This window comes from Bradyrhizobium sp. CCBAU 65884 (genome assembly GCF_028128835.1).
Lineage (GTDB): Bacteria > Pseudomonadota > Alphaproteobacteria > Rhizobiales > Xanthobacteraceae > Bradyrhizobium > Bradyrhizobium ottawaense.
On the sequence record NZ_LBJU01000133.1, the window covers coordinates 115,344 to 171,931 of the forward strand.

Below are 56,588 nucleotides of genomic sequence, written 5' to 3' on the forward strand. Positions count from 1 at the left end.
TCCGGCGGCATCGCCCACGACTTCAACAACCTGCTCACCGTCATCATCGGCAACGCCGAGCACCTGAGCGAGCAGCTCAAGGCGAGGCCCGACCTGCGCCGCTTTTCCGAGGACATCTGCCAGTCGGGCGAACGGGGTGCCGAGCTGACGCAGCGCCTGCTCGCATTCAGTCGCCGCCAGTTGCTGCAGCCCCAGACGATCGATTGCCGCGGCCTGCTCGAGTCCATGTTCAAGCTGCTCAAGCGCACCTTGCGCGAGGACATCGAGATCAGGACGGCCTCCAGGCCCGGCACGATCGTGGCCTTCGCGGATCGGGCCCAGCTCGAATCCGCCGTGCTCAACCTTGCGCTCAATGCGCAGGATGCCATGCCGGCCGGTGGCCACCTGACCCTGAGCACGGAGTTGACGACACTCGACGACGACTATCGCACCCTTCACCCCGAAGTCGCATCCGGCAGCTACGTGTTGATCTCGATCACCGACGACGGCGAAGGCATGATGCCCGAGGTCACCCGGCGCGCCTTCGAGCCGTTCTTCACCACCAAGGAGGTGGGCAAGGGCTCGGGCCTCGGCCTCAGCATGGTCTATGGCTTCGCCAAGCAATCCAATGGCCATGTCTCGATCTACAGCGAGCCGGGCCTTGGGACGACGGTCCGGATCTATTTGCCGCGCGCGGACATCGGATCATCGCACGCCGAGCTTTCCGATGGCGAGGACGCGGCGCCCCGAGGATACGAGACGATCCTGATCGCCGAGGACGATCCGTTCGTTCGCTCCTCCGCCATTCGCAGGGTGGAAGCTCTCGGATATCGCGTCGTTGCCGCGGTCAACGGCAAGGAGGCCTTGCAGCAGCTGCGCACCGAGCCCGGTATCGACATGCTGTTCACCGACATCGTGATGCCCGGCGGCATGAGCGGCTGGGAGCTCGCCGACCAGGCGCGGCGGATTCGCCCCGGTCTGCCGGTCCTGTTCACCTCGGGCTACGCGCTGGAGACCCTGGTCGAGCAGGGCCACGCGCATGCGCAGGCGATCGTGCTGACCAAGCCCTATCGCAAGGTCGAGCTTGCCCAGCGGCTCAGAGACGCATTCGCCGCGGCCGTGGTGACCTCCTAGGCGCCGGACCGACATCTGGTGGCCGGCAAGTCCGCTTGCTAAATGGTGCCGGGTTTGGCCTATTAGCCGCCAGATACGCTTTCGGAGTGCCCGCGATGGTTCCTTTTTTCGTCCAGATCAAATGCAAGCTCGGCCAGTCCTATACGGTCGCCAATGCGCTTGCCGAAGCCGAGATCGCTTCCGAGATCTACTCCACGGCCGGCCAATACGACCTCCTGGTGAAGTTCTACGTCGACAAGGACACCGACATCGGCCATTTCGTCAACGAGAAGGTGCAGGTGCTGCCGGGCATCCAGGACACCCTCACCATCATCACCTTCAAGGCGTTCGGCGCCAGCTGAGCTAACCAGCTTCCTTGCGCTTGGGCCGCGGCGGACCGTCGACCGGCGGCAGCGATTTGAGATAGTCCGCCATCGCCGCAATATCCGCCTCGGACAATTGCGAGGTGTTCTTGATCACACGCTTCATCGCGCCGCCGGCGCTGTCGCCGTCGGGCAATTCCCCGGTCTTGAGGAAGTAGGCAAGATCCTTCGCGCTCCACTCGCCGAGGCGCTTCTGCGTGATATTCGGCACCCAGCCCTCGCCTTCCGGATTGGGCCCGCCGGCAAAGCGCTGGCCCTGGATGATGCCGCCAAGCGCGTTGCGCGGGCTGTGGCATTCGGCGCAATGGCCAAAACTATTGACGAGATAGGCGCCGCGATTGAATTGCGGCGACTTGGTGCCGTCGGCAACGAGCGGTTTGTCGTGCAGAAACAGGAATTTCCAGACGCCGATGTTGCGGCGGATGTTGAACGGAAAGCCGACGTCGTGGTCGCGCACCTTGCCGGCAACAGGCGGCAGCGTCTTCAGATAGGCAAAGAGATCGAGCACGTCCTCGCGCCTTGCGTGCTGATAGGACGTATAGGGGAAGGCGGGAAAATAATGCTGCCCGCCTGGCGAAACCCCGTGCATCACCGCGTTGACGAAGTCGGCGTCGGTCCATTTGCCGATGCCGTCGTTCGGATCGGGGGAGATGTTCGGCGCGTAGAACGTTCCGAACGGCGACTTGATCGCGACGCCGCCACCGAGCTTGACACGGTCGGGCTGGTCCGGAGTGGCGTGGCAAGACGCGCAGCCTCCCGCGTTGAACATCGCCTCGCCATTGGCAAGGTTTGCCACATGCGCCGGCGCGTTGCCCACAGCCGCCACCACCGGCGCGCTGAGCCACCAATAGGCGACGCCGGCGGCGACCGCGGCGAGCAGCCCCCCGAGAATTGTTCGTTGCAACATGGGTATCCATTCACTCGACACGGCGAACCTAAGACCAATGTCGCCGCGGCTCCAGCCACGAAGAATTTAGCCCGCCTTGGCCGGAAACGGGAATAAACTGAAATGCCGGCTGTTGAAAGTTTGGCAGCCCGAACGGGTTCAGCAGGGAGAATGTCATGAACAAGACCGTCATTGCCGCCTTAGCACTCGGTGCCGTTGCTTTTGCAGCTCCGGCCAGCGCCGAAAAGCTGAAAGCAACGCTCGACGGCAAGTCCGAGGTGCCGGCAACGACCAGCAGCGCCACCGGAACCGCCGATCTGGACTATGATGCCGCCAGCAAGAAGCTTTCGTGGACGGTCACCTATTCCGGGCTGTCCGGCCCTGCTACCGCCGCCCATTTCCACGGCCCCGCGGAGGCCGGCAAGAACGCCGGCGTCGCGCTCGCGATCCCGAATGCGACCGCCAGCCCCGTAAAGGGCGAGGCGACGCTGACCGACGCGCAGGCTGCCGATCTGCTCGGCGGCAAGCTCTACGTCAACATCCACACCGCGGCCAACCCGGGCGGCGAGATCCGCGGTCAGGTGACGAAGTAAGCCGCGACGCTGCTTCGTTGCGTGAAGGCCGGGCGCAGGAGGGGCGTCCGGCCTTTTCGATTCCGGCCGCGCTTAAAGCGCGATGCGATCAGGATGAATCGTCATCGCGCTTTAGGTTGTTGTTTAAGCATGATCTTTTCGGAAAACCGCTGCGCACTTTTCCGGATCATGCTTTAAGCCGCGTTCAGCGCCTGCGTGAGGTCGGCAATCAGGTCGGAGGGATTCTCGATGCCGATGGACAGCCGGATCGTGGAATCGAGCACCCCGATTTTCCGGCGGATGTCGGCGGGAACGCCGGAATGGGTCATGGTCGCGGGCAGGCTCGCGAGCGACTCCGTGCCGCCGAGACTCACCGCCAGCTTGAGGATCTGCAGCGCGTTGAGGAATTTGACGGCAGCATCCTTGCCGCCGACGATGTCGAACGAGAAGGTGGATCCCGCCCCCAGGCATTGCCGCGCGAACACACGCCCGGCCGGCGAGGCCTCCTCGTGATGACCGAGGTAGTGGACCTTGGCCACCTTGGGGTGGTCGCGCAAATAATCCGCCACGAGGCGCGCATTGGCATCGGCTTTTTCCATGCGCAGGCTCAGCGTCTCGAGCGAGCGATTGATCATCCAGCAGGAATGCGGATCGAGCTGGGTCCCGATGGCGCCCCGGAGCGCCTTGATGCCTTTCATCAGCGCCTTCGAGCCGAGCGCGGCGCCCGCGATCAGGTCCGAATGACCGCCGACATATTTCGTGAGCGAGTATAGGGAAATGTCGGCGCCGTGCTCGATCGGCCGCTGAAACACCGGGCCGAGCAGCGTGTTGTCGCAGGCGATGATCGGCGTGTGTCCCTGGGCCTTTCCGATGGAATCGGCAATGCGGCGGATCATGGCGACATCGACCAGGCCGTTGGTCGGATTGGCCGGGGTTTCGATCAGGATCATCGAAACGCGACCCTTGCCCATGGCCTCCTCCGAGGCCTGCTTGACCGCGGCTTCGTCGATCCCATCGGCGAAGCCGACGGCGCCGATCGACAGGCGGGCCAGCGTGTTCGTCAGCAGCGTTTCCGTCCCGCCATAGAGCGGCTGGGAATGCAGGATGACGTCGCCCGGGCGAACGAAAGCCAGGATCGTGGTGGCGATCGCCGCCATGCCGGACGAGAACAGCGCGCAGCTCTCGGTGCGCTCGTAGATCGAGAGCCTGTCCTCGACGATCTCGCTGTTGGGATGATTGAAGCGCGAATAGACCAGGCCCGCGCCCATGCCTTCCGGCGGCTCGCGCCGGCCGGCGACGAAATCGAAAAAGTCCTGCCCGTCATCGGCGGTCCTGAACACGAAGGTGGAGGTCAGGAAGACCGGCGGCTTGATGGCGCCTTCCGACAATTGCGGATCATAGCCATAGGTCAGCATCAAGGTTTCGGGATGCAGCATATGGTTGCCGATGTGGGTCTTCGACGGAAACGGTTTTGCCATGGCCTGTCTCGCTGTTCTGCTTGAAGCCGCGCCATGGAACTCCTGATGAGGCCGTCGGGAGCGAGATGCGCCAATTCCAACAGCTCACGTCAATTCCGCGGCGACTGCAGCCAAGATAGCTGCTCTCACAGCGATCCGTCAGGCCTTGCGGACATAAATTCCTGCCGCGCTTCGCGCCGGCGCAAAAAAGCGGCTGCTTTCGCAACCGCCTTTTCGATTCCTTATCGGCGCCGTAGCCCGGATGGAGCGAGAATTGCGCCTCGCTATTTCAGCTTGACCCGATACGTCTCGTGGCAATCGCTGCAGCGGTCATTGATTGCGGTATAGGCCGCCTTCAGGCTGGCGACATCCTTGATCTTGCCCTTGACATCGGCGATCGCCTTCTGCACAGGCGGGATCTTGGAGTCGAAATCGGCCTTGTTCTGCCAGACCTTTTGCGAGGCGCCATAGGTCGCGTCGACGACATCCTGCTTGGGATTGACCTCGAAGGTCTTGGCGATCTTGGCAACATCGGCCTCGATGCTGGCGATGGCCTGATCGGCAGCTTTCTTGTCGAAGGGGATGTCGCCCTTGGTCATCTTCTGGATCACGCCATACTGGTTCTTGGCGATCGCGCGCATCAGATTGTCCTGCTGAACGGCGATCTCCTGCTGCGCCATCACGGCGCCCGCACCCAGCAGGATGGTCCCCGCGACAATCATCGTTCGTTTCATTGCAAATGTCTCCGGCTCGCAGAGGTGAGGATGGGCCCATTCAAGGATAGAAACCCCGCAGCGAGCGTTTATTCCCGCCGCGGAAGAATCGCCGCCTAGAGGCTGTGACGGCGATGGTGCTCGTTGATGGCGATCCAGACCCGCTCAGGCGTTGCCGGCATGTCGATGTGGTCGATCTTGTATTCGCGCCAGAGCGCATCGACGATGGCATTGACGACGGCCGGACAGGAGCCGATCGCGCCGGCCTCGCCCGCGCCCTTCACCCCCAGCGGATTGGTCTTGCAGGGAACGTTGGCAGTCTCGAACACGAAGGCTGGCCCATCCGCTGCGCGCGGCAGCGCGTAGTCCATGAAGGTCGCGGTAATGAGCTGGCCGTCGCCCGCGCCATAGACCACCTGCTCCATCAGCGCCTGGCCGATGCCCTGCATGGCGCCGCCATGCACCTGGCCGGCCAAAAGCAGCGGATTGAGCGTCTTGCCGAAATCATCGACGATCACGTAGTTGACGATCTTGATGATGCCGGTGGCCGGATCGATCTCGACCTCCGCCAGATGCGTGCCGTTGGGATAGGTGCCGTCGGCACTGGCGAAGGTCGCGCTGCCGTTCAGCTTCGATGGATCGGCGCCGGGTCGCTTTGCGAGGTCGGCAAAGGAGATCGAGCGGTCGGTGCCGGCGATTCGGATCATGCCGTCGGTGATCTCGAGGTCGCCCGCGCTCGCTTCCAGCGCTTGCGCGGCGAACTCCTTCAGCTTCTTGCCGAGATCGCCCGCAGCACGCTGCACGCAGACGCCGCCGGTGGGAATCGAGGCCGAGCCGCCGGTGCCGAGGCCGGTCGCGATCTCCTCGGTGTCGCCCTGGCGGATATGCACGCGCTCCGGTGGCAGGCCGAATTGCTCGGCGACGATCTGCGCATAGGCGGTCTGATGGCCCTGCCCGCTCGATTGCGTGCCGATCAGCACGGTGACGTCGCCACTCGGATCGAGGCGGACATTGGCCGTCTCCTCACCCATCACGCCGCAGATCTCGACATAGCTCGCAAGGCCGATGCCGCGGATCAGGCCCTCCTTCTTGGCCGCCTTGGCGCGCTTTGCAAACTCCTTCCATTCCCCGATCTCCATCGCGCGCTTGAGATGCGCGGCGAAATCGCCGGAATCATAGACCTTGCCCGTGGCCGTCTTGTACGGCAGCGCCTTCGGCGGGATGAAGTTCTTGCGGCGGATGGCGTCCGGCGTCGTGTCGAGTTTTCGTGCGCAGGCGTCCACGAGGCGCTCGATGACATAGGCAGCTTCAGGCCGCCCGGCGCCGCGATAGGCATCGACCGGCACGCTGTGCGTGAAGATGGTGCGCACCCGGCAGTGGAAGGCCTGGATGTCGTAGAGACCCGGCAGCATGCCGGCGCCGCCATGGGGAATGTAGGGGCCGAAGGTCGACAGATAGGCGCCCATGTCGCCCATCAGGTCGCAATCCATCGCGAGGAATTTGCCGTCCTCGGCCAGCGCCATCTTCGCGGTGGTGACGTTGTCGCGGCCCTGCGCATCGCCCAGGAAATGCTCGGAGCGGTCGGCCGCCCACTTCACCGCCTTCTTCAGCTTGCGCGCGGCAACCGCCATCAGGGCGTATTCCCGGTACGGAAACAGCTTCGTGCCGAAGCCGCCGCCGACGTCGGGGCAGATCACCCGCATCTTGTCAGTCGGGATGTTGAGCACGTTCTGGCACAGGATGTCGCGCAGGCGGTGGCTGCCCTGGCTGCCGACCGTCAACGTCAGATGGTCGCGCTTGGAATCGTACTCGCAAACGGCCGCACGCGTCTCCAGGAAGCTCGCGACCACACGCGGGTTGACGATCGAGATTTCCGCGACTGCATGCGCCTTGGCAAAGGCAGCTTCCGTCGCGGCCTTGTCGCCGATCGAGACGTCGAACAGCACGTTGCCGGCCTTGTCGGGCCAGACCTGCGGCGCGCCCTTCTTCACGGCATTGACGACGCCGGTCACCGCCGGCAGGGGCGACCATTTGACGTCGATCGCCTCGATCGCGTCGCGGGCCTGGTCGATGGTCTCGGCGACGACGAAGGCGACGGCATCGCCGACATGGCGCACCTCGTCCTTGGCCAGGATCGGGTATGGCGGGCCGGTGAACGGATCGGTCTCGAGGTTGAACAGGCAGGGCAGATTGCCGAGATCCTTGACGTCGTCGGCCGTCAGGATCAGCGCGACGCCGGGCAGGTCGCGGGCGCGGCTCACATCGATGGTGTATTTGGCATGCGCGTGCGGCGAGCGCAGCATCAGGCAGCGCAGCGCAGCCTGCGGCGCGTAATCGTCGGTATAGCGGCCCTTGCCGCGGATGAGCGCGTCATCCTCCTTGCGCAGCACGCTTTGGCCAACGCCGAACTTGATGGGAGCCGCCATTTTATCTTCCCGTTCTCATGGTTGTTTTGCCGGCATATTGCCGTGGAAAAACTGGCAAGGCAAATGGGTTTGGGCAGGCACATGGTCCGCGGGCCGTGAAAGCGCCGCGCACCGTCACCATGGCGTCTAGATTGCGCTGCGAAACAGGACCTCATCCTGAGGAGCCCGCCAAAAGCGGGCGTCTCGAAGGATCGGCCGCGAAGACGCAGCCCATCAAGCCTCTTGACAAGTTACATCCCACCGCGCCCCCACGGATCGATCGCGCGATCTCTCAGCCTGTCGAGAGCCCTTGCAGACGTGAAGTAGTCGATCTCGCCACGCGTCAAGCCGATATCCATCAGCTCCCTGTCGCTCAGGTCGTGCAAGGTGACTCGCTGGCCCTGGCGCTGCTGCAGAAGCACACGCCAGTATCGCTTGAGCAGACTCAAGACGATGGAGAGGTCGAGGCCGCGCCTTGCGGCATCGTCCTCAATTTCGGGTGAGATGTTCGTCAGTTGTGGTGGCATCGCACGCTCCTGCTGTTGTGCCGGCAGGGAGCGTGGCCAATGAAAAGGCCCCGTCCGATGCCGGCGGGGCCTGGTGGAAAAGATGTCGTCGTCGAATTCCTAGCGCGCGACTCCTCCCACGGCCCAGCCGAAGCGGGTCATGTGGTTGAAGGTGACTTTGCGCACTGACTTAATCATGAGGTGCCAATACCACGGCAATCGTGCAAAATCAAGGGATGTGCGGATGTTGGTTGCACCCTGGAGGCGAGCCCATTGCGAGCGATACACGAGCCAATTGCCTCGGGCAAATTTGTGCTGGTAACCTTCCAAGTGCCCGCTCGGCTACGAGCCTATCTCCCAAGTCCTGATGTCGATCCGAAAGATCATTTTGTTGAACGCCATGCTCGTTTCGAGCGTTGGCGTATTTGGCGTGCTGATAGATGAGCCGTACTGGCGAGCCGTAGGACACGCCCCATGGCTCTATGATTATTTTTTCTGGTTGGCGCTGGCGCTGAACGGGCCGTCCGGATTCGTCGCTGACTACGCCGCCTGGCTCGCCATCGATAGCTTCCATCTCCATCGGCAAGTGCGGGTGCTGGCAGAGCACGAATGGCAGTTTGCTATTCAGTATGCGCTTTGGCTTTTGTTCCTTTGGCCCCAGTGGAAGGCTTACGACACCCTCGTCCGCTGGTGCAGAGGTCATCCCGATCGCGAGACCGCACTCCGCCTGACGGCGTTGGGCATCGCCTTGGTTGGCTGCGTCTGGGCTTACCAATCCTGGGAACCGAGCCACCGAGTCGGGCTCTTCTTCATCGACCGCTTTTTTTGGGTTGTGCGACCAATCGGGCTCGGACTCTCAGGTATCGTCGTCCTTCTCTATGATCACCTGGCGCAGGTCCGCTTTTCGCAGGTCAAGCAGACATGACGAACTCTTTGAAGCGCAGCTAGCCGCGCACCAGCGAGACCAGCCACTTGCGGCCGAACAGCACGAGGATCGCGAGCGCGTAGACGATCGTGTCTCCGACGGCGAGCAGGACCAGCAGCAATTCATCCCGGAAGTGCATCGCCCCGAGCGCAGAGCCCCCAAAGCGCGCAATCAGCCAGAAGGCGGCGGCGAGGATGATGCCGGTCAGCAGGAATTTGGCGAGCGACATCAGCCGGGCGCGGTCAAGCACGAGAAAGCCGCGCCGCGCGGCAAAGAAGAGCACCAGCAGCAGAATGGTCCGGCTTCCCGGCGTACACTCCGACGCCGTGCTTAGGCGATTGTCATGGCGAGCCAACGGTTCTTCCGAGTGTTTCAGCATGTTGCCACTTTTAGGAGGACTTGTCGGGTGGGTTCAGATCGGCAACACTGCTCGGATTTCAAGTAATGCTTTAATGGGTGTCCTCATGCCCGAAACATTGGAAATCCTGTTGTGGTGTGCCGCGCTCGCGACGTGGCTGATGCTTTCCTTCAGGATAATAAGCGAGCGCCTGAAGCCGCTTTCGAATCTCGTCAGCCATCTGCTCGAGGTTGCTTTCAGGCACAAGGCGAAGTGACGCAGTAACGGCGCAAGCCACGGCTTGGCAGCTGCCGAGTTGGCAGAGCTGCGCGTCGCGTTGATGGCGTCAGACGAACAGACCAAACGGCACATCGTGCGGCTGCAACCTGTCGCAACTCTGCCGGGCCGACGATGCTCACTCGAATCAAGTTATCGGCTATCAGGCCGAAGAAGCGGCTGAAACGAACAACGCTGCTAGCCTGCCAGCCTCCGATCGAGGGAGAACCGGCCCCCTCCGGTGACCAGGATCAACAGAGCGCCTCCTGATATCGAGATGTTCTTCAGGAAATTGTTGTACTGCCCGATCTGTTGCGGACCGACGGGATATTCCCAGTAACGATGAGCGATTGCAGTAGCCGACAATACAAATAGAAAAATCAAAATTGCGCAGTAGCGCGTACCAACGCCGAGTATCAAACCAACCGATATCAGTATTTCCAGGATGACGGTGGTCGTCGTGAACAGCTGCGGCACTGGAAGGTTGAGCGAGCGAAAATAGCCCACTGAGCCACTGAAGTTGCCAAGTGCTCCATACGCGCTTCCAACAAACACCCATGCAAGCAGGATGCGGCCGATCAGGATCAGCAGGTCGGCATTGCCGGTGGCGAACTGGTCGATCCGAGATGTGGACCAGGAAGAGCGAAATGACATGGTCACTGCCTCATCGCGTTGCTGCCTGAGGACGGCACCTGAATGTCGAGATCGTATCACGATTGGCGAACCGCATGAAGGCCGCCCGGCGGGCATGACGCGCTGTAGACCCCTGGTGCCTCCGAGGCCCAACAAACGGTCCATCCGCTCACGGCGTTGTCCGCGTTCAAAGCGATTCTTCGGCGCGGTGACGGCGGGCTAGGAGTGCTGGCTTTCGGCACACGCCTAGCCGCGCACCAGCGAAACCAGCCAGCTGCGGCCGAACAGGATGAGGATCGCAAGCGCGTAGACGATTGTACCCCCGATCGCGAGCAGAACCAGCGTCAACTCGTCGTGGAAGCGCATCGAGGCGAGAGCTGAAGCGCTGAAGTGCGCGATCAGCCAGAACGCTGCGGCGAGGATCAAGCCGGTCAGCAGGAATTTGGCCAGCGACATCAGCCAGGCGCGGTCCAGCACGAGAAAGCCGCGCCGCACGGCGAAGAACAGCACCAGCAACAGATTGGTCCAGACACCGACGGCGGTTGCGAGCGCAAGGCCGACCTGGGCCAGCGATCCCATCAAGGCGACCTTCAGCGCGACATTGACCGCAATGCCGGTCAGCGACGCGCGAACCGGCGTTGCGGTGTCCTTGCGCGCATAGAAGGTCGCAACCGCGCTGCGGATCAGCACGAAGGGGATCAGGCCGATGGCGTAGGCCGCGAGCGTGCCGCCCGCGGCGACAGCGTCGGCCTTGGAGAACGCGCCGCGCGCGAACAGCGCGCGCATGATCTCGTCCGGCACGGTGAGGAAGGCCGCGACGAACGGGATTGAGAACAGCAGCGTGAAGTCGAAGGCGCGGCGCTGCGCCTTCATCGCGCCGTCATGGTCGTTGGCCGTGATCCGGCGCGACATCTCCGGCAGCAGCACGGTGCCGATGGCGATGCCGATCACGCCGATCGGGAGCTGGTTGAGCCGGTCGGCATAATAAAGCGCCGACAGCGCGCCGGCAGGCAGGAAGGTCGCGATGATGGTATCGGCGAACAGCGCCACCTGCGTGCCCATCGAGCCCAGCGTCGCGGGGCCGAGTGCCTTGAAGAAGCCGCGGACGTCTTCGTCGAGCTTGAGCGGCGCAAACCGCGGCAGGCCGCCATGGCGGGCGAGATCGCCGGCGAGCAGGAAATATTGCAGGAAACCGGAGATCAGGACGCCCCAGGCTGCGGCGTGGCCCGCGCTCGGAAACCAGACGGCGACCGCCAGCGTCATCATCATCGAGACGTTCAGGAAGATCGAGGCGGCCGCGGCGCTGGCAAAGCGCTGCATCACGTTGAGCATGCCGCCATAGAGCGTCACCAGTGTGATCAGCAGCAGATAGGGAAAGGTGATCCGGGTCAGCTCGATCGCGAGCTTGCGCTGCTCGGCGTCGTCACTGAAGCCCGGCGCCAAAATGCTCATGGCCTGCGGCATGAACAGCCAGGCGACGATCAGCAGCACCACCTGCGAGGCCAACAGCAGCGTGAAAATGCGGTCGGCGAACAGGCGCGCCGCCGCCGCGCCCTTCTCGCCATGGACATGCGCATAGGCCGGCACCCAGGCGGCGTTGAAGGCGCCCTCGGCGAAGATCGCGCGAAAATGATTGGGCAGCCGCAGCGCGACGAAAAAGGCATCGGCCACGGGGCCGGCGCCGAGGATCGCCGCGAGCATGATGTCGCGGGCAAACCCCGTCAGCCGCGAGAGCAGCGTGTAACCACCGACCGTGAAGATGCGTCCGAGCATGTGTCTGTTTTAGAGACTAATCAGTCTAACGATAAGGCTTTGAAGTTTGACGTGATGAAAAAAGACGGCCGCTCGGCCTGCGATGCGCATTGCTGTGCCCTCTCCCCTTGTGGGAGAGGGCAGCGCCGCAAGTAGATATAAACTCAATCGGGTGAGGGGTTTCTCTCCTTGCATTCAGTGCGGAGAGAGACCCCTCACCCGTCTCGCCGCTTCGCGACGAGCCACCCTCTCCCACAAGGGGAGAGGGAAGAAAAGCGCAAGATCACCCCCCCAGCGCGCCGCGGACGGCGGCGATGATCCGCTCCTGGTCGGCTTCGGTCAAATAGGCGTGCATGGGCAGGCTGATGACATCCTGCGACAGGCTTTCGCAACCGGGCAGGCCGCCCCCGGCCACCGGATATTGCTTGTAGGCGGTCTGCTGATGCATCGACTTGCCGTAATAGATCGCGGTCGGCACGCCCTGGGCTTTTAGCGCGGCAGCGAAGCCGTCGCGGTCGGTGCCCTCAGGCAGGCGGATGGTGTATTGCGCCCAGACCGAGGTATTGCCCGGGCTGAGACGCGGCACGGTGACCACGTTGGACAGCCCACGCGCGTAGCGCTCCGCGACCTTGTTGCGGGCTGCGATCTCGTCGTCGAAAATCTTCAGCTTCTCGATCAGAATCGCGGCCTGCATGGTGTCGAGCCGGCCGGTCAGGCCGAGGCGGACGTTGTCGTATTTGTCGACGCCCTGCCCGTGCACGCGGATGCTGCGCAAGGTGGCCGCGAGTTCGTCGTCATCGGTGAAGATCGCGCCGCCGTCGCCGAAGCAGCCGAGCGGCTTTGCCGGGAAGAAGCTGGTCGTGGTGGCGAGCCCGAAGGTGCCGAGCTTGCGGCCCTTGTAGCTTGCACCGAACCCTTGCGCGGCGTCGTCGATCACGAACAGGCCTTCTGCCCTGGCGATCTCGGCGATCGCATCGTGATCGGCGGGCTGACCGAACAGATCGACCGGAATGACCGCAACCGGCCTCAGGCCCGCCTTGCGAGCGGTCGCGATGCCGCGCTTCAGGGACTCAGGGCTCATGTTGAAGGTCGTCTCGTCGACATCGACGTAGACAGGGGTCGCGCCCATCCGTGCGGCCGGCGACGCGGTCGCGATGAAGGTGAAGGACGGACACAGCACGGCATCGCCGGGCCCGACGTTCTTTGCCATCAGCACCATCAGAAGCGCGTCGGTGCCGCTGGCGCAGCCGATGACATGCTTGGCACCACTGTAGGCCGCGAGCTGCTTCTCGAGCTCGGCGACTTCAGGGCCATTGACGAACTGGCAATGGTCGAGAACGCGCTTGACCGCGGCATCCAGCGAAGCGCCGAGCCGGCGGCGCTGCGAGCCGACGTCGATGAAGGGAATGGGTTCGGAACGCAGATGCTGGTTCATGACCTGGCTCTTGGCGCCTTCTTGAATGGTCGACATGGATGACGGGTTTAGCCGGCGACGCGGCGCGGGCCCTTGAGGGCGGGCGATTTGGCCGCGGGCCGCGACGGCGTCTCCAGGCACTGCGTCGCGATCTCGAGGCTGGCGACACCTTCGTCGCCGGTGACCGCCGGCGTCTCGCCGTTGCGCACCGCCTTGAGGAACGCGATCAGCTCGGCGCGGAGCGGCTCGTCATGTCCGACCGGCAGATGCCGCATCGAATAGCTGCCGTCGGGCTTGAAGCCGAAGCACTCGGTGACCTGGCGCGTGAGCAGATCGCCCATCACGTATTTGCCGCGGGTCGCGACCGTGACGCTGCGCGCCTTGAACGGCGTCAGCCAGTTGGTGTTGATGTGCGCGAGCACGCCGCTCTCGGTGCGGAACTGCAGCAGCGCGATGTCCTCGCGCTCGGCGACGGCGCTCGACAATTGCGGCTGCACCTCGACGATGTCGGATTCGGTAAACCAGCGGATCAGGTCAATGTCGTGCACGGCGAGGTCGATGACGACGCCGACATTGGACATGCGCGGCGGGAACGGGCCGACGCGCGTGATCGCGATGGAAAGAATGTCTTCGCCAGCGATCGCCTGCTTGACGGCGGCAACCGCCGGATTGAAGCGCTCGACATGGCCGACCATCAGCGTGACGCCGGCCTTTTGCGCGGCAGCGACGATCTCGCGGCCCTCCTCCACCGTGGATGCGATCGGCTTCTCGACCAGAACATGAATGTTCCTGGCGATGCAGGCGAGCGCGACCTCGTGATGCAGGTGGGTGGGAGCTGCGATGGTGACGGCGTCGATGCCTTCGGCGAAGAGCTGGTCGAGCGTCTCGAAACTCGCGCAATTGGCAAGTTCCGTCGCGCGTGTGCGATGTGCCGGCGAAGGATCGACGACACCGACGAGGCTGACGCCGGGAAGACCCGCAAGCACGCGCGCATGGTTGCTGCCCATCACGCCGGCGCCAATGACGCCAACGCGCAAGCCGGCCTTTGCCGGTGCAGATCCTTTGGAACTCATTTGAGCAAACCCCGATTCAACGCAAATCCCCGGCGCGCTTCTAGCACGGACGCCACATTTGTGGCGAATGCCGCCTTGGCGGCCCGGACACGATTTGATTCAAAAAGTTACACGTTCCCCGGGCCTTAAGCCGAAAAATATCGCCTCTTTGGCCCGGGTCCCGTGATTCGGAGTTTGCTGGTTACGACCTTTGATAGTCGTCTTCAATCCGGATGATGTCGTCTTCCCCGAGATAGCTTCCAGTCTGGACCTCGATCAGTTCCAGCATGATTTTACCGGGGTTCTCCATCCGGTGCACGGCGCCCATCGGGATGTAGATCGACTCGTTCTCGTGCACCGTCTTCACGGCCTCGTTGACGGTGACGCGGGCGGCGCCGCGGACCACGATCCAGTGCTCGGCGCGATGATGGTGCTTCTGCAGCGACAGCCGCCCGCCCGGCTTCACCACGATGCGCTTGACCTGGTGGCGCTCGCCATTGTCGACCGACTGATAGCTGCCCCAGGGCCGGTGCACCTTGAGATGCTCCTCGGTGACCTTCGGCGCGACCGCCTTCAGCTTCGTGACGAGACGTTTCAGGCCGTTGGCATCCTGCTGGCGCGAGACCAGAACCGCATCAGCGGTCGCGACCACGACGAGATCGTCGACGCCTTCGAGCGCGACCAGCGCGGAATCGGTGGTGACGTTGCAGTTGCGGGAATCCTCGAACACCGCAGCGCCGTGCGACGCATTGCCTTGTGCGTCCTTGTCGGAGAGCTCCCACACCGCGTGCCAGGAGCCGACGTCGGACCAGCCGCAGGACACCGGCACCACCGCTGCGCGCGAGGTCTTCTCCATCACGGCATAGTCGATCGAGATCGCCTTGGCCGCGCCGAACGCCTCGGGCTCCAGCGTGACGAAGCCGAGATCGCGGCCGGCATTGTTGACCGCGTTGGTGACGGCCTCGACGCTTCCTGCATCGACCCTGCGATATTCGTCGAGCAGCACGCTCGCCGGGAACATGAAATTGCCGCTGTTCCAGAGATAGCCCGAATTGACGTAGTCGGATGCCTTCACCGCGTCCGGCTTCTCGACGAAGCGCGCGACCGCATGCACCTCACCGGAGATCACCTCGCCCGGGTTGATGTAGCCGTATTCGGTCGCCGGCCGCTCCGGCTTGACGCCGAAGGTGACGATGCGCCCGGTGCTCGCGGCGTTACGGCCCTCGCGGCAGGCGGCAACGAAAGCGGAATTGTCCTGCACGACGTGGTCGGCGGCGAGCGCAAGCACGATGGCTTCACTGGCGCGGTTCTGCGCGAACACCGCGCCGGCCGCGATCGCAGGTCCGGAATCGCGACGCATCGGCTCGAGGATCACGTCGGCCTCGATACCGATCTCGGCGAGCTGCTCCAGCACCATGAAGCGATAGGACGCATTGGTGATGACGATCGGCCGGTCGAACAGGGAGGGATCGGAAACGCGCAGCAGCGTGTCCTGGAAGGTCGAGCGGGTGCCGAACAGCGGCAGGAACTGTTTTGGCCGCACCTCGCGCGAAGCCGGCCACAGCCGCGTGCCGGCGCCGCCGCACATGATCAGGGGGATAATGCGTTTGTCCATCGTCATCTCAAACCTTGAAGTAGTCCCGATACCAGGTGACAAAATTATGGACCCCATGCTCGATCGGCGTTGACGGTGCAAAGCCGGTGTCGCGCATCAGGTCCTCGACATCCGCGAACGTTTCCAGCACATCTCCCGGCTGCATCGGCAGCAATTCTTTGATCGCCGTCCGGCCCAGCTCCCGCTCCAGAAGACCGACGACGTGCATCAGTTCCTCCGGATGGTGATTGCCGACATTGTAGAGCTTAAACGGCGCATTTGCGGCAGCCGGATCGTCCGCAGGCACAAGATCGATCAGCTTGGATACTACACGTGTGACATCATCAACATAGGTGAAGTCGCGACGCATTCGGCCATGGTTAAACAGCCGGATCGGCTTGCCCGCCATGATGGCGTTTACGAACAGAAACATGGCCATGTCGGGCCGTCCCCATGGCCCGTAAATGGTAAAGAAGCGCAGTCCCGTGACCGGCAGGCGATAGAGATGGCTGTAGGACTGCGCCATCACCTCGTTCGCCTTCTTGGTCGCGGCGTAGAAGCTCACGGGATGGTCGGTGCGGTCCGCAACCGCAAATGGCAATTTTGTGTTGGCGCCGTAAACGGAGGATGACGAGGCGTAGACGAGATGACGACAACCGCTGTTGCGGCAACCCTCGAGGATGTTGAGAAAGCCCACCAGATTGGAATCGGCGTAGGCGTGCGGCTGCTCGATCGAGTAGCGCACGCCGGCCTGCGCCGCGAGATGCACGACCTCCGTAAAACGATGTTGCGCAAACAGCGCCGCCATCGTCTCGCGGTCGGCAAGATCGGCCTCGACGAAGGAGAAGCGGCGGTCGCTCTGCAACAGCGCCAGGCGCGCCCGCTTCAGTGCTGGATCGTAATAGCTGTTGAGATTGTCGAGCCCGACGACGGTGCGGCCTTCGCCCAGGAGCTGCCGGGCGACGTGAAAGCCGATAAAGCCGGCGGCCCCGGTGACCAAAATCGCCTGATCCGTCATCCTGTTCCCCGGGGATCCCTAGCCCGATCCTGTTTAGCCGTCACCTCAAGGTGATCGCAATAGGCCCGCCGCGGCTCATGCGCTCCATAATGCCCCTCCACGAGAGCCCACGAGAGCTATTGCAAGATCGGCGCCAAAACCATACCAAAGCGGCCGAATTCGGCGCTCGCGTCGGGTTGCCTCAAATCTTCGCAAACCCTGTTCATGCGGGCGAGATGCGCCGAATCCTGCTGTCGACGGCCAAAATCCTGATTTCCGCGGCGCTGCTCTATCTGGCGCTGCGCAAGGTCGATCTGTCCGAATTGTTTTCGCGCTTCACCGTGACCAGCCTGTTCTGGATCGGCGCCGCGATCACGGTCACCTTCCTGCAGATCTTCGTCGGCGTGCTGCGCTGGCGCGAGATCAGCGCCGTCTGCGGCGCGCCGCTCGAGCTCGGCCGCGCCATGCGCTACAACGTGATCGGCTCCTTCTTCAACCAGACCCTGCCGTCGGCGATCGGCGGCGACGCGGTCCGGCTCTGGCTGGTCGCACGCGCCGGTGCCGGCTGGCGTGCGGCGACCTACTCGATCTTCGTCGACCGCGCGATCGGCTTGATCGCGCTCGCGATTCTGATCGTCGCGAGCCTGCCCTGGAGCTACACCCTCATCACCGATCCGCACGGGCGCTCGGCGCTGCTGCTCATCGATTTCCTGGCGCTCGCCGGCGGCCTCGGCTTCCTGGTTTTCGGCGCGCTGAAATGGCGCTGGCTGAAGACCTGGTGGGCCACGCATCACATTCACGCCTGTGCCGTGATCGCGAACCGCGTGATCTTCAGCCGCAGCCGCGGACCGATCATCGCAATCCTGTCGGTGCTCGTTCACGTGCTCGCCGTCGTCATCGCCTGGTGCGTCGTGCAGTCGATTGCAGCCCCGGTTCGCTTCAGCGACGTGTTCCTGCTGGTGCCACCCGTGATGCTGATCACGATGATGCCGATCTCGATCGCCGGCTGGGGCGTGCGTGAAGCCACGATGAGCCTGGCGTTCGGCTTCGCCGGCCTGGCCGCCAACGAGGGCGTCAACGTCTCGCTGCTGTTCGGCGCCGTGTCCTTCATCGTCGGCGCGTTCGGCGGCCTGGTCTGGATCCTCAGCGCGGAGAAAGCCGCGCAGGGGTCGGCGCCGATCGGAGTGCCGGAGTGACAACCCTCGTCGCGGGTCCGGACCATGCGGCCGGGCTGGTGCTGTTTGCGCTTGCGCCGGCCGTGCTGGCTGCACTGATCTCCGCCTTCATCATCTGGTGCAGCATGCCGCTGCTGCAGCGTTATGCGCTGGCGCGTCCGAACGCACGCTCGTCGCACAAGATACCGACCCCGCAAGGTGCGGGCATCGCGGTTGTCGCGGCCACGCTGCTGGTGGCTGCGTCCTGGGCGGCCTGGACGTACGGCGCGATTCCCTTGCCTCTGATCGGCTCCGCCGTCATGATCGCGATGGTCGGACTTGTCGATGACATCAGGCCCCTGCCCGTGCTGCTCCGCCTCGTGCTTCAGGCTGGAGCCGTGGCCGCCGTCGTATTCACGACACCGGAGACCGCGCGCATCGTGCCGGCGCTGCCGCTCGCGCTCGAGCGCGGCCTCATCCTGCTCGCCGGCATCTGGTTCGTGAACCTCGTCAATTTCATGGACGGGCTCGACCTCATGACCGTGGCGGAGGTGGTGCCTGTCACGGCCGCGCTCGGATTGCTCGGATGGTATGGCGACCTCTCGCCATCCGCGGCGCTGCTCGCCACGGCGCTGTGCGGGGCCATGCTTGGCTTTGCGCCGTTCAACCGCCCAGCCGCAAAGGTCTTCCTGGGCGATGTCGGCAGCCTGCCGATCGGCCTCTTGCTCGGCTGGTGCCTGCTGGAGCTCGCCTGGCACGGACAGCCCGCTGCGGCACTGCTGCTGCCTGCCTATTACCTTGCGGATTCCACCATCACGCTGTTTCGCCGCATCATCAGGCGCGAACCATTCTGGTCGGCACACCGCACGCACTTCTATCAGCGCGCCACCGACAACGGCTTTAAGGTCAAGCAGGTGATCGGCGAGGTGTTCGCGCTCAATCTCGTGCTGGCATTGCTTGCCATCGTGAGCGTTCGCGCCGGCTCGATGACGGTCACGATCGTCACCCTGTTCGCGGGCGCGGTCGCGGTCGCCTTCGTGCTGCGGCGCTTTTCCCGCCCTCAGGCATCCTGAGCCGACAACGCCAGCCGCAACCCCTCGTCGAGGGACACCTGCGGCTGCCAGCCGGTCGCGAGCGCCTTGGAGATGTTGAGCTCGAGCGAGCCGATCAGGCTGTCATGCGTATCCTGCCGGCCCATGACGCTGAGCAGCGTGCTGAGCAGGCCCGGCGGCATGCCGAACAGCCGCAGGCTCTTGCCGGACGCTTCGGCCAGACGGGTGATGAATTCGGGTGTCGAGACCTGCTCCCTATCGGCGACGAGGAATATCTCGAAATTGCTGGCGGGATCGGGATGGCCGAGCCGGCGCAGGATGAACGACGACAGGTTCTGCACGGCAAGGAAGGCGCGCTGGTTGCGGATCGCGGCAACGGGCAGCGGCAACCCGAGCTGGACCGCGCGCGTCAGCAGCGCAAAATTGCCCTTGGCGCCCGCGCCATAGACCAGCGGCGGCCGGATCACCGAGATCTTCATGTCGTTGTCGCGCGCCAGCGTCCTCAAGCCCGCTTCGGCCGCAGCCTTGGACATGCCGTAGAGGCCGCGCGGCGTCAGGATATCGCTCTCGCTGAATGGGGCGCGGCCCTCGTTACTGCGGCCGTGCACCAGCACGGTACTGATGAAGACGAACTGGCGCACGCCGGCCGTCGCCGCGCAGCGCGCCAGATGCAGCGTGCCGGCGATGTTGACGTTGCGGTAGAGCTGGACCGCATGCTCCTCGTGCTTGTGATGCACGCGCGCGGCGAGATGGACGACGGCGTCGACGCCTTCCAGCGCGGCTTGCCAATCGGTCTCGGGACCAATCGTCTCGATCACCACCTCGTCGTCGGCACCTTCCGCGCGACGGACCGCGCGGCGGACCGACCATCCCTCGCGCTGGAGCGCCGGCACGACATGACGGCCGACGAAGCCGCTCGCTCCCGTCACCAGCACGACCGGTTTCTTCTCGCTCATCGTTGCTCCGAAAGGTTCGCGGTGTGCAACAATTCGTCGATCACACGGGCATAGGCGTTCATCGCCGTCGTCCGGTCGAATCGCAATGCCGTCCTCACCGCCCGCTCCGTCATCGCATCGTCGTTGGAACGGGACGCCGCGCGGATCGCCGCGGCGAGCCGGTCCGGGCGGCCCGGCGTCACGACCCAGCCGAGCCCGTTCTCCACTACCGTCAAGGCAGCCTCGGACTCCGGCTCAGACACCAGCACCACGGGACGGCCGACCGCCAGCAGATTGTAGAACCGGCTCGGCACCGACACCCCCGCAACGTCCTTCCGGTACGGAATGATCCAGAGATCGGCGGACGCCAGGAACGCCTCGAGCTCGGCATCCTCGACCCGCCCGACAAGGGAGACATTGCGCAGGTTCGCCGCCGCCTGCAACTGCTTCAGCCGCTCGAAGCCGATGCCCCAGCCGGACAGCAGGAAGTGAATGTCGGCCTCGTCCTTCAGAAGCCGCGCCGCCTCGAACACGATCTCCGGATCGTGGGTGAAACCGAGATTGCCCGACAGGCCGACGATGAAGCGCGCGGAAAGCGCCTTGCGGAACGGGTTGTCCGAATCGACCGGCCGCGGCGCGGGCACGAGCGTTGCCCAGTTCGGGATGAAGCGGATCTTGTTCCGCGTCATTCCGGCATAGCTCAGCAGCGGCCGCTCCGCGTCGCGGCCGATGGTGATGACGGCATTGAGCGCGCGGAACATCAGGCCGTTGGCGGCGCGCATCGTCCGCGTCACGAACGAGCCCGGCTTCAGCAGGCCCGCCATCACCAGCACGTCGGGAAAGAGGTCGTGCATGATCAGCGCCGAGCGTGCGCCCTTGAGCCTGGCTGCCGCCGCCACCGCGTAAGGCAGCATGAACGGGGCGGTGACCGTGAGCACGACGTCGCCTGCCTTGAGCTCGTGCAGCAAGGCGAAGAACGTGCGCGCCGCGAACAGCAGCTCCGAGACCCCGCGCCGCACCAGCGCCGCCTTGCCCGCCATGCGGTTCTTGATTGCGATGACGCGCGGCTTGCCCGGACCGGTCTGCAAGTCCGACAACGCGCCCGGCCAGCCCGAGAGCACGACCACCTCGTGCTCGGCGGCGAGACGGCATGCGATCTCGGCCATGATCGCCGCCGTCGTGCTCGTATCCGGCGGATAATGCTGGCTCGCGACGACGATCTTGCCCCGAGGCTGCATGGTCAGGCCGCGGTCGACCCGAATTCGGGCACCGCATCCTTCAGGATAGTCCTGATGGTGGCGCGATCGTCGCGCGCGATCGCCTGCTCCAGCGCCGCAATCCATTTGCGCAACGTCTGCATCGGCGGCTCGTTCGGCTGCGCGGCCATGATGCCGGCAACGCCGATCTCGCGGGTCGGCTCCTCGGTGGCGAACAGGATCTCGTGCAGACGCTCGCCCGGCCGCATACCCGTGAACACGATCTCGATATCGTAGCCCGGCTGCAGCCCGGAAAGGCGGATCATGCGCTCGGCGAGATCGACGATCTTCACCGGCTGGCCCATGTTGAGCACGTAGACCGAGACGTCGGGACGGTGCGTTCCGAGCGCATGCGTGGCCGCGGTGATGACGAGATCGCAGGCCTCGCGGATGGTCATGAAGTAGCGGACCATGTCGGGATGCGTCACCGTCACCGGGCCGCCGGCCTCGATCTGGGCCTTGAATTTCGGAACCACCGAGCCGTTCGAAGCCAGGACGTTGCCGAACCGGACCGAGATCAGCCGCATCGGCGGCTTGGCGCCGTGCGCCCCGGCTGCGAGGTCGTGATCCAGCGCCTGGCAGTACATCTCCGCAAAGCGCTTGGTCAGGCCGAGCATCGACACCGGCTCGATCGCCTTGTCGGTCGAGATCATCACCATGGCTTCGGCGCCGGCGGCAACGGCGGCATCCGCAACGTTGATCGAGCCGAAGATGTTGGTCTTGACGCCCTCGCTCCAGTCGCGTTCGAGGATGGGCACGTGCTTGAGCGCGGCGGCGTGGAACACGATGTCCGGCTTGAACCCCGCCATCAGGCGCACGATGCGCTCGCGGTCGCGGATGTCGGCGATCCGCCCTTCGATCTCGGCGGCCGCGCCTCGCGCGGCGAGCGCTTCCGTGATGGCATAAAGCGCGGGTTCGGAGTTTTCCACGATCAGGAGCCGCGCGGCGCCGAAGGCCACGACCCGCTCGCAGATCTCCGACCCGATCGAGCCGCCGCCGCCGGTGACGATCACCGCCTTGCCGTTGATCAGCGCTTCCAGGCGCGCATAGTCGATCGTCTCGCTCGGCCGCAGCAGGAGGTCCTCGACCGCGACGGCCGTGAGCCGCGGCGTATCGCCGCTCTCGAGCGAAGGCATCCGGTTGACGATCACACCCAGCTTGCGCGCCCGCATCAGGATCGATTCCGGACGCGCTTCCGGCTCGAATGCCGAGGGCGTCATGACGAGGCGCGCGATCGGCTTGTTGCGCTTGGCGAAATCGGCGACGACGTCCTCGACGTCGTCGATGCCACCCAGCACCGGCACGTTGCGGATGAACTGGCCCCTATCCGAGCTCGACGGCGACAGCACGCCGACCGGCCAGATGCGCTTGATCGCCCCGCTCTCGATGCCGCGCAGGAGCACCTCGGCATCCGCGGCGCGGCCGATCAGCAGCGTCGGCGCAGCCTCCTCGCCCCTGGCATGACGCCGTACCCGCGTATAGCGGAAGTAGCGGTAGGTCATGCGCAGCGCGCTGAGGAAGGAGATCTCGAGGAACCAGTAGAGGACGATCGTCACCTTGCCGAGAAAGAAGGCGCCGCGGACGTTGGGGGCGACGAAGATGTAGTCGAGCACGAGCAGGGCGACCGTCAGCACGGTCGCGACGCGGATGATGTTCAACGCGTCAGGCAGCGAGATGAAGCGCCATTTCGTCGTAGTCAGGTTGAAGATGAAGAACACGACCACGCTGAAGGCGAGGAAGTAGGGCAGGATCTGGAACAGCAGCGGCAGACGGTCGAAGAAGCCGTCGCCACCCTCGAATCGCAGATAGAAGGCGGCAAAAAGCGCCGCCGCGGTCGCCAGCAGGTCGTGGAGCGCGATCAGGAAATTGCGCAAGGTGAGATGCGAAAGACGCGTCATCCGCCGACCGATGAAAACCCAGTTAGATGCAACCTGACCGCGCTGATAGCCCATCTGGACCAGACTTGCCAGCCGCGCGGGCTTTCAGGAACCGGCTTCCCCCGTCTTCGCCTCGGCCTGTTGCCCCCGGATCACCATGCCGCCGGCAACGCCGACGCCGATGACGTACATCCAGCCCTCGTGGAAGTCGAACAGATGGGAGTTGAACAGCGAGGTGAAGACGTTCTGCACCACCACCAGGAGCCCGATCCAGTTGGCAAGGCCGTCGCCGCGAAACAAGCGCAGATGCAATATCCAGATCGCATAGAGAACGGCGATGCCGATCACGCCCCATTGCACGGCAACGTTCAGCGTCTGGTTATGCGGGTTGCCGATCACCTCGGCGGACGCCTGGTACTGACCGGCGGGCGTCGCGACGCGTTCGAACAATCCGCGCGTCGAGCCGGTGCCGTGCCCCTTGATCGGCGCCTCGGCGAAGAAGCCGAGCGACTTCCGCCAGAATTCGAGCCGCAGACCCGCCGAGGTCGGCTCGCCCTTTTCCACGTAACGCGTGTAGTCGTCGGAAAACCTCTCGGCGGTATGGCGCAAATATGGCGAGGCCTGCCAGGCGAGAATAGCGGCGACGAGCAACGTGGCGGAGATGAGCGCGATGCTGCGCCATTTGAGGTGAAGCAGCGCGAACACGCCGAACATGATTGGAACGGTGACGAGCGCGGTGCGCGACACCACGACGAAGGTCATGTTGACGAAGAAGCTCAGTGCCAGCGCCGTCAGCAGCCCGGCGAACCAGTATCGCTTCTCACGCAGCAGCATCACGATCGGATAGGCGAGCGCGACCGCGCAAAGCGCGAATTCCTGGCTCTGGTCGATGTAATTCTTGACGAAGATGCCGCGCTCGGCCGGATCGGTCTTGAGCGCGAGGTTCGGGTAGAAGGCGACCAGCCAGGACATCACCGACAATAGGGCGCAGGACACCAGGAAGGCGATGAAGATCCAGCGGCCGCGCGGCGAGCGCTCGAAATGATAGAGCAGGACCGGCAGCACCAGCAGCTTGATGGTCGGATTGACCGCATAGAAGCGGGCGCCCCAGCTCGCGTCCGACCACAGCGTCCCCACCAGCGCGAGCAGGACCAGCGCGATCGGGGCCGCGCAGATCGGACGCTTCAAGGATTGCAGGAACGCGCGGACGTCGAGAAACGGCACCATGCAGAGCAGCATCAGCGCGTTGAAGATCCCCGCCAGCGAGGTCGACCAGGGCAGCGAGGCCGCGGTCAGGACCGCAAATATATCGACGGTCTCGCGCCAGGCCGCCGGGCTGCGCAGGCGGCGAAGCAACATCCCGCCGGTCGTCTCGCGTGCCAGTGCCGTCACTTGCCCCCTCCCCGGGCGCGATGGACCAGCGCCGTCGTGCTGAAGCCCTGGAGGATGTCGACCAGCACGACGGTGCCGCCCGCTTCCTCGACGACCTCGTGGCCGACTACCTGCTCGCGGGTGTAGTCGCCGCCCTTCACCAGCACGCCGGGCTTGATCCGGGTGATCAGGTCGATCGGCGTGTCCTCATCGAAGATGACGACGAGATCGACGGCTTCGAGCGCCGCGAGCACCTCGGCACGCGCGCGCTCGTCCTGGACCGGCCGCTCGGTGCCCTTGAGCCGCCGCACCGAGGCGTCGCTGTTGAGCCCCACGATCAGGCGGTCGCAGGCGGCGCGCGCCGCGGTCAGCACCTTGACGTGGCCGGGATGCAGGATGTCGAAGCAGCCATTGGTGAAGCCGACGCGCTGGCCTTGTGTTCTCCATTCGGCGAGCTGCGCATCGAGTGCGGCCGGCTCGAGCACGATCTTCTCCTCGGCCGCCAGAGTGGCATGCGGCAGGATCTTTCGGCGCAGCTCGGCCGCGCTCACACTGGCGGTGCCTTGCTTGCCGACGGCGACGGCGGCAGCGGCATTGGCCATGCGCAGCGCCGTGTCCCAGTCCGCGCCTGTAGCAAGCGACACCGCGAGCGCGGCGGCGACGGTGTCACCGGCGCCGGAGACGTCGCGCACCTTCACCGGAAAAGCCGGAACGTGAACCGCCGCGCCATTGCGCGGCACCAGCGTCATGCCGTGCTCGCCCTGGGTGACCAGGATCGCCTCGCAATCGGCGAGCCGCATCACGTCCTCGCTGGCCTCGACGATGCTCTGCACCGTCTCGGCGCGGCTTCGGGTCGCTTCAGAGAACTCCTTGCGATTGGGCGTCAGCAGCGTGGCGCCGCGATAGATCGCCCAGTTCAGGCTCTTGGGATCGACGATCACGGGCTTGCCGAGCTTTCGCGCGGCGTCGATGGTGTGGCGGATGACGCGCGCCGTCAGCACGCCCTTGGCGTAGTCCGAGAGCAGCACGATGTCGGCGCGCGCGATCTGCGGCAGGATCGCCTCGATCAGCTTCGTCTCGATGTCATCGGAAGCAGGCGCCGCCTGCTCCCAGTCCGCGCGCAGCATGTGCGTGGAAAAATGCTCGGAGACGAAGCGGACTTTTCGCGTGGTCGGGCGCGAGGGATCACACACCAGCACGCTTTCGATGCCGGCGTGCTCGTCCAGCGCCGCCTTGAGCCGTGCACCGGCATCGTCCTCGCCGACGAGGCCGACGAAGATGCAGCGCGCGCCCAGCGAGGCGACATTGCGCGCGACATTGCCGGCGCCGCCGATATGGATCTCGCTGCGCTGGGCCGCGATGACGGGCGCCGGCGCTTCCGGCGAGATCCGCGACACCTCGCCATAGACGAACTCGTCCAGCATGATATCGCCGATGCACAGCACCGTGCGGCCTGAGATGGCCTTCGCGAGGGCGTCGAAATCGAGAATGGGCGTCGGCATGTTCAAATGGCCTCAGCGGAAGCGGTCGGGCCGGTCGAGGTAATCCCCGACATAGGCCTTCACCGCATCCTCGAGCGTCGTGAAGCCGCCGTTATAGCCGGCGCGGTGCAGGCGATCGACCTCGCTCTGGGTGAAATACTGGTAAGCCCCGCGGATCTGCTCGGGCATGTCGATATATTCGATGTTGGGCCTGGTGCCGAGCGCCGCATAGGCCGCCAACATCAGATCCCTGAAGCTGCGCGCCTTGCCGGTTCCGACGTTGAAGATGCCGGACACCGACGGCGTCGCCAGCAGCCACATCACGACGCGCACGACGTCTTCGACATAGATGAAATCGCGGCGCTGATCGCCGTCGGCGATGCCCTCGCGATGCGACTTGAACAGCTGCACCACGCGGCCGGCCTTGACGTCGTCGAAACGGCGCGCCAGCACGCTCATCATCGAGCCCTTGTGATATTCGTTAGGGCCGAACACGTTGAAGAATTTCAGGCCCGCCCATTGCGGCGGGAGCGGATCGCCGTTCGCGACCCGCCCGGCGACCGCGAGATCGAACATGTGCTTGCTCCAGCCGTAGAGATTCATCGGCCGCAGTTTCTTCAGTGCCGGCAGCGAGGCGTCGTCGTCAAATCCCGTCTCACCGTCGCCATAGGTCGCCGCCGAGGAGGCGTAGATGAACGGCACCGCGCCCGCCGTGCACCAGTCGAGCAGGCGCGTCGACAGGCGGAAATTGGTCTCGAACACGAGGTCGCCGTCGGTCGCAGTGGTCGCGGAAATCGCCCCGAGATGGATCACGGCATCGAGCTTGCGACCCTTCAGCCAGTCCATCAGTTCGGCCGGCGGGACGATATCCACAAGCTGGCGCTTGGCGAGGTTCCGCCACTTGCCCTCGTTACCCAGGAAATCGCAGACCACGACGTCGCTGCGGCCCGCGTCATTGAGCGCGGCCACGACATTCGACCCGATAAAACCGGCCCCGCCGGTCACCAGCAACATTTCCGAAATCCCTGCCCGATCTTTGCGGCCCGGTCCTGCCGTAGCGCATGAGCCGCCAAAGTGTAAGCGGTTTTGGGATTGAGCGGTCTGCCGGCTTTACCTGCCGGCCCGGAGCGGCTACCGAACCGCCACATTCAGATCGCCTCGGCCCCATTAACGAATGAACCAAGATTCGACACTTAGCGGAGATGCAGATCGGAGCGACACCCGCCCGATTCTGATCATTCCCTACATGTGGATCGGCGATTTCGTTCGGAATCACACCGTCGTCCGGGTTCTGAAGGAGCGCTGGCCCAACCGGCCGGTCGATCTCCTCACCACATCCCTGTGCGCTCCGCTGGTCGATTACATGCCCGGCGTGCGCCAGGGGATCGTCTGGGACCTGCCGCGCAGCCGCCTCGCCGTCGCCCGCCAGTTCGCCCTGGGGAAGCTCCTGCGCGAGCGGAACTACGGCACGGCCCTGGTGCTGCCCCGGACCTGGAAGGCGGCCATCGCGCCCGCCCTGGCCGGTATTCCTGAACGGGTCGGCTTCGTCGGCGAATTCCGGTTCGGCCTGCTCAACCGCTGGCGCTGGGGCGAGAAGAAGCTGCCCCGCTTCATCGACAAGAACGCCGCTCTGGCCCAGCCCGACGGCGCGCCACTGCCGGCGGAATGGCTGGTGCCGCAATTGCGGGTTCCGGCCGACGACATCGTCCGCTGGCGGCAGGCCAACGGCCTCAGCGCGGGCGCCGCAGTGGCGCTCGCCCCCGGCTCGGTCGGCGTCTCAAAGCGCTGGACCTACTATCCGGAGGCCGCCCGGCTGCTGGTCGAGGCCGGCCTCGAGGTCTGGGTGGTCGGCGGCCCCGGGGAAAAGGGGCTGGCTCAGGAGATCGTCGCGGCCGGCGGCCCGGGGGTCAGGGACCTCACCGGCAACGATCTGCGCAACGGCGTGCTGGCCATGGCCGCGGCCGGCGTCGCCATCTCCAACGATTCCGGCCTGATGCACATCGCAGCCGCGCTGGGCACGCCCACCATGGGCATCTTCGGCCCGACCAGCCCCTATCTCTGGGCCCCGCTGAACGGGCTTGCCGCGACCGTGGTGCAGGACAAGGAAGTGCTGTCCTGCCAGCCCTGCCAAAGCACGGTCTGCAGGATGAACGACCACCGCTGCATGCGGGATATCGCAGCGAGCGAGGTGGTGGCGATTGCGGAGAGGGTGCTGGGTGAAGCTGGGGCAAGGGCGGAGACGTGAGCGTCGGCAACGCCTGCGCCGCTGATGATCAGCGCCGGTGTTTTGCCCGATGCGTCAAACGCGCTTTGTGAAATCCGCAGCGCATCGCTCCAGCCGCCAAGCCATTGATTTTGCTGGCCGCGGCTACTGTGCATGGGGTTGTTTTCGCGTTTTTCGGTTGCCGGCGCGACACTGGTCGCTCAAAGCAGTGGCCGATAGACCTCGCCGATCCGCGCCGCTTCCGCATCGAGGCTGAATTTTGCGAGCACCCGCGCTCGCCCCCTCTCGCCCATCGCCGTCGCGGCATCCACATCGCGCATCAGCGGCTCCAGCGCCGCAGCCAACGCATTGGCATCGTCGGTCGGGACCAGCACGCCGCTCACGCCATCCTCGACCACCAGCTCGGCCGCGCCGGCGCGTGCGGCGACGAGCGCGCTGCCGGCCGCCATCGCCTCGATCAGCGTCAGCCCAAAACCCTCGTTGCGCGAGGTGAAGGCGTAGATCGTCAGCCGCTGATACCAGCGCTGCACCGCTTCGATCGGCAGTTCGCCGGTGATGACGATGCGCGATTGCAGGCCGGCCGCTTCGATCTGCTTATTCAGCTCGTTCGCAAAGGGCGTCTGCTCGGCCGTGACCTGTCCGACAATCACTGCGGTGAAATCGGGATAGCGCGGCAACAGGCGGCACATCGCGTCGACGAACACGTCGGTGCCCTTCTGCGCGCGCACACGGCCGAAGCAGCCGATGGCGTAACGGCCGGGCAGCGCGGCCTCCGCGAACGCCGCAGCTCGGTCCTGCGGCGGCGCATAGATGTCGGTGTCGACGCCGTGCGGGATCACGGTCGCCTGCACTTTCAGGAACGAGGCCGAGAGATCTGACGTCGCGATGATCGCGTCCATGCGCCGGATCAGCCAGCGCGTGATCCAACTATGGTGCCGCTGCGCCGCCGAGGTGAACACGAGTTTCAACGGCCAGCCGAACGCGCGTAGCGCGACGCCCGCGATCATCTCGTTGTTGCGCCGCGCGTGCCAGATCAGCGGCGCCTTGCGGCGCCATAGCTTCAGAAAATCGGCAACGCTCAGCCGCGCAATCCCAGCCGGCGCGTGCGAGCCGAACCAGGCGGAGCGGTACAGTTTCGCCAGCCGCGGCGCCACCATCCGGTTGGTCGCAGTGACCCCGGAATAGCGCCTGTGCAGATTTGGCACGATCACTTCGAGATCGCCGGGGGAATTGGCCACGTCATGCTCCGTTTCGCAAAGTCCCTATACGCAACATTAAGCATAGTGACCAGTTCAGCCGCGCCGATACCCCCTCTTCACCACGCAAGCGCTAGCTTTGCGCGTTGATCGAAGACGGGTGAGATCATGACTGTGCTAGTCACCGGCGGCGCCGGCTATATCGGAAGTCACACGGTCCTCGCGCTGGCGGAAGCCGGCGAGGACGTCGTCGTGATCGACGATCTCTCGACCGGTTTCTCCGCGTATCTGCCCGAGGGCGTGCCGCTGTTCATCGGCGATGCCGGCGACGAGAACCTGCTCGAAGGCGTGATCGCGCAGCACAACATCGAGAGCATCATCCATTTCGCGGGCTCCGTCGTCGTGCCGGATTCGATGCGCGATCCGCTCGGCTACTACCGCAACAATTTCACGACCGCGCGCAACCTGCTCAATGTCGCCGTCAAGCGCGGCATCGGCCGCTTCATCTTTTCCTCGACCGCCGCCGTCTACGGCAATCCGGACCAGGTGCCGGTGCCCGAGCATGCACCGACGCGGCCGCTATCGCCCTATGGCTCGTCCAAGCTGATGACCGAGATCATGCTGCACGACGTCGCCGCCGCCTACGGCATGCAGTACGTCACCCTGCGCTATTTCAACGTCGCCGGCGCCGATCCGCAGGCGCGCATCGGGCTTGCCACCGTCGGCGCCACGCATCTGCTCAAGATCGCGGTCGAGGCCGCGACCGGCCAGCGCGCCAAGATCGACGTGTTCGGCACCGACTATCCGACCCCCGACGGCAGCTGCATTCGCGACTTCATCCACGTCACGGACCTCTCGCAGGCGCATCGCTCGGCGCTCGCGTACCTGCGCAATGGCGGCGCCTCGACGACGCTCAATTGCGGCTATGGCCGCGGCTATTCGGTGCTGGAGACGATCGACGCGGTGCGCCGGGTCTCGGGCCGCAGCTTCGCCGTGCAGTACGCCCCGCGCCGGCCGGGCGACATCATGACCATGGTCGCCGACACCAGCCGGATCCGCGGCCTGCTCGACTGGAAGCCGCAATACGACGACCTCGAGACCATCGCGGCCCACGCTTTGGCGTGGGAGGACAAGCTGTTCCACGAGCGCCATGGCGAGCTTCGCCACGCCGCCTCGGCCTAGATTCCATCTGAGCGCAAGCCCTTAATTGGGCTTGAAAAACCCAGCTTGAGCGGGCACAGAGGCCCTTCGATCCCTGACGTGCGGGCAGGCTTTGTCCTGCGCCGTCAATGGACACCGGATGGCCCAGTTTCCAAAGAAAATCACCGACGATCCCTATGCGGCAGCGGTCCTGATTCGCCGCCTGGTCACGGAACAGGGGGTCGTCTATTGGCGGCGCTACCTCGTCGCCTTCGCGCTGATGGCGGTCGCCGCGGGCGCGACGGCAGGCGCGACCTATGTGCTCGGCCAGGTCATCAACCAGGCCTATGTCGACAAGAACATCCCGGGCATCGCGATGTTTTCCGGGATCACGGTGATCCTGCTGTTCATCAAGGGCGTGGCGACCTACGGCCACATGGTGATTTTGACCAAGATCAGTAACGCCATCCTCGCCACCAACCAGCGCCAGCTGTTCGCAAAACTGATGCGCGAAAGCGTCGGCTTCTTCTCCGAGCGGCATTCGTCAGAATTCCTGGCGCGGCTGACGGCCGGCGCCAAGTCGATCACCGACGTGCTCAACATGCTGGTCAACGCCGTCGGGCGCGACCTGTTGATGCTGCTCGCCATGATCGGCGTGATGGTGTGGCAGGACCCCGTGATGTCGTTCATCGGCCTCGTCGTGGTGCCGCCCGCGATGCTGGTGCTGCGCAAGCTGGTCAAGCGTATCAAGGGCCTCGCCTACAACCAGTTCACCGGCACCGCCGACATCATGGAGACCATGCAGGAATCGCTGCAAGGCATCCGCACGGTGAAGGCGTTCACGCTCGAAGACACGATGCAGAGCCGCATCGACGAGAACATCGCCATCGTCGAGCGCAACGCCAACAAGATGGCGCGCGTCGCCAACCGCTCCAACCCGCTGATGGAAATGCTCGGCGGCTTCGCGGTCGCCGGCTGCCTGCTCTATGGCGGCTACAGCGTGGTCGCGCTCAACGCCACGCCGGGCGCATTCTTCTCCTTCATGACCGCGTTCCTGATGGCGACCGAGCCGGCCAAGCGGCTGGCGCGGCTCAACATCGACTTGAACAGCCAGCTCGTCGGCGCGCGCATGCTGCTCGAAGTGGTCGACAGCCCGGCGAGCGAGCACTCCGACGACGACAAGCCGGCGCTGAAGCTCTCCGACGCCCGGATCGAGCTGCGCGATGTCAGCTTCTCCTATCGCGCCAATGAGACCGTGCTCAACCGCATGAGCTTCGTGGCCGAGCCCGGCAAGGTCACGGCGCTGGTCGGGCCCTCCGGCGGCGGCAAGTCGACCGTGCTGGCGCTGCTGCTGCGCTTCTATGAGGTGACACAAGGCGACATCGTGATCGACGGCCAGTCGATCGGCGCAATCTCTCGCAAATCGCTGCGGGCGCAGACTGCCTATGTCGGGCAGGACGTCTATCTGTTCCGCGACACCATCCGCAACAACATCGCTTTCGGCCGGCCCGGCGCGAGCGAGGACGAGATCACCGAGGCAGCGAAAGCGGCTTGCGCGCATGATTTCATCATGGGCTTCCCGCTTGGCTACGACACACCGGTCGGCGAGCACGGCACGCAGCTTTCAGGCGGCCAGCGTCAGCGCATCGCCGTGGCGCGCGCGCTGATCAAGAACGCACCGATCATCCTGCTGGACGAAGCCACCGCCGCGCTCGATTCCGAGTCCGAGCGGCAGGTGCAGGAAGCGATCGAGCATCTCTGCCAGAACCGCACCACCATCGTGATCGCGCATCGCCTGCACACCATCATGCATGCCGACGCGATCCTGGTGATCGAGGGCGGCGAGATCGTCGAGCAGGGGCGGCATGACGAGTTGCTCCGCCGCGGCGGCCGCTATGCCTCGTTCTTCCGCCTGCAACACTACGATGCCGGCGCTCTGGCGCCGATCAGCGCAACCGCATAGAGTTCCACTTTACCTCAAGAGCAGCGAGACCCGCATGAACGCCGCCTCCTACGTCATCCCGCTTCCGCCCCAGGCTTCGCTTCCCGTCGTCGGCGAAAGCGGCCGTTATCCGGTGCGCCGCATCTGGTGCGTCGGCCGCAACTATCTCGAGCACATCCGCGAGATGGGCAATGACGAGCGCGCCCCGCCGTTCTTCTTCGCCAAGCACGCCGACATGCTGGTGCCCGACGGCGCCACCATTCCTTATCCGCCGCTGACCAAGGATTTGCATCACGAGGTCGAGCTGATCGTCGCGATGAAGAGCGGCGGCCTGAACATTCCCGCCGACAAGGCGCTGGATCACGTCTATGGTTACGCCGTCGGCATCGATCTCACCCGCCGCGACCTCCAGATCGCCTCGCGCAAGAAGGAGCGCCCCTGGGAGATCGGCAAGTCGTTCGACGGCTCCGCGCCGTGCTCCGCCATTCAGCCGGCCTCCAAGATCGGCCATCCCGCCAAGGGCAAGATCTGGCTGACGGTCAACGGCAAGGAGGCTCAGAAGGGCGACCTGACCGAGCTGATCTGGAACGTGCCCGAGATCATCTGGCAGCTCTCGCAGCAGGTGAAGCTCACCGCCGGCGACATCATCATGACGGGCACCCCCGCCGGCGTGTCGCAGCTCCAGCCCGGCGACAAGCTCGAATGCGGCGTCGACGGCGTCGGCACGCTGAAGGTGAGCATCGGCCAGCCGGAATAGGCCCGATGCGTAGGACGGATTAGCGAAAGCGTAATCCGTCACCTTCGCGCGGCCATCACCAGTTGATTGCTGTTATTGCTGAACGGCGGATTACGCTTCGCTAATCCGCCCTACGTATCCAAAATCAAGGCCCCGGTCTCATCTGGGGCCTTTCGCGTTTTCTACCAGGCCTTCACCGGCCGATTGGCGTGGCTCACTTGCGGCACACCGCGATTGAGCGACATGTGCGAATGCATGCACAGCCACCTGTCACCGTTCCACGTGAACACCATCGTCGCCCGGCCGGGGCGCGCAAACGCGCTGCCGTCGGGATGATATCCCGTGCTCGTCCACGGCGCGATCACCGTCGCCATCGTGCCGTCGCGGGATGCCAGGACCGAGGTCTGATCGAGCACGAAACGAAAGTCGGTCGTCTTCGGCCAGACGTTGTCCCATTGCGTCGTGACCCACTGATCGAGGCCGGGGATGACGTCGTTATGCGTGCCGAAGGCAAGCACATCTGGATGGAAGAGCGGCCGCGCCGCAGCGTAGTCGACCTCGCGGACGTAGCTCGCGAAGGTGTCCAGCCACGCCAGGAAGAACTGCTTCGTCGCGCTGTCGGCGGTCGGCAAGAGGGCCATCACCTGCTCCATCTTCGGCTACCTCGATCACGGCAAGCTTTGTTGCCATGGGACAGACCTTCCAGCAAGATATGGACTTCGAGAGCACCCCGGCGGAGATCGACCGGCCGGCCTGATTTCATGGAGCCAGACTCATGAGACGCCTTCTCCTGCTTGCGGCCACGCTTGTCGTCACCTGCAACGCTGCCAGCGCGCAGTCCAGCAAGCCCTATGCCGGCCTCGAGCAGCGTGCCATCAAGGCGCTGTCGCACCAGCAGGTCGACGATCTCCAGAGCGGACGCGGCATGGGCCTGGCGCTTGCCGCTGAACTGAATGGATATCCCGGTCCCAGTCACGTTCTCGAACTCGGGGATCGCCTCGAGCTGACCGGCGATCAGCGCGCCGAAATTCAGCACCTCTTCGATTCGATGAAGCAAGAGACGGTCCCGCTGGGCAACAAGCTCGTGGAGCAAGAGAGGGAATTGGACAACCTGTTCTCTGCCCGTGCCGTGACGCCGGAGTCGCTCAAGGCGACCATCGTCGCCATTTCGGAAACGCAGGGCCGGCTCCGCGAGAGCCACCTCAAATATCACCTGTCGACCGCGGCCTTGCTCAATCAGAGCCAAATGCAAAGATACGCCGAGCTGCGAGGCTATCAGCATCCTGATAGCTCCGCAGGGCGCAAACACCATCACTAGACGCGCTCGGGATTACCGCAGAAATCGTAGGGCGGATTAGCGTAGCGTAATCCGCCAACGCATCGTGCCACACTTGACGTAGTACCGAAAACACGATGAGGCCGAGGATCAGCGCCGCTACGCCGAAACCAGCCGGCTACGCCCGCGTCAGCGCCTGCAGACCCTTGAAGGTCAGGCGTTTGGGGTCGGTCACCCCGGCGAGATAGAGCTGGCGGATGAAGGCTACGACAGCGTTGCGGTCGCAACTGGTCAGCGCGACGACGGCGTCGACCGCGATCTTCTGGGCTTCCATTAGGCTCACCTCGGCCTTGCGAGTAACCCCGGCCGAGACAGGCTAGGAGTCCGCGGTTAATCTGGCGTTAACCGTTTGGACAGAGTGGCCGATTCACGCCGACGACCGAATACGCAAAACAACGCATTGGCGGCAGCGATGCTCAGGGTGCATCGACGCTCTTCTTGAGCTGCGCAAAGTGCTTTTTCAGCCGCGGCACGGCAAAGTCGGTGAAGGCCCGCACCTTCGGCACCGAGAGCCGGCCCTGCGGGCAGATCAGGTGCGCAGGCATCTCCGGATCCTTCTCGGCGGCCAGCACGATCTCGAGCTCGCCGCGCGCAACCTGCTCGGCCACCTGGTACGAATACATCCGCGCGACGCCGCGGCCGGCAACGGCGGAGGCTACGGCCGCGTAAGTGCTGTTGACGATGAGACGCGGCGTGAACTGGACCGTACGCGGCACCGACCCACCGGCCTGCGGCGCGAAGGTCCAGGAATTGGGCAGATGGGCCATCGCCACGATCTGATGCTTGGCGAGATCGCCGGGCTCGGTGATGCGGGGATGCTGCTTCAGATAGCGCGGGGCTGCCACGACCACGCGGCTGATCTCGCCGACCCGCATTGCCACCATCGCCGAATCCGCGAGGGGGCCGATGCGAAGCGCGATGTCGATGCCCTCCTCGATCAGATTGACCGCGCGATCGAACAGCAGCAGCTTGGCCGACACCGTCGGACAGGCATCGAGAAACGCGTCCAGGATCGGCCGCAGCACCATCTCGCCCGACACCACGGGAGCGGTGATCGTGAGCAGGCCGCGCGGCGCCGACCGCGGTCCGGCCGCGATGTCGTCGGCCTCCTCCAGCTCGGTGAGCACGCGGCGGCAGATCGCGACATAGCGCTCGCCCTCTTCGCTCAGCTTGATCGAGCGCGTCGTCCGGTGCAGCAGCTCGGCGCCGACCCGTTCCTCGAGAAAGGCGATGGCGCGGCTCACCGCCGCCGGCGAGCGGCCGAGCTTGCGGCCGGCGGCAGCCAGGCTGCCTTCGTCCACCGCAAGGACGAACACTTTCATCGCATCCAGACGATCCATGCCTTCCCCGCCGCCCCTCAGATTCCGGCCGCAGGCTAGGCGTTCCCCTCCGCGGCGACAACCGTCGGCAGGCGCCGACCCGGCATTCGTTCGCGCCGCGAAAGAGTGTCTGCCGGACGGCGTGTATTCGCAGCCGGGCTGCCCCGGCGTACCTCACCACCCAAGCCAGCCGAGCGCTGGCGCAGGTTCTCAAGGCCAACAACAGGAGCCCGTTATGGGTATCGAGCAGAAAGTCGCCATCATCACCGGTGCTTCGCAGGGCATCGGCGCCGCCCTGGTCCAGGGTTTTCGGGACCGCAACTACCGCGTCGTCGCAACCGCACGCTCCATCAAGCCGTCAGGCGACGACGACGTCCTCGCCGTGGCCGGCGACATCGCCGACCGGAGCACCGCCGAGCGTGTGGTTTCGCAGGCCGTCGCCCGCTTCGGGCGCGTCGACACGCTGGTCAACAATGCCGGCATCTTCGTCGCAAAGCCGTTCACGCAGTACACGGCCGAGGATTACGCGGCGGTGATGGGCACCAACGTCGCGGGCTTCTTCCACATCACGCAGCTCGCCATCGCCGAGATGGAGAAGCAGGGTTCGGGCCACGTCGTCCAGATCACGACCACGCTGACCGATCAGGCCAATTCGAACGTCCCCTCGGTGCTGGCCTCGCTGAGCAAGGGCGGCCTCAACGCCGCGACCAAGTCGCTCGCGATCGAATACGCCAGGCGCGGCATTCGTGTGAACGCGGTCTCGCCAGGGATCATCAAGTCGCCGATGCATCCGACCGCGACCCATGCCCAGCTCAGCGCGCTGCACCCGGTGGGCCACATGGGCGAGATGTCCGACATCGTCGGTGCCGTCCTTTACCTCGAGGGCGCCTCCTTCGTCACGGGCGAGATCCTGCATGTCGACGGCGGCCAGAGCGCCGGCCACTGAGCGTGGGAGGAGATCCACAATGCCCATCGTCACCATTCAAGTGACCCGCGAAGGAACGACGCCAGGGGCGGCGTCGCTCACCGCGGAGGAGAAAGCCGCACTGATCAAGGGGTCGAGCCAGCTGCTGCTCGACGTGCTCGGCAAGCCGCTCGATTCCACCTTCGTCGTGATCGAGGAAGTCGACACCGACAATTGGGGCTGGGGCGGCCTGCCCGTGCCGGAGTTCCGGCGGCGCCGCGCCGCCCAGACAGGATGATCCGCGCGCCATCTCGCGCGCACGAGGGTGACATGACCAACGCAGATCTGAAACCACACGCCGGGGCTCGGCCACATCCGAGGCCAGTATCGGCCTCACGAGAGACCTCGTCAAAGCAGCACTCTTCGCAGCGGACCTGGCGATATGCGGCGGCGGGATTGTCCGCTTCGCTGGTCGGACTCGGCCTCGCCCGCTTTTCCTACACGCCGCTGATCCCGGCCCTGATCGCGGCAAAATGGTTCAGCGCATCGGATGTCGTCTATCTCGGCGCTGCGAACCTCGCCGGTTATCTCGCGGGCGCGCTCGCGGCACGGAGTGTCGCCAGCCGCATCGGCGCGGTTCGCGCGTTGCGGGCGATGATGCTGCTTGCCACCCTCTCCTTTTTCGCCAGCTCATCGCCGGTGTCGTTCACGTGGTTCTTCGCCTGGCGCTTCCTCTCCGGCCTCACCGGCGGAATCATCATGGTGCTGGCGGCCTCCGTGATTCTGCCGCACACCTCAGCAGCAAGGCGTGGCATCGTCGGCGGCGTGATCTTTGCCGGCGTCGGCCTCGGCGTCGCCGCATCGGGCACGCTGGTGCCGCTGCTGCTGCAACAGGGCCTGCAGCAGAGCTGGTATGGGCTCGGCGTGCTCTCCGCCCTGCTCACGCTCGCGAGCTGGTGGAACTGGCCCGCCGAAGCGAAGAGCGACACTCCGCTTTCTCAAACCAAGCCCCGTCAAACCTCGGCCATCGCCGGCACGCTGCTGATCCAGTACGGCCTCAACGCGGTGGCGTTGGTACCGCACATGGTCTTCATCGTCGATTTCGTGGCGCGCGGCCTCGGCCAGGGCATTGCCGCGGGATCGCGCTATTGGGTGCTGTACGGTCTCGGCGCCATCGTCGGCCCGCTCGTCACCGGCCATCTCGGTGACCGCGCCGGGTTCGGTCCGGCGTTGCGCGCGGCCTTTCTGATCGAGGCGGCCGCCGTGCTGCTGCCGACCGTCAGCACCGCACCTCTTTCCCTGATCGTATCGAGCCTCGTGGTCGGCGGCTTCACGCCGGGCATCGTGCCACTGGTGCTCGGACGTATCCATGAACTCGTTCCGCACTCTGCCGAGCAGCAGCGCGCGACATGGAGCCATGCCACCACCAGCTTTGCACTGTTCCAGGCCGCGGCCGCTTACGGCTTCTCCTGGATCTACGCGCAGACCGGCGGCGATTATCCGGTGCTGTTCGCACTCGGCGGCGGCGCGGTGGGGCTGGCGCTCGCGATCGACCTTGCGCTGGCACTTGCCACACGCAAGGCATAACTGCAGGCGGCGATGCGTTCAGGAATATCGCATCACGCCGTCGTCGATCCGGCCGAAGCGCAGGGAGACGATGTCGAGCGCGTAGTTCTGGTACAGCCGCCACGGCTGCTTCGAGCCCTGCTTCGGCATCTTGGCGACCGAGCGCTGCACATATCCCGAGGTGAAGTCCAGCGACGGCTGCGCGGTGATTTCGGGATCGTCGTTATGCGGCATGCACTGGCGGAAATTGTGCCGGTCCATGTAATTGATGAGACGGCAGACATATTCGCAGGTGAGATCGCATTTCAGCGTCCAGGACGCATTGGTGTAGCCGAAGGCCGAGGCCATGTTGGGCACGTCGGCATACATCATGCCCTTGTAGGTCAGCGTATTGGCGAAATCCACGGCACGGCCGTCGACACTGACGTCGAGACCGCCGACGACCTGGAGCACCAGCCCGGTCGCCGTCACGATGATGTCGGCGGCAAGCTCGCTGCCATCCTTCAGGCGAATCCCGTCCCGCGTGAACGTGTCGATCTCGCTGGTGATGACGGAGGCGCGCTGCTCGCGGATCGCCTTGAACAGGTCGCCGTCAGGCACCAGGCAGAGCCGCTGGTCCCAGGGATTGTAGCGCGGCGTGAAATGGGTGGCGACGTCGTAGTCCGGGCCAAGCGCCATCTGCACGCCCTTGAGGACGAGTTCCTTGACCTTCGCAGGCCGGCGCCGGCTGAGCTGGAAGAAGAACATCCCCCACATCACGTTGCGCCAGCGGATGACATGATAGGCAAGCCGCGTCGGCAGATTACGGCGGATCTTGTTGGCGACGGGATCCTGCGCAGGGCGCGACACCACGTAGGTCGGCGAGCGCTGCAGCATGGTGACCTGCGCCGCCTTCTTGGCGAGCTCCGGCACCAGCGTCACCGCGGTCGCGCCCGAGCCGATCACCACGACGCGCTTGCCCGCGTAGTCGATGTCCTCGGTCCATTTCTGCGGATGGACGATGCGGCCGGCGAAATCAGCGGCGCCCTTGAACTCCGGCGTGTAGCCCGCCTCGTATTTGTAATAGCCCGAGCACAGAAATAAGAAATTGCAGGTGAAGCACACCAACTCGGTCGCGCCCTCGCCCGAGATGCGATCGGCCTCAATGGTCCAGCGTGCGTCCAGCGTCGACCACGAAGCCCGTTTGACGCGATGGCGGAAGCGGATGTGCTTCTCGATGCCGTTCTCGGCCGCGGTCTCGCGCACATAGTTCAGGATCTGCGGCCCATCCGCGATCGCCTTCGGATCGGTCCACGGCTTGAACGAATAGCCGAGCGTGAACATGTGGCTGTCGGAGCGGATGCCGGGATAGCGGAACAGATCCCAGGTGCCGCCGATGCAGTCGCGCCCCTCCAGGATGAGGTAGCTCTTGGTGGGACACTTGGTCTGAAGATGATAGCCCGCGCCGATGCCTGACAGGCCGGCACCGACGATGATGACGTCGAGATGTTCTGCGGCTTCGGCCATGGCGCTCTCCCTGGGCACAGCATGGGCAGCGCCGCGCCGAATTGCAACCGTCAGGAGATGGTCACACTGTAGACCCAGGTGGTGTCGAAATCCTCGTGGAATTCACCGCCTTCCCGTCCTGGAAGCGCCAGAAATCGAACTTCGGCGTCTTCGCGACCTTTTTGGTCTTCTTGTTGGTCTACGCGCATTCCCAGCGCGCGCCAACGACGTCGCCCCGCGCACGGCTCCAAGGCATTGGCTCGCTCGGAACCGGCTCCAACCGCGGAGCGGCTGGAACGTGTATCCACGGCAAACGACAGACTAATCCGGCGATCGAGTCGGCCTTTTGCTAGTAGAACTACTTTATATTCCCTTCCATTGCGGGTAGTACTTCGACCGCTTGAACGACCTGCGCTGGGAGCACCGTGAAATGTCGGTCCAGGCCTATTCGCCGTTTCGCGCTAATCTGATCACGCCGTCAGACCTCAGACGGCTCAACGAGATAAGACCGTGCGTTCCCGTCTTGGCGACGGTGGTCCACTGGACATTGATCGTAGCGGCCTGGACGATGGTCGCGCTGTGGCCGAACTTTGCCACAGCCGTCCTCGCCTTCTTCGTCGTCGGTGTGAATTTCTATGGCCTCTACATCATTATGCATGATGGGCTCCATCGCAGACTCTTTCGATCAGTTACCCTCAATGATCTCTGGAATGATCTGACGATGACCGCCTCGATCGGCGCGATCACGCGGATCAATCGTCGCAACCACATGACGCACCATCATTCGACGTGCCTCGCGGACGACCCCGATCGTTTCAAATATGTGCACGAGGGCAAGGATGTGGTCATCCCCTTCATGGCATTCCTAAGTGGCGTCAGTCCGCTTGTGACGGCCGTCAGGAATGTGTTTTTCAAACGATCGCCCCAGTCCGTTGCTAGTCCTGTCGAACCCTCCGAGCGCTATCGGCTCCGAGACATCCTTCTTCTGGCCGCCTGGCAACTCGCTCTGATTGGTGGCCTGAGCTATTCGATCGGAGCCTGGGCTTATCCGTGCCTCTGGCTTGCGCCAACCTACGCCCTTGCCTACCGCGCCGATCTCGTGCGCGTATTCTGCGAGCATTCGATGATGATCGCCGATGAAGACGCAGACAGCTCGATGCGATTGATCACCTACGAGAGCAATTGGTTCGAGAAGCTGTTCTTCGCCCCTCACAACATGAACTATCATATGGCTCACCATCTTTGGCCGAGCATCCCGTACTACAACCTGCCCGAGGCTGATCGTCTGATACGCACCTCGGAGATCGCAAGGAAAGGCGACACGCGGCTTGTGTGGCGAAAATCGTATGTCGGCTACCTGATCTCGTATGCCAATTGGCGGCGGAGCAACGCCGCAATTGTCATGCCCGAGCAATCCCATGCTTGAGCGAGGCATTGGTCTTCCGCCGAACTACGATACGAACGCACCACTGATCGAGACGGTGCGCGTCAGTCATTGTCCCGTTTGCGGGTCCGATCATCGGCGCGAATATGCGCACGGATTCGATTATGAAATCGAGACGTGCCGCAATCTTTGGACCTTTTTCCAGTGCACCGAGTGTGAAGCGGTCTGGATCGATCCGCGACCGGCAAACGGTGAGCTGTCCACGATCTATCCGCCAACCTACTATGCCTACGATATGTCGGAAAAGCTGCCGGCCGTCATTCTCAAAGGCAAGGCGATGCTCGATCGCATCAAGCTTGCCGGGATCACCAAGCGGATGGAGAAAAAACCGACCAGCTATCTGGACGTCGGCTGCGGCGATGGCCGCTATCTCTACCAGTTCGCGGAACGGGGGATGTCGCGGGACCGCATCTATGGCATGGACTTGCCCTCGCCGGCGCTGCCCAAACTTCAGAGTGACGGGTTCAGGGTTTGGGCGGGACGCGTCGAGGACTGCACCGAGATCGAACCGGGCACGATCGATCTCATCACGATGTTTCACGTGATCGAACATGTGGAAGATCCGATCGCCGTGATGCGCAAGTTAACGGAGTGGCTATCTCCTGGCGGAGTCCTTGCGCTCGAGACTCCGAACACCGACTCGATCGATCGCCGGCTCTTCTCCAATGGCTGGTGGGGCGGACTTCATATTCCCCGGCATTGGACCCTCTTTAACAGCAAGAGCATCGGGCGGGCGGTCGAGAAGGCCGGACTGGAGCCAGCGGGCATTTTCTACCAGACCGGACATTCCTTCTGGCTTCACTCGTTCCGCCATGGCTTTCGCTACAACACGGTCCTGCCGATGCCGAAGCTTGCGGAATGGTTCAATCCGATGAAGTCACGCCTCCCGTTGATGGCGATCACAGGCTTTGAGTTGCTTCGTCGCACGCTTGGCGCAAGGACTTCGGCCATGCTGGTCCTTGCGCGCAAGCCTGGAGGTCCGCCGGTCGCGTGACCGACAACAGCGTGAGGCCGAAAAAAAGCCCCGGATTGCTCCGGGGCTTCGTGCGTTCTTGACGCGCGCTGCGCCTCAGTAGCGGTAGTGGTCCGACTTGTACGGGCCTTCCTGCTTCACGCCGATATAGTCGGCCTGGTCCTTGCGCAGCTCGGTGAGCTTGACGCCGATCTTGGCGAGGTGCAGGCGCGCGACCTTCTCGTCGAGCGACTTCGGCAGCACGTAGACTTCCTTCTTGTACTTGCCGTCCTTGTTATTGGCGAACAGCTCGATCTGCGCCAGGGTCTGGTTGGTGAAGGAGGCCGACATCACGAAGGACGGATGGCCCATCGCGTTGCCGAGGTTCACGAGGCGGCCTTCCGACAGCATGATGATGCGGTGCTTGTCCGGAAATTCGATCTCGTCGACCTGCGGCTTGATGTTGGTCCACTTCAGGTTACGCAGACCCGCGATCTGGATCTCGTTGTCGAAGTGACCGATGTTGCAGACGATGGCGCGATCCTTCATCGCGCGCATGTGTTCGATGGTGATGATGTCCTTGTTGCCGGTCGCGGTGACAAAGATGTCGGCGCGGGGAGCTGCGTCTTCCATGGTCACGACTTCGTAGCCTTCCATCGCGGCCTGCAGCGCGCAGATCGGATCGACTTCCGACACCATCACGCGGCAGCCGGCCTGGCGCAGCGAGGCGGCCGAACCCTTGCCGACGTCGCCGAAGCCGGCGACCATCGCAACCTTACCCGACATCATCACGTCGGTGCCGCGGCGGATGCCGTCGACCAGCGATTCACGGCAGCCATAGAGATTGTCGAACTTCGACTTGGTGACGCTGTCGTTGACGTTGATGGCGGGCCACAGCAGCGTGCCGGCCTTCTGCATGTCATAGAGACGATGCACGCCCGTGGTGGTCTCTTCGGACACGCCCTTGATGCTCTTGGCGATCTCGGCGAAGTAGCCCTTGGGCTTTTCCTTGAGCTGCTTCTTCAGCAGCGCGAAGAAGACTTCCTCTTCTTCCGAACCCGGCTTGTCCAGGAACGCGGCGTCGCCGTTTTCGGCGCGCAGACCGAGATGGACGTACATGGTGGCGTCGCCGCCGTCATCGAGGATCATGTTCGGGTGACCGCCGCCGTGCCAGTCGAACAGTTTTGCGGTGTAGTCCCAGTACTCGGTCAGCGTCTCGCCCTTGACGGCGAAGACGGGAATGCCGGCGGCAGCGATCGCGGCCGCAGCGTGGTCCTGCGTCGAATAGATGTTGCAGGAGACCCAGCGAATATCGGCGCCGAGGGCGGCCAGCGTCTCGATCAGCACGCCGGTCTGGATCGTCATGTGCAAGGAGCCGGCGATGCGCGCGCCCTTCAGCGGCTGCTTCGGGCCGTACTCTTCGCGGGTGGCCATCAGACCGGGCATCTCGGTCTCGGCGAGCGAGAGCTCCTTGCGGCCGAAATCGGCGAGCGAAATGTCCTTGACGATGTAATCGGTGAAGCCGGGCTTCGCGTTCATTGGAGGTTCCTGTTTGTTTGGCTCGTCATTCCGGACCCGCTCGCGAAACGAGCGAACCCGGAATCAGGCAGTTCGAGATTCCGGGTTCGCCGCTGTTGCGGCGCCCCGGAATGACGCAAGTGAATCAGAGCGCGCGCTTGAGCTGCTCGACGAGGTCGGTCTTCTCCCAGGAGAAGCCGCCCTCGTTGTCGGGCGTGCGGCCGAAATGGCCGTAGGCCGAGGTGCGCGCGTAGATCGGGCGATTGAGGTCGAGATGGCTGCGGATGCCGCGGGGCGTCAGATCCATCGCCTGCGCCGCCGCCTTCTCGAGCTGCTCCTCCGGCACCTTACCGGTGCCGTGGGTGTCGATGTAGATCGACAGCGGCCGCGCCACGCCGATGGCGTAGGCGAGCTGGAGCGTGCAGCGGTCGGCAAGGCCGGCGGCAACGATGTTCTTGGCGACGTAGCGCGCAGCATAAGCCGCCGAGCGGTCGACCTTGGTCGGATCCTTGCCGGAGAACGCGCCGCCGCCATGCGGGGCCGCGCCACCATAGGTGTCGACGATGATTTTACGGCCAGTCAGGCCGGAGTCACCATCGGGACCGCCGATGAAGAACTTGCCGGTCGGGTTGATGTGCCAGATCGTCTTCGGCGTGATCCAGTCCTTCGGCAGCGCCTCGCGCACATAGGGCTCGACGATGTCGCGAATCTGCTTGGACGAGATGTCCTCGACCAGGTGCTGATGCGAAACCACGATCTCGCGCACGCCGACCGGCTTGCCGTTCTCGTACTGCACGGTGACCTGGCTCTTGGAGTCCGGACCGAGCACCTTCTCCTTGCCGGAGTGACGGGCTTCGGAGATCAGGCGAAGGATCTTGTGGGCGTAGAAGATCGGCGCCGGCATCAGATCTGGCGTCTCGTTGGTGGCGTAACCGAACATGATGCCCTGGTCGCCCGCGCCCTCTTCCTTGACCTCGCCCGGCTGCAGCGCATCAACGCCCTGGGCGATGTCGGCCGACTGCGGATGCAGCAGAATCTCGATGTCGCAGGTCTTCCAGTGGAAACCTTCCTGCTCGTAGCCGATGTCCTTGATCGCACCCCGGACGACGCCCTCGATCTGCTCGTTGGTCACCGACTTCGGACCGCGGGTCTCACCGGCGATCACCACCTTGTTGGTGGTCGCCAGGGTCTCGCAGGCGGCGCGGATCTGCCAGGGGTCGATGCCGGCCTTCGGCCCTTCGCGGTAGAACAGATCGACGATCTCGTCGGAGATCCGGTCGCACACCTTGTCCGGATGGCCCTCGGACACGGACTCGCTGGTGAAGAGATAGGACGCGCGCATCAGTAACCCCTTGTTCCGCCGCTAAACCGGCGGGCGTTTGCGATGTTTACCTGTGGATGATGTCAATCACGCCGGCGCGAGATGACGTAGGATTCGTCGAGAAACCAGAGCCCATTGTACTTCCGCAGAACGTCCCTGGCGGCATCCAGAGTGCGGCCGTTTTGAGTCATTTCTGTCAACCGGTCGTCCTCAATCTGAGCGACATACACCGCCGCATTCCACGCTGCAAAGGCTGTCGAGGTTCCGATCGTCCCGGTTACCTCGTTGGGCAGCGCTTCCATATCATACCTGAAGATCGAGCGGTTATCCGCATATGCATTAAAATTTAAGTCGCGGCCCAACGAGCCAAGTTCATACTTAACGGCGCGCAATAGCTCATGACGGCTCACGGCGAAAGGATTTTCTCCTGGCCAGATCGCCTGGATCATTTCCATGCCCGGATCCTGGCCGTGGGAGTGGATTCCGATCAGCCGGCCTCCCGGCCGAAGCGCCCGGGCCAGAGGCGCGATGATCCGCTTGGCCCGGAAATTGACCGAGGACAGGGCGCGGTAGGGCTGGGATGCGATGACGAGGTCGAAATTGGCCTCGGTCTGGCCCGGCCGCGGAATGGTCGAATCCAGCAGGAATCTGTGGTCCTCGCGATAGAGCACCAGGACGACCGGCCGTTCGTACAGCGGCATGGCCGTGCGTGGGCTGATCGCGGCGCGCCAGTTCTGCTCCAGGAACGGTCTCAGCTCCGCGATCTGCTGCTCGAACTCACCTGAAGAGGCGCCCCGCAGCGGGACCTCGTGCCAGACGGTCGCAGCCGCCGCCGCCGGCGATGCCGGCGTCAGCCAGGGCGCCTCCGAGTAGAACATGTTGGTGAAGACGAACACCGACGCCGGATGCTCGAAAATGCGGTCCGGCACCTTCTCCAGGGTCAGGCGCAGGTCCTCGAGGCTGAGCTCCTTGCCGGCGACGTAGAACGGCATGTGCGGATAGCGCTGATGCGTCGCGCGCAGCACCCGCGCCAGCACCGTGCCGTCGCCGACGCCGGCGTCGAACACGCGCAAGGCCGGTGGGCGCGGATGGATGGAGGAAAGCTCCAGTGCGACCCTGTCGGCGACCACCCGCTTCTCGCTGCAGGTGTGGACGAACAGCAGGTACTTCTGGCGATTCTCGAAGAAACGGAAATTGCCGCGTGGATCGCGCTTTTCGGGCGGCACCTGAAGCCCGCGCGGCGGCGGCACGCCGCCGGCCATCGATGCCGCCATATAGGCCTGGATCCGGTCCAGCGTATCGATGGTGATGCGCTTGCCCTCGCGCAGGCGATGCACCAGCTTCCCATCGTTCACCGCCCGCCGGCCGAACGTCGATTCCGCCATGTCTGCCTTGCGGCAGAACTCCGTGATCTGGCTCAGGATTTCGTCGTTTTTCATCGGTGGGAACTTGGTGGGCAGACCTGTTGGGCACTGTTCTCTAACAAATTCTGCCCACTCAGGGAATACCCTGGAATTGCTCCACGTGCTGTCGATTGGCGGTGCTACGCCGATTGGGGACACTCCCGTCGTGCGTCTGGCCGTGCCTACACTTATCGGTATACATGGCGGACGGGATGTTCGGGGCTGGATATGTTGAGGTCGTTTTGGCTTGCAGTGGTGTTGCTCGCTGCACTCTCAGGTACTGGTCACGCGGGCTACCTGGCCGACAATCCCGACGAAGTCTTCCAGTCCGTCTATGCGCGCATCGGGCCACTCCCGGTCGCCGCCGCGCGCGACCCGTCCGTCTGGCTGAAGCTGGAAGAGCTCAAGCGCGAGCCCTGCGACCAGAAGAGCATCGATGATCTTGCGCAGTGGCTCGACAAGCTCGGCTATCGGCGACAGGCCGCTGACGGACTCTTCAATTTCGTCAAGCACTGCGGGGCGCCGCTGACCGCACTGAACAAGGCAGTCAGCATCTACATAAGACTGACCGACTACCCGAAAGCCGTCGAAGCGGCGGACGAGTACGTCAGGCGCGCCCCATCCGACCAAACCGCGCGCTACCTGCGCGGCATGGCGCTGGATGGTGCCGGCGACTATCGCCGCGCGCTGACCGATTACTCCGACACGATTGAGCTTTTCGCCGGCGACAAGAAGATGGTGTCCAGCAGCGTGTTCCTGCGCATGGCCAACGCCTACGCCGCCTTGAAGCAGTTCTGCGAGGCGACAGCGCCGATCAACCGTTGGGTTGCGTTCGATCCCGCCACGCGCGACACCAGCAAGACCCAGAAGATCATCGCCGACTATGAGCGGCAGGGTAATTGCGTCTCATCGAACGAGCTCCGCAAGGAGAGCTTCCCATTGCAGGGACAGAGAGGTGTCGTCACCGCCAAGGCGGAGATCAACGGCGTGCGCGGGCTGTTCGTGCTCGACACCGGTGCGAGCTACGTGTCGGTGAAGTCGTCCTTCGCGAGCAAGGCCAAGATTGCAGACGGCGGCGCAAGCGAGATCACGCTGAACACCGCCAACGGGCAGATCAAGGCTAAGCTCACCAAAGCCGACAAGGTCGCGCTGGGCAAGCTCGAGGCGACCAACGTGCCGATCGCAGTTCAGAGCAGCGACGACAAGAGTTATGGGCCAGGCATCGACGGCCTCCTCGGCATGAGCTTCCTGTCGCGGTTTGAGGTGCAGATGGCGCGTGGATCGATGGAGATCCGGACCCGGCAGCCAAGGAAGTGACTTGCGGCTGCCTGGGTAAGCCCGGGCGTGAACCGGGACATAGGCCGGCGCGACCAAACGGCTGAAACCACCGTCGAAATCCGCCTGTCGCCGAGGTCTGCGTGCGCCGCCTGCTGCTGATCCCCGCTCTGCTTGCCGCCCTGCCCTGGTCCGCAGCCAGCTTCGCGCAGGCGCGCAGCCAGCTTGGGCCGCTCTGCACCACCGACACGACGCCAGCGGACAAGATGATCGACGCCTGCAACAAGATCATCGCCTTGAAGGTGTTTCGAGGCGAGCAGCTTGCGACGATCCATTTCTGGCGCGCGGTGGGCTGGAACAGGAAGGGCGACTACGCAAAAGTCATCACCGACGCCACCGAAGCGATCCGGCTGCCGAGCCAGGCGGCCTATAATCTCAGGGGCTCGGCCTATTACGACAAGGGCGACTACGACATCGCGATCGCCGATTTCGACGACGCGCTGAAACTCGGACCGCCCAGCGGCATCATCTTCCACAATCGCGGCAACGCCTGGCGCGGCAAGCACGACTATGCCAAGGCCATTGCCGATTACGACATGTCGATCAAGGCCGATCCGAAATCGGCGTTCTCGTTCCAGAACCGCGGCATCTCGAAACAGGCGCTCGGCGATCTCGACGACGCGCTCGCCGATATCAACCAGGCGATCCGGCTCGACCCCTCGCTGCCGCAGCCGCTGATCAACCGCACCGCGATCTGGCGCGCCAAGGGCGATCTCGATCGCGCCATCGCCGACGGCAGCGAGGCGATCCGGCTCGCCAGGGACAAACCGCCGGCCAACATCATGACGCCGCCGAACAGCGTGCTGATCTCCGGCTACACCCATCGCGCGCTGGCCTATGAAGCGAAGGGTGACTACGCAAGCGCGCGCGAGGACTACAAGGCGGCGCTCGCGGTCGTGGCGTCGGACGCCGGCAGCAAGGCCAATCAGGCCACCGCAAAGGTGCGGCTCTCGCTCGTCACCGAAGCGCCCGCACCGGTCCCGCGCGACGCGCCGATGTCGATCGCGCAGCAGCCCAGCACGCCGTCACAGCAGCAGGCGACCGCGACGCCGGCGCCCTCGCCATCTCCGCTCGCGAGCGGCCGCGGCAAGCGCATGGCGCTGATTATCGGCAACGGCGCCTATCAACACGTCAAGGCACTACCCAACCCGTCCAGCGATGCCCGTGCGGTCGCAAAGAGCCTGCGCGACATCGGCTTCACCGTGTCGGAGGGCGTCGATCTCGACCGTGCCGCGATGCAGAAGATGACGCGCGACTTCCTGCGCGAGGCCGCCCGGGCGCAGGTGGCGGTGGTCTATTATGCCGGCCATGGCGTCCAGGTCGACGGCCGCAACTACCTCATTCCCGTCGACGTCGAACTCAAGCCGGGCACGGGCATGACAGAAGCGATGATCGACATGGACACGATCATGGCCGGCCTCGACGACCAGGTTCGCACCAACATCCTGATCTTCGATGCCTGCCGCAACAATCCCATGGCGCAGCAGGTCGCATCCGCCGGCAGCAGTCGCGGCATCGAGGGCGCTTCGGGTCTCGCTGCACCGACGAGCCTCGGCAGCGGCGCGACGTTAGGGGCCGGCACGCTGATCGCATTCGCGACCGCGCCGGGCCAGGTCGCGCTCGACGGCGAAGGCGCGAATTCGCCGTTCTCCGCCGCGTTGTCTCGCCATCTCGGCACCCCGGGGTTGGAGGTGCAGCAGATGCTGACGCGGGTGCGGGCGGAGGTGGTTTCGAGCACCAAGAACAAGCAGGTGCCGTGGTCGAACTCGTCGCTGCTGGGCGAGGTCTATCTGGCGGAGAAGTGAGATGGTCTCGTGCCCCGGACGCAGCGCAGCGCTTTCCTGGCGATGCGTAGCATCGTCCAGTTCAGCGGTGCGCTGCAGAACCGGGGCCCATTTTCCCGCGGGGGCAGCTCGTTGCTTTCTGGGTCCCGGCTCTGCACCGCAACGCTAAGCGCGTTGCAGCGCGTCCGGGACAGGAGCGAGGCGAGCGCGGCCGGTCAGTTGCCCCACACTTCCTTCGCGATCTCGACCGCAAGGCTCAGCTTCGCCCACTGCTCTTCCTCGGAGAGGACGTTACCCTCTTCCGTCGAGGCAAAGCCGCATTGCGGCGACAGCGCGAGTTGCTCCAGCGGGGCGAACTTGGCGGCTTCTTCCAGACGGCGCTTGATGTCGTCCTTCTTCTCGAGCTCTCCGAACTTCGAGGTGATGACGCCGACCACGACGACCTTGTTGCCCTTGGGCAGGAAGCGCAGCGGCTCGAAGCCGCCGGCGCGGTCGCTGTCATATTCGAGGAAATAGCCGTCGTAATTGGTGCCGGCGAGCATGGTCTCGGCAACCGGCTCATAGCCGCCCGAAGAAATCCAGGTCGAACGGAAATTGCCACGGCAGACATGCGTCGTCACCACCATGTCGGCGGGCTTCTCGGCCAGCGCGTAGTTGATGATGCGGGCATAGATCTGCTGGAGACCGTCCGGATTGTCGCCGCGCTCGCGCGCCTTCTGCAGTTCATCCTGCGAGCAGAGATAGGCCCACACGGTGTCGTCGAACTGGAGATAGCGGCAGCCGGCATCGTAGAACGCTTTGACGGCTTTCCGGTAGGTCTTGCCGAGGTCTTCGTAGAAGGCCTCGAGATCGGGATAGACGTCCTTGGAAATCGACTTGCGGCCGCCGCGGAAGTGCAGCACTGCCGGCGAAGGTATCGTCATCTTGGCGGTGACGTGGGCCTGGTCGGCGACCTTCTTCAGGAAGCGGAAGTGGTCCAGCATCGGGTGGTCGTCGGGAAAGTCGAGCTTGTCGATCACCCGCACCGCGTCGTGCCGGGTCTGCACGCCTGCGAACTGGATGCCGGTGTCGGGATGAAACAGCTCGCAGCCGGTGAGCTTGGCCAGGAAGTCGAAATGCCACCATGAGCGGCGGAACTCGCCGTCGGTCGCGAGCTTGAGCCCGATCGAGGCCTGCTTGTGCACGACCTTCTCGATCTCCATGTCCTCGATCTTGCGCAGATCGTCGGCCGAGATCTCGCCCTTCTCAAGCCGGCTACGGGCTTCCTTGATCTTGGCCGGACGCAGGAGGCTGCCGACCTCGTCGGCGCGGAAGGGGGCTTTGGTTCGCTGCATGTCTTACTCCCTGGACATTCTAGTTTAGTGAGCCGCCGCCCCGGCGACGCCGAGATGGCGTTCCAGGACCGAGGGGTCGGTTTTCAGCGCGGCGCTCGGAGCATCGTGGACGATCGTCCCGCGCTCCAATATCACAACGCGGTCGGCCAGCCTCAGAATCTTTTGGGCATTCTGTTCGACGATGATCGAGCAGATGCCGCCTGCCCGCGTGATGCTGCCAATCGCCTTCAAGAGCTCCTCGACAATGATGGGGGCAAGGCCCTCTGTCGGCTCGTCCAGCAACAGCACTTTCGGATTGAGGGTGAGCGCGCGGCCGATCGCCAGCATCTGCTGCTCGCCGCCGGAGAGCTGGTTGCCGAAATTGCTCCGCCGCTCCTTCAGCCGCGGGAACATCTCGTAGACCTTCTCGACCGACCAGGGACCGGGCTGCGCCACCGCGGTCATGTTCTCTTCCACAGTGAGCGAGCGAAAGATGTTGCGCTCCTGCGGCACCCAGCCGATGCCGGCGCGCGCCCGCTGGTCAGGCCGGAGCGAAGTGACATCGGTGCCGGCGAGCGCCACGCTGCCTGAGAAGCGGCGGGTGACGCCGACGATCGAATTGATCAGCGTGGTCTTGCCGGTGCCGTTGCGGCCCAGCAGCGCCAGCACCTGGCCCTCGGCGAGGCGCAGGGACATGTTGGGCAGCACCACCGCCTCGCCATAACCGGCGCGCAACGAATCGATCGCGAGCAGGTCAGACATTGACCGCCTCCTCGCCGAGATAGACGGCCTTGACCTGCGGATCGCGCGCGACCTGCTCGGGCGGGCCCTCGGTGAGCAGCGCGCCCGAAACCAGCACGGAGATGCGGTCGGCGAAGGAGAACACGAGGTCCATGTCGTGCTCGATCAACAGCACGGTGACGTTGCGCGGCAGGCTGCCGACGACCGCGAGAATGTCGTGGCGCTCGCTCTCGGGCACGCCGGCGGCGGGCTCATCGAGCAGCAGCACACGCGGCTTGGCGGCGATCGCGACCGCGATCTCGAGCAGGCGCTGCTTGCCGTAGGGCAGCGTCACGGTCTGTTCGTTCATGACGTCGAGCAGGTGGAAGCGCGTGAGCAGATCGGCGATCTCGCCGTTGACGTCGCTGCGCGTGCCCATCCGCCGCCACCAGTCGCCGCCATGCCCGAGCCGCTCGGAAACGGCAAGGCCAATGGTCTCGAGCGGCGTCAGGTCAGGATAGAGCTGGTTGATCTGGAAGGTGCGCGACAGGCCGCGCAGCACACGCTTGTGCACGGGAAGATCGGTGATGTCCTGGCCTTCGAGCAGGATGCGGCCCGAATTCGGCTTGAGCACGCCGGTGAGCTGGTTGATGACCGTGGTCTTGCCGGCGCCGTTCGGGCCAATCAGCGCGTGGCGAGCGCCCTGCTCGATCTTCAAGGACAGGTCGCGGGTGACGCGCAGGCCGCCGAATTGCTTTTCGAGATTTTGGGTTTCGAGCACGATGGTCATGCGTCGCTCTCCGGCACGGCGACGACGGCCTTGCGTCCCGCAATCTGCCTGATGACCAGATTGGGTACGTACAGCACCCAGCGGTGCAGGCGCTGACGGCCGACCAGCACGATCACGACCAGCACGAGACCGATCCAGAATTGCCAGTACTGCGGGGTGATGGTGGAGAACACTTCCTGGAGCATGCGGAAGATCACCGCGCCAACCAGTCCGCCGTAGAGGTAACCGGTGCCGCCGATGACGAGTACCAGCATCAGATCGGCGGAGCGTTCGAAGGCAAACACGTCGAGCGAGGCGATCGCCGTGGTCTGGGTGAACAGCGCGCCCGCGACGCCGGCATAGAACGCCGCGAGCGTGTAGATCGCGATCAGGCGGCGGTTGACGGGAATGCCGATCGCGGCGGCGCGCAGCGGATTGTTCTTGATCGCGCGCAGCGACAGGCCGAACGGCGAATGCACCACGCGGCGGGCGAACAAGAAGAGCAGGAACAGGACAGCCAGCGAATAGAAGAAACCGGCCTTGCCGAACATATCGAAGGGAATCTGGCCGAAGATCGGCTGCATCTCGATGCCCTGCAGGCCGTCGGTACCGCCGGTGATGTTGGAGAAGCGCTCGGCGAGCGCTTCCAGCAGCAGCGCGATGCCGAGTGTCACCATCAGGCGCGTCAGATCGACGCCGCGGATCACCAGAAAACTGGTGGCAAAGCCGAGCACCATCGCGGCCAGGCCAGCGACGATCAGCGCCAACACGGGCTCGTTCACGATACCATGAAGCGCGAGAAGCCCCGCGGCATAAGCGCCGACGCCGAAGAAGGCAGCATGCCCGAGCGAGACGATGCCGGCATAGCCGAGGATGAGATCCAGCGACATCGCAAACAGCGCCAGCCGCAGGATGTCGGTCATGATCAGATAGCGCGTGGGAAATGCAAAGCCGCAGGCCAGCACGATCAGCCAGAAGGCGACTTCGCCGTAGTGCCAGCGCGCCTGGCGCTGGGCGTGATGACCGACGTCGGAGGAAGCACTCATCGGCGAACTCAACGCGCGGCCGTGCGGCCGAACAGGCCGTTCGGACGCCAGATCAGGATCACGATCATCATGGTGTAGATCACGAAGGGGCCCATCTTCGGCACGTAATATTTGCCGGCGACGTCGCCGATACCGAGCAGGAGCGAGGCCAGGAACGGGCCGGTGATCGAGGACGAGCCGCCGACGGTGACCACGATCAGGAAGTAGATCATGAACTTCAGCGGGAAATACGGATCGAGGCCGAGGATCTCAGCGCTCAGTGCGCCGCCGAGGCCGGCAAGCCCGCAGCCAAAGGCAAAGGTGAAGGCGAATACCTGCGGCACGTTGATGCCGAGGCCGCTTGCGGCGCGCGGGTCATCGACGGCGGCGCGCAGGCGGCTGCCGAAGCGGGTCTTGGCCAGCACCATCTGCAGCGCGATGGTGAGCAGGCCGCAGATCACGATGATCATCAGCCGGTAGCGGCCGATGCCGACGCCGAACAGGTCGAACTGCCCCTGAAGTGCCGCCGGCAGGTTGATGAAGACGCGCGAGGAGCCCTGGATATAGTCGACGGCAGCAACCGACATGAAGGTCAGGCCGATGGTGAACAGCACCTGATCGAGATGGCTGCGCGTATAGAGGTGGCGGTACAGCGTCCGTTCGAGCGCGATGCCGATCGCGGCAGAGGAGACGAAAGCGAGCGGGAGCGCTGCGAAGAACGGCCAGCCCATCCGGTTGACCAGCACCATGCAGACATAGCCGCCGGCCATGGCGAAGGCGCCATGGGCGAGATTGACGAAGTTCATCAATCCAAGCGTGACCGCAAGCCCGCACGCGAGCACAAACAGCAGCATGCCGTAGGCAACGCCATCGAACAGGTTGGTGAGGATAGAGGTCATCGTCTCAGCTTAGAGTTATCGTCATGGCCGGGCTTGTCCCGGCCATCCACGTTCTTGTCCGGACTTTGTTTTCCTGGCTTCGCGTGGATGCCCGGGGCAAGCCCGGGCATGACGCGGAGCAAGGGGCATGATATCCCGGGTTCGCGCTAATGCGCGCCCCGGGATGCCCCGCTTTCGCGGGTCACTTCTTGGTCTTGCCGAGATCCTTGACGGCCTCGAAGGTCGCGAACTCGACGTTGTAGAGCTCGCCGTCGACCTTCTCGACCTTGCGGATGTAGATGTTCTGGACGATGTCGCGGGTCTCGGGGTCGATCGAGATCGGGCCGCGCGGGCTCTCCCACTTCTGGCCCTTCATGGCCTCGACCAGCTTGGTGCCGTCGGTGTCGCCATTCGTCTTCTTGAGCGCCTCGTAAATCAGGTGGATGCCGTCATACCCGCTCACCGCCATGAAGCCCGGACGATTGCCGAACGCCTTCTTGTAGGCTGCGACGAAATCCTTGTTCATCTGCGAGGGGTGCGCCGCGGAGTAGAGATGCGCGGTGACCGTGCCGAGCACGGCGTCGCCCATGTTGTTGAGCAGGTCGTCGTCGGTGACGTCGCCCGGCCCGATCACCTTGATGCCGGCCTTGTCGAGGCCGCGCTCGGCATACTGCTTCATGAAGTTGCCACCCTGGCCGGCCGGCACGAACACGAAGATCGCGTCCGGCTTGGCGTCCTTCATGCGCTGCAGAAACGGCGCGAAGTCCGGGTTTTGCAGCGGCGTCTTGACTTCTTCGACCACCTCGCCGCCGCCTGCGGTGAAATTCTGCTTGAAGAAGTTGAGCGCGTCATTGCCCGGCGCGTAGTCGGAGGTGAGCGTCGCCACCTTCTTGATGCCGTTCTTCACCGCCCAGTCGCCGATGATGGTCGAGGACTGCGCCAGCGTGAAGCTGGTGCGCACGATATAGGGCGAGCGCTCGGTGATGATGGAGGTGCCGGCCGCCATCACGACTTCCGGGATCTTGGCTTGCGTCGCCAGCGGCGCGGCAGCCAGCGCGGCCGGCGTCACGCCGAAGCCGGCGATGAAGTTGACCTTGTCGTTGACGATCAGCTCCTGCGCGGCGGTCTTGGTCTTGTCCGGGATCGCGGCGTCGTCCTTGAGGATGATCTCGATCTTCTTGCCGGCGACGGTGTCGCCCTTCTGCTGCATGTAGAGCTTGATCGCGTTCTCGATCTGCTTGCCGGTCGAAGCCTGGCCGCCGGTCATCGGCAGGATCAGGCCGACCTTGACGGTGTCCTCGGCCTTGGCAGACGCAAGGCCTGCAACGCCCGCGATGGCGGCTGCTGCTACGGTGCGTGAAAAAATTCTGCGTTCGAACATCAGATGTCCCTCCCCTTCATTCCTGACCTGTTGTGCGCCAGACCGAGTACCCGGTCCTTGCCGCGCTCTAACCTACGGACAAGCCATGCCGCGCGGCCACATGGCGTCCTCTGCAACCCCGTTGTCAATCGGACGTTGGGCGACCATTCGGCGCAAGCCGCGCGATCGGATCGACGGCGGAGGAGATATTTGTACGATTGTACAAATAAAATGGCCCTGTCAACAAGAAAGCCTTTCGCTGTGCGAGCCGGGTCCCTCCGGGTTGATACTGCACGGTAAGAGCGACCGGCGGCGACGTGGCTGGAGAAATCCGCCTGCACTTGCATCGAACATTCGCCGGACGACGAGATCGAAATTCCCAACTCCGATTTCCCCCGCCGAAAATACGGACTGTATACCGTATCACCTCGATAGACCCAATCAATGCCTAAAATTGCGTATTATTTTACCATTATGTATACAAGCAAATCCGTCGTCGAATAGGCCAATTTTACTTGTTGAGGACTAGAGTGCGCCGCTGGCGCCCATCGGGCGCCGGTCATCCGCGCCCGGTCCAGCTCGACCCAGAAGATGCTCATGCGTATCCGTTTGCCTTCAATCGCTGCCGTCGTTGCCTTGCTGGCTTCCAACCTTGCCGGCTGCGGCACCGTCAACGAAAGACTCTCCGCCGGCATGGGCGACTCAATCCCGCAATGGGCCGGCGGGCTGCCGGCCGATGCCCCGCCGCGAGCGGGCACGCCGCAATACGACGCCTACATGAAGGAGCGCGAACGCAAG

The 56,588-nt window shown here is 64.2% G+C and carries 52 protein-coding genes (2 of these 52 cut by a window edge); 20 read left to right on the plus strand and 32 right to left on the minus strand.

Features of this window, described 5'->3' with window-relative positions; genetic code table 11:
• Both XI03_RS36940 and XI03_RS36945 read left to right on the plus strand, forming a co-directional pair.
• A protein-coding gene (locus tag XI03_RS36940) for a PAS domain S-box protein (protein ID WP_271594876.1) crosses the window boundary here: on the plus strand, positions 1-1,113 show its 3' portion. Its footprint begins 831 nt before the window's first position; the window shows 1,113 of its 1,944 coding nt (coding positions 832-1,944); its start codon lies beyond the left edge, outside the window; it ends in the stop codon at positions 1,111-1,113.
• A gap of 95 nt (positions 1,114-1,208) precedes the next feature.
• Positions 1,209-1,454, plus strand: a complete 246-nt coding sequence (locus XI03_RS36945; RefSeq protein WP_018317369.1) for an Lrp/AsnC ligand binding domain-containing protein — start codon at positions 1,209-1,211, stop codon at positions 1,452-1,454.
• Position 1,455: 1 nt separating this feature from the next.
• Here XI03_RS36945 and XI03_RS36950 read toward each other — a convergent pair whose 3' ends face one another.
• The gene (locus tag XI03_RS36950; RefSeq protein ID WP_271594877.1) at positions 1,456-2,382 is read right to left on the minus strand and encodes a cytochrome c; all 927 of its coding nucleotides are present in this window, start codon (positions 2,380-2,382) and stop codon (positions 1,456-1,458) included.
• Between the two features lie 155 nt (positions 2,383-2,537).
• Between XI03_RS36950 and XI03_RS36955 the strand changes: the two genes are divergently transcribed.
• Positions 2,538-2,954 (plus strand): CHRD domain-containing protein, encoded by a 417-nt coding sequence (locus XI03_RS36955; RefSeq protein WP_038949057.1) that lies wholly within the window; start codon positions 2,538-2,540, stop codon positions 2,952-2,954.
• A 173-nt stretch (positions 2,955-3,127) separates the two neighbouring features.
• Here the strand turns inward: XI03_RS36955 and XI03_RS36960 are convergent, their stop codons facing one another.
• From XI03_RS36960 to XI03_RS36975, 4 genes are all read right to left on the minus strand, one after another.
• On the minus strand, positions 3,128-4,411 hold the full coding sequence (locus XI03_RS36960) for a cystathionine gamma-synthase family protein (RefSeq protein ID WP_038971715.1): 1,284 nt from the start codon (positions 4,409-4,411) through the stop codon (positions 3,128-3,130).
• A 263-nt stretch (positions 4,412-4,674) separates the two neighbouring features.
• On the minus strand, positions 4,675-5,124 hold the full coding sequence (locus tag XI03_RS36965; RefSeq protein WP_028143313.1) for a cytochrome c: 450 nt from the start codon (positions 5,122-5,124) through the stop codon (positions 4,675-4,677).
• A gap of 95 nt (positions 5,125-5,219) precedes the next feature.
• Complete coding sequence (locus XI03_RS36970) at positions 5,220-7,529, minus strand: xanthine dehydrogenase family protein molybdopterin-binding subunit (protein WP_271594878.1); 2,310 nt, start codon at positions 7,527-7,529, stop codon at positions 5,220-5,222.
• Between the two features lie 230 nt (positions 7,530-7,759).
• Positions 7,760-8,035, minus strand: a complete 276-nt coding sequence (locus XI03_RS36975) for a DUF1127 domain-containing protein (protein WP_271594879.1) — start codon at positions 8,033-8,035, stop codon at positions 7,760-7,762.
• 346 nt (positions 8,036-8,381) lie between these two features.
• Here XI03_RS36975 and XI03_RS36980 point away from each other — a divergent pair, with 346 nt between their 5' ends.
• Positions 8,382-8,939 carry a hypothetical protein gene (locus XI03_RS36980; protein WP_271594880.1) on the plus strand — a complete coding sequence of 186 codons (558 nt, stop codon included), beginning with the start codon at positions 8,382-8,384 and terminating at the stop codon, positions 8,937-8,939.
• A gap of 19 nt (positions 8,940-8,958) precedes the next feature.
• Here the strand turns inward: XI03_RS36980 and XI03_RS36985 are convergent, their stop codons facing one another.
• Positions 8,959-9,294, minus strand: coding sequence for a hypothetical protein (locus XI03_RS36985; protein WP_271594881.1), 336 nt, complete (start codon positions 9,292-9,294; stop codon positions 8,959-8,961).
• Positions 9,295-9,403: 109 nt separating this feature from the next.
• Between XI03_RS36985 and XI03_RS36990 the strand changes: the two genes are divergently transcribed.
• Positions 9,404-9,553, plus strand: a complete 150-nt coding sequence (locus XI03_RS36990) for a hypothetical protein (protein ID WP_177237325.1) — start codon at positions 9,404-9,406, stop codon at positions 9,551-9,553.
• A 197-nt stretch (positions 9,554-9,750) separates the two neighbouring features.
• Here the strand turns inward: XI03_RS36990 and XI03_RS36995 are convergent, their stop codons facing one another.
• The 6 genes from XI03_RS36995 to XI03_RS37020 all read right to left on the minus strand — a co-directional run bounded on the left by XI03_RS36995 (position 9,751) and on the right by XI03_RS37020 (position 17,015).
• Positions 9,751-10,206: a DoxX family protein gene (locus XI03_RS36995; protein ID WP_271594995.1), complete on the minus strand. Its 456-nt coding sequence runs from the start codon at positions 10,204-10,206 to the stop codon at positions 9,751-9,753.
• A gap of 225 nt (positions 10,207-10,431) precedes the next feature.
• On the minus strand, positions 10,432-11,958 hold the full coding sequence (murJ, locus tag XI03_RS37000; RefSeq protein WP_271594882.1) for a murein biosynthesis integral membrane protein MurJ: 1,527 nt from the start codon (positions 11,956-11,958) through the stop codon (positions 10,432-10,434).
• A gap of 262 nt (positions 11,959-12,220) precedes the next feature.
• Positions 12,221-13,408, minus strand: a complete 1,188-nt coding sequence (locus XI03_RS37005) for a DegT/DnrJ/EryC1/StrS family aminotransferase (protein WP_028143319.1) — start codon at positions 13,406-13,408, stop codon at positions 12,221-12,223.
• 11 nt (positions 13,409-13,419) lie between these two features.
• Entirely contained in the window at positions 13,420-14,424 is a 1,005-nt protein-coding gene (locus XI03_RS37010) for a Gfo/Idh/MocA family protein (protein WP_271594883.1), read from the minus strand.
• A gap of 181 nt (positions 14,425-14,605) precedes the next feature.
• On the minus strand, positions 14,606-16,018 hold the full coding sequence (locus tag XI03_RS37015) for a mannose-1-phosphate guanylyltransferase/mannose-6-phosphate isomerase (RefSeq protein WP_271594884.1): 1,413 nt from the start codon (positions 16,016-16,018) through the stop codon (positions 14,606-14,608).
• Between the two features lie 7 nt (positions 16,019-16,025).
• On the minus strand, positions 16,026-17,015 hold the full coding sequence (locus XI03_RS37020) for an NAD-dependent epimerase (protein ID WP_271594885.1): 990 nt from the start codon (positions 17,013-17,015) through the stop codon (positions 16,026-16,028).
• A 215-nt stretch (positions 17,016-17,230) separates the two neighbouring features.
• Here XI03_RS37020 and XI03_RS37025 point away from each other — a divergent pair, with 215 nt between their 5' ends.
• Positions 17,231-18,190 carry a lysylphosphatidylglycerol synthase transmembrane domain-containing protein gene (locus XI03_RS37025; protein ID WP_028143323.1) on the plus strand — a complete coding sequence of 320 codons (960 nt, stop codon included), beginning with the start codon at positions 17,231-17,233 and terminating at the stop codon, positions 18,188-18,190.
• Between the two features lie 35 nt (positions 18,191-18,225).
• Complete coding sequence (locus XI03_RS37030) at positions 18,226-19,221, plus strand: MraY family glycosyltransferase (RefSeq protein ID WP_271594996.1); 996 nt, start codon at positions 18,226-18,228, stop codon at positions 19,219-19,221.
• Here XI03_RS37030 and XI03_RS37035 read toward each other — a convergent pair.
• From XI03_RS37035 to rfaD, 6 genes are all read right to left on the minus strand, one after another.
• Positions 19,209-20,156 carry an NAD-dependent epimerase/dehydratase family protein gene (locus XI03_RS37035; protein WP_028143325.1) on the minus strand — a complete coding sequence of 316 codons (948 nt, stop codon included), beginning with the start codon at positions 20,154-20,156 and terminating at the stop codon, positions 19,209-19,211. The genes XI03_RS37030 and XI03_RS37035 overlap by 13 nt on opposite strands.
• Positions 20,153-21,373, minus strand: coding sequence for a glycosyltransferase family 4 protein (locus XI03_RS37040; RefSeq protein ID WP_271594886.1), 1,221 nt, complete (start codon positions 21,371-21,373; stop codon positions 20,153-20,155). The genes XI03_RS37035 and XI03_RS37040 overlap by 4 nt, the downstream gene beginning before the upstream one ends.
• Before the next feature lie 2 nt (positions 21,374-21,375).
• Positions 21,376-23,289: an SDR family NAD(P)-dependent oxidoreductase gene (locus XI03_RS37045; protein WP_028143327.1), complete on the minus strand. Its 1,914-nt coding sequence runs from the start codon at positions 23,287-23,289 to the stop codon at positions 21,376-21,378.
• Positions 23,290-23,373: 84 nt separating this feature from the next.
• On the minus strand, positions 23,374-24,660 hold the full coding sequence (locus XI03_RS37050) for an O-antigen ligase family protein (RefSeq protein WP_271594887.1): 1,287 nt from the start codon (positions 24,658-24,660) through the stop codon (positions 23,374-23,376).
• Entirely contained in the window at positions 24,657-26,141 is a 1,485-nt protein-coding gene (gene rfaE1 / locus XI03_RS37055; protein WP_271594888.1) for a D-glycero-beta-D-manno-heptose-7-phosphate kinase, read from the minus strand. The genes XI03_RS37050 and rfaE1 overlap by 4 nt, the downstream gene beginning before the upstream one ends.
• Before the next feature lie 12 nt (positions 26,142-26,153).
• Positions 26,154-27,134: an ADP-glyceromanno-heptose 6-epimerase gene (gene rfaD / locus XI03_RS37060; protein WP_271594889.1), complete on the minus strand. Its 981-nt coding sequence runs from the start codon at positions 27,132-27,134 to the stop codon at positions 26,154-26,156.
• 160 nt (positions 27,135-27,294) lie between these two features.
• Between rfaD and waaF the strand changes: the two genes are divergently transcribed.
• Positions 27,295-28,365: a lipopolysaccharide heptosyltransferase II gene (gene waaF, locus XI03_RS37065; protein ID WP_271594890.1), complete on the plus strand. Its 1,071-nt coding sequence runs from the start codon at positions 27,295-27,297 to the stop codon at positions 28,363-28,365.
• 179 nt (positions 28,366-28,544) lie between these two features.
• Here the strand turns inward: waaF and XI03_RS37070 are convergent, their stop codons facing one another.
• Positions 28,545-29,582: a glycosyltransferase family 4 protein gene (locus tag XI03_RS37070; protein ID WP_271594891.1), complete on the minus strand. Its 1,038-nt coding sequence runs from the start codon at positions 29,580-29,582 to the stop codon at positions 28,545-28,547.
• A 126-nt stretch (positions 29,583-29,708) separates the two neighbouring features.
• On the opposite strand from XI03_RS37070, the gene galE reads away from it, so the two are divergent.
• The 3 genes from galE to XI03_RS37085 all read left to right on the plus strand — a co-directional run bounded on the left by galE (position 29,709) and on the right by XI03_RS37085 (position 33,379).
• Positions 29,709-30,722, plus strand: coding sequence for a UDP-glucose 4-epimerase GalE (gene galE / locus XI03_RS37075; protein ID WP_028143333.1), 1,014 nt, complete (start codon positions 29,709-29,711; stop codon positions 30,720-30,722).
• Positions 30,723-30,840: 118 nt separating this feature from the next.
• Complete coding sequence (locus tag XI03_RS37080; RefSeq protein WP_038949036.1) at positions 30,841-32,643, plus strand: ABC transporter ATP-binding protein; 1,803 nt, start codon at positions 30,841-30,843, stop codon at positions 32,641-32,643.
• A gap of 34 nt (positions 32,644-32,677) precedes the next feature.
• Positions 32,678-33,379 carry a fumarylacetoacetate hydrolase family protein gene (locus XI03_RS37085; RefSeq protein WP_271594892.1) on the plus strand — a complete coding sequence of 234 codons (702 nt, stop codon included), beginning with the start codon at positions 32,678-32,680 and terminating at the stop codon, positions 33,377-33,379.
• Between the two features lie 161 nt (positions 33,380-33,540).
• On the opposite strand, the gene XI03_RS37090 is transcribed toward XI03_RS37085, so the two are convergent.
• Positions 33,541-33,999 (minus strand): YybH family protein, encoded by a 459-nt coding sequence (locus XI03_RS37090; protein ID WP_271594893.1) that lies wholly within the window; start codon positions 33,997-33,999, stop codon positions 33,541-33,543.
• Between the two features lie 134 nt (positions 34,000-34,133).
• Here XI03_RS37090 and XI03_RS37095 point away from each other — a divergent pair, with 134 nt between their 5' ends.
• Positions 34,134-34,676 carry a Spy/CpxP family protein refolding chaperone gene (locus tag XI03_RS37095; RefSeq protein WP_271594894.1) on the plus strand — a complete coding sequence of 181 codons (543 nt, stop codon included), beginning with the start codon at positions 34,134-34,136 and terminating at the stop codon, positions 34,674-34,676.
• 136 nt (positions 34,677-34,812) lie between these two features.
• Here the strand turns inward: XI03_RS37095 and XI03_RS37100 are convergent, their stop codons facing one another.
• The gene (locus tag XI03_RS37100; protein WP_271594895.1) at positions 34,813-34,968 is read right to left on the minus strand and encodes a hypothetical protein; all 156 of its coding nucleotides are present in this window, start codon (positions 34,966-34,968) and stop codon (positions 34,813-34,815) included.
• A 142-nt stretch (positions 34,969-35,110) separates the two neighbouring features.
• Positions 35,111-36,034, minus strand: coding sequence for a LysR family transcriptional regulator (locus XI03_RS37105; RefSeq protein ID WP_271594896.1), 924 nt, complete (start codon positions 36,032-36,034; stop codon positions 35,111-35,113).
• 214 nt (positions 36,035-36,248) lie between these two features.
• Between XI03_RS37105 and XI03_RS37110 the strand changes: the two genes are divergently transcribed.
• The 3 genes from XI03_RS37110 to XI03_RS37120 are packed head-to-tail and all read left to right on the plus strand — an operon-like array spanning position 36,249 to position 38,504.
• Complete coding sequence (locus XI03_RS37110; RefSeq protein ID WP_271594897.1) at positions 36,249-36,959, plus strand: SDR family NAD(P)-dependent oxidoreductase; 711 nt, start codon at positions 36,249-36,251, stop codon at positions 36,957-36,959.
• 19 nt (positions 36,960-36,978) lie between these two features.
• On the plus strand, positions 36,979-37,215 hold the full coding sequence (locus XI03_RS37115; RefSeq protein WP_028173203.1) for a tautomerase family protein: 237 nt from the start codon (positions 36,979-36,981) through the stop codon (positions 37,213-37,215).
• A gap of 32 nt (positions 37,216-37,247) precedes the next feature.
• Positions 37,248-38,504, plus strand: a complete 1,257-nt coding sequence (locus tag XI03_RS37120; RefSeq protein ID WP_442869786.1) for a YbfB/YjiJ family MFS transporter — start codon at positions 37,248-37,250, stop codon at positions 38,502-38,504.
• An 18-nt stretch (positions 38,505-38,522) separates the two neighbouring features.
• On the opposite strand, the gene XI03_RS37125 is transcribed toward XI03_RS37120, so the two are convergent.
• Positions 38,523-39,989, minus strand: coding sequence for a flavin-containing monooxygenase (locus tag XI03_RS37125; protein WP_271594899.1), 1,467 nt, complete (start codon positions 39,987-39,989; stop codon positions 38,523-38,525).
• 409 nt (positions 39,990-40,398) lie between these two features.
• Here XI03_RS37125 and XI03_RS37130 point away from each other — a divergent pair, with 409 nt between their 5' ends.
• The gene (locus XI03_RS37130; protein ID WP_271594900.1) at positions 40,399-41,394 is read left to right on the plus strand and encodes a fatty acid desaturase; all 996 of its coding nucleotides are present in this window, start codon (positions 40,399-40,401) and stop codon (positions 41,392-41,394) included.
• The gene (locus tag XI03_RS37135) at positions 41,387-42,406 is read left to right on the plus strand and encodes a class I SAM-dependent methyltransferase (RefSeq protein ID WP_271594901.1); all 1,020 of its coding nucleotides are present in this window, start codon (positions 41,387-41,389) and stop codon (positions 42,404-42,406) included. Before XI03_RS37130 ends, XI03_RS37135 begins: the two co-directional genes overlap by 8 nt.
• A 75-nt stretch (positions 42,407-42,481) precedes the next feature.
• On the opposite strand, the gene ahcY is transcribed toward XI03_RS37135, so the two are convergent.
• From ahcY to XI03_RS37150, 3 genes are all read right to left on the minus strand, one after another.
• Complete coding sequence (ahcY, locus tag XI03_RS37140) at positions 42,482-43,903, minus strand: adenosylhomocysteinase (protein WP_028143344.1); 1,422 nt, start codon at positions 43,901-43,903, stop codon at positions 42,482-42,484.
• Between the two features lie 124 nt (positions 43,904-44,027).
• Positions 44,028-45,224, minus strand: a complete 1,197-nt coding sequence (gene metK / locus XI03_RS37145; RefSeq protein WP_028143345.1) for a methionine adenosyltransferase — start codon at positions 45,222-45,224, stop codon at positions 44,028-44,030.
• 62 nt (positions 45,225-45,286) lie between these two features.
• Positions 45,287-46,642, minus strand: coding sequence for a hypothetical protein (locus XI03_RS37150; protein WP_028143346.1), 1,356 nt, complete (start codon positions 46,640-46,642; stop codon positions 45,287-45,289).
• A gap of 192 nt (positions 46,643-46,834) precedes the next feature.
• On the opposite strand from XI03_RS37150, the gene XI03_RS37155 reads away from it, so the two are divergent.
• On the plus strand, positions 46,835-47,923 hold the full coding sequence (locus XI03_RS37155) for a TIGR02281 family clan AA aspartic protease (RefSeq protein ID WP_095425614.1): 1,089 nt from the start codon (positions 46,835-46,837) through the stop codon (positions 47,921-47,923).
• 101 nt (positions 47,924-48,024) lie between these two features.
• Positions 48,025-49,746 carry a caspase family protein gene (locus XI03_RS37160; protein WP_271594902.1) on the plus strand — a complete coding sequence of 574 codons (1,722 nt, stop codon included), beginning with the start codon at positions 48,025-48,027 and terminating at the stop codon, positions 49,744-49,746.
• A gap of 194 nt (positions 49,747-49,940) precedes the next feature.
• Here XI03_RS37160 and XI03_RS37165 read toward each other — a convergent pair whose 3' ends face one another.
• From XI03_RS37165 to XI03_RS37190, 6 genes are all read right to left on the minus strand, one after another.
• Positions 49,941-51,059: a cobalamin-independent methionine synthase II family protein gene (locus XI03_RS37165; RefSeq protein WP_038949024.1), complete on the minus strand. Its 1,119-nt coding sequence runs from the start codon at positions 51,057-51,059 to the stop codon at positions 49,941-49,943.
• A 24-nt stretch (positions 51,060-51,083) separates the two neighbouring features.
• Positions 51,084-51,800, minus strand: a complete 717-nt coding sequence (locus XI03_RS37170; protein ID WP_271594903.1) for an ABC transporter ATP-binding protein — start codon at positions 51,798-51,800, stop codon at positions 51,084-51,086.
• Positions 51,793-52,548 carry an ABC transporter ATP-binding protein gene (locus XI03_RS37175; RefSeq protein ID WP_271594904.1) on the minus strand — a complete coding sequence of 252 codons (756 nt, stop codon included), beginning with the start codon at positions 52,546-52,548 and terminating at the stop codon, positions 51,793-51,795. The genes XI03_RS37170 and XI03_RS37175 overlap by 8 nt, the downstream gene beginning before the upstream one ends.
• Positions 52,545-53,573, minus strand: a complete 1,029-nt coding sequence (locus XI03_RS37180) for a branched-chain amino acid ABC transporter permease (RefSeq protein ID WP_028143351.1) — start codon at positions 53,571-53,573, stop codon at positions 52,545-52,547. The genes XI03_RS37175 and XI03_RS37180 overlap by 4 nt, the downstream gene beginning before the upstream one ends.
• A gap of 8 nt (positions 53,574-53,581) precedes the next feature.
• Positions 53,582-54,451 (minus strand): branched-chain amino acid ABC transporter permease, encoded by an 870-nt coding sequence (locus XI03_RS37185; RefSeq protein ID WP_028143352.1) that lies wholly within the window; start codon positions 54,449-54,451, stop codon positions 53,582-53,584.
• Between the two features lie 181 nt (positions 54,452-54,632).
• Positions 54,633-55,811 (minus strand): ABC transporter substrate-binding protein, encoded by a 1,179-nt coding sequence (locus tag XI03_RS37190; protein WP_038949020.1) that lies wholly within the window; start codon positions 55,809-55,811, stop codon positions 54,633-54,635.
• A 570-nt stretch (positions 55,812-56,381) separates the two neighbouring features.
• Between XI03_RS37190 and XI03_RS37195 the strand changes: the two genes are divergently transcribed.
• Positions 56,382-56,588 carry the 5' portion of a hypothetical protein gene (locus tag XI03_RS37195; RefSeq protein WP_028143354.1) on the plus strand. Its footprint extends 87 nt past the window's final position, so the window shows 207 of its 294 coding nt (coding positions 1-207); its start codon is at positions 56,382-56,384; the stop codon falls past the right edge of the window.

Excerpts from the sequence above, each read along its gene's own strand:
- XI03_RS37020 (WP_271594885.1), bottom strand. The coding sequence starts at position 17,015 with ATGACGGATCAGGCGATTTTGGTCACCGGGGCCGCCGGCTTTATCGGC.
- XI03_RS37175 (WP_271594904.1), bottom strand. The coding sequence starts at position 52,548 with ATGACCATCGTGCTCGAAACCCAAAATCTCGAAAAGCAATTCGGCGGC.
- ahcY (WP_028143344.1), bottom strand. The coding sequence starts at position 43,903 with ATGAACGCGAAGCCCGGCTTCACCGATTACATCGTCAAGGACATTTCG.
- XI03_RS36955 (WP_038949057.1), top strand. The coding sequence starts at position 2,538 with ATGAACAAGACCGTCATTGCCGCCTTAGCACTCGGTGCCGTTGCTTTT.
- XI03_RS36990 (WP_177237325.1), top strand. The coding sequence starts at position 9,404 with ATGCCCGAAACATTGGAAATCCTGTTGTGGTGTGCCGCGCTCGCGACG.
- XI03_RS36945 (WP_018317369.1), top strand. The coding sequence starts at position 1,209 with ATGGTTCCTTTTTTCGTCCAGATCAAATGCAAGCTCGGCCAGTCCTAT.
- murJ (WP_271594882.1), bottom strand. The coding sequence starts at position 11,958 with ATGCTCGGACGCATCTTCACGGTCGGTGGTTACACGCTGCTCTCGCGG.
- XI03_RS37045 (WP_028143327.1), bottom strand. The coding sequence starts at position 23,289 with ATGACGCGTCTTTCGCATCTCACCTTGCGCAATTTCCTGATCGCGCTC.
- XI03_RS37180 (WP_028143351.1), bottom strand. The coding sequence starts at position 53,573 with ATGAGTGCTTCCTCCGACGTCGGTCATCACGCCCAGCGCCAGGCGCGC.
- galE (WP_028143333.1), top strand. The coding sequence starts at position 29,709 with ATGACTGTGCTAGTCACCGGCGGCGCCGGCTATATCGGAAGTCACACG.
- XI03_RS36995 (WP_271594995.1), bottom strand. The coding sequence starts at position 10,206 with ATGTCATTTCGCTCTTCCTGGTCCACATCTCGGATCGACCAGTTCGCC.
- XI03_RS37100 (WP_271594895.1), bottom strand. The coding sequence starts at position 34,968 with ATGGAAGCCCAGAAGATCGCGGTCGACGCCGTCGTCGCGCTGACCAGT.
- XI03_RS37155 (WP_095425614.1), top strand. The coding sequence starts at position 46,835 with ATGTTGAGGTCGTTTTGGCTTGCAGTGGTGTTGCTCGCTGCACTCTCA.
- XI03_RS37010 (WP_271594883.1), bottom strand. The coding sequence starts at position 14,424 with ATGAGTTCCAAAGGATCTGCACCGGCAAAGGCCGGCTTGCGCGTTGGC.
- XI03_RS36960 (WP_038971715.1), bottom strand. The coding sequence starts at position 4,411 with ATGGCAAAACCGTTTCCGTCGAAGACCCACATCGGCAACCATATGCTG.
- XI03_RS37135 (WP_271594901.1), top strand. The coding sequence starts at position 41,387 with ATGCTTGAGCGAGGCATTGGTCTTCCGCCGAACTACGATACGAACGCA.
- XI03_RS37125 (WP_271594899.1), bottom strand. The coding sequence starts at position 39,989 with ATGGCCGAAGCCGCAGAACATCTCGACGTCATCATCGTCGGTGCCGGC.
- XI03_RS37130 (WP_271594900.1), top strand. The coding sequence starts at position 40,399 with ATGTCGGTCCAGGCCTATTCGCCGTTTCGCGCTAATCTGATCACGCCG.
- XI03_RS37025 (WP_028143323.1), top strand. The coding sequence starts at position 17,231 with ATGCGCCGAATCCTGCTGTCGACGGCCAAAATCCTGATTTCCGCGGCG.
- XI03_RS37115 (WP_028173203.1), top strand. The coding sequence starts at position 36,979 with ATGCCCATCGTCACCATTCAAGTGACCCGCGAAGGAACGACGCCAGGG.
- XI03_RS37080 (WP_038949036.1), top strand. The coding sequence starts at position 30,841 with ATGGCCCAGTTTCCAAAGAAAATCACCGACGATCCCTATGCGGCAGCG.
- XI03_RS37040 (WP_271594886.1), bottom strand. The coding sequence starts at position 21,373 with ATGCAGCCTCGGGGCAAGATCGTCGTCGCGAGCCAGCATTATCCGCCG.
- XI03_RS37165 (WP_038949024.1), bottom strand. The coding sequence starts at position 51,059 with ATGCAGCGAACCAAAGCCCCCTTCCGCGCCGACGAGGTCGGCAGCCTC.
- XI03_RS37150 (WP_028143346.1), bottom strand. The coding sequence starts at position 46,642 with ATGAAAAACGACGAAATCCTGAGCCAGATCACGGAGTTCTGCCGCAAG.
- XI03_RS36980 (WP_271594880.1), top strand. The coding sequence starts at position 8,382 with ATGTCGATCCGAAAGATCATTTTGTTGAACGCCATGCTCGTTTCGAGC.
- XI03_RS37015 (WP_271594884.1), bottom strand. The coding sequence starts at position 16,018 with ATGGACAAACGCATTATCCCCCTGATCATGTGCGGCGGCGCCGGCACG.
- rfaD (WP_271594889.1), bottom strand. The coding sequence starts at position 27,134 with ATGTTGCTGGTGACCGGCGGGGCCGGTTTTATCGGGTCGAATGTCGTG.
- waaF (WP_271594890.1), top strand. The coding sequence starts at position 27,295 with ATGAACCAAGATTCGACACTTAGCGGAGATGCAGATCGGAGCGACACC.
- XI03_RS37090 (WP_271594893.1), bottom strand. The coding sequence starts at position 33,999 with ATGGCCCTCTTGCCGACCGCCGACAGCGCGACGAAGCAGTTCTTCCTG.
- XI03_RS37170 (WP_271594903.1), bottom strand. The coding sequence starts at position 51,800 with ATGTCTGACCTGCTCGCGATCGATTCGTTGCGCGCCGGTTATGGCGAG.
- rfaE1 (WP_271594888.1), bottom strand. The coding sequence starts at position 26,141 with ATGCCGACGCCCATTCTCGATTTCGACGCCCTCGCGAAGGCCATCTCA.
- XI03_RS37105 (WP_271594896.1), bottom strand. The coding sequence starts at position 36,034 with ATGGATCGTCTGGATGCGATGAAAGTGTTCGTCCTTGCGGTGGACGAA.
- XI03_RS36975 (WP_271594879.1), bottom strand. The coding sequence starts at position 8,035 with ATGCCACCACAACTGACGAACATCTCACCCGAAATTGAGGACGATGCC.
- XI03_RS36950 (WP_271594877.1), bottom strand. The coding sequence starts at position 2,382 with ATGTTGCAACGAACAATTCTCGGGGGGCTGCTCGCCGCGGTCGCCGCC.
- XI03_RS37035 (WP_028143325.1), bottom strand. The coding sequence starts at position 20,156 with ATGAGCGAGAAGAAACCGGTCGTGCTGGTGACGGGAGCGAGCGGCTTC.
- XI03_RS37190 (WP_038949020.1), bottom strand. The coding sequence starts at position 55,811 with ATGTTCGAACGCAGAATTTTTTCACGCACCGTAGCAGCAGCCGCCATC.
- XI03_RS37185 (WP_028143352.1), bottom strand. The coding sequence starts at position 54,451 with ATGACCTCTATCCTCACCAACCTGTTCGATGGCGTTGCCTACGGCATG.
- XI03_RS36965 (WP_028143313.1), bottom strand. The coding sequence starts at position 5,124 with ATGAAACGAACGATGATTGTCGCGGGGACCATCCTGCTGGGTGCGGGC.
- XI03_RS37005 (WP_028143319.1), bottom strand. The coding sequence starts at position 13,408 with ATGTCGACCATTCAAGAAGGCGCCAAGAGCCAGGTCATGAACCAGCAT.
- metK (WP_028143345.1), bottom strand. The coding sequence starts at position 45,224 with ATGCGCGCGTCCTATCTCTTCACCAGCGAGTCCGTGTCCGAGGGCCAT.
- XI03_RS37095 (WP_271594894.1), top strand. The coding sequence starts at position 34,134 with ATGAGACGCCTTCTCCTGCTTGCGGCCACGCTTGTCGTCACCTGCAAC.
- XI03_RS37120 (WP_442869786.1), top strand. The coding sequence starts at position 37,248 with ATGACCAACGCAGATCTGAAACCACACGCCGGGGCTCGGCCACATCCG.
- XI03_RS37110 (WP_271594897.1), top strand. The coding sequence starts at position 36,249 with ATGGGTATCGAGCAGAAAGTCGCCATCATCACCGGTGCTTCGCAGGGC.
- XI03_RS37085 (WP_271594892.1), top strand. The coding sequence starts at position 32,678 with ATGAACGCCGCCTCCTACGTCATCCCGCTTCCGCCCCAGGCTTCGCTT.
- XI03_RS36970 (WP_271594878.1), bottom strand. The coding sequence starts at position 7,529 with ATGGCGGCTCCCATCAAGTTCGGCGTTGGCCAAAGCGTGCTGCGCAAG.